This is a genomic window from Pseudomonas sp. A-RE-22 (assembly GCF_019956035.1).
GTDB lineage: Bacteria > Pseudomonadota > Gammaproteobacteria > Pseudomonadales > Pseudomonadaceae > Aquipseudomonas > Aquipseudomonas brassicacearum.
On record NZ_JAHBCZ010000011.1, the window covers coordinates 344,204 to 401,460 of the forward strand.

Annotated in this window: 54 protein-coding genes and 1 pseudogene (2 of these 55 running past the window's edge); 37 read left to right on the forward strand and 18 right to left on the reverse strand. The window is 61.1% G+C overall.

Annotated elements, in window-relative coordinates; genetic code table 11:
• From rfbB to KGA89_RS07855, 7 genes are all read left to right on the forward strand, one after another.
• Positions 1-739: the 3' portion of a dTDP-glucose 4,6-dehydratase gene (rfbB, locus tag KGA89_RS07825; RefSeq protein WP_223471115.1), read on the forward strand. It extends 344 nt beyond the left edge of the window; only the last 739 of its 1,083 coding nucleotides appear in the window; its start codon lies beyond the left edge, outside the window; the stop codon is at positions 737-739.
• The gene (gene rfbA / locus KGA89_RS07830) at positions 736-1,611 is read left to right on the forward strand and encodes a glucose-1-phosphate thymidylyltransferase RfbA (protein ID WP_223471116.1); all 876 of its coding nucleotides are present in this window, start codon (positions 736-738) and stop codon (positions 1,609-1,611) included. Before rfbB ends, rfbA begins: the two co-directional genes overlap by 4 nt.
• A complete protein-coding gene (gene rfbC / locus KGA89_RS07835; RefSeq protein ID WP_223471117.1) occupies positions 1,608-2,153 on the forward strand; it encodes a dTDP-4-dehydrorhamnose 3,5-epimerase in 546 nt (181 codons plus the stop codon). The genes rfbA and rfbC overlap by 4 nt, the downstream gene beginning before the upstream one ends.
• Positions 2,150-3,031, forward strand: coding sequence for a dTDP-4-dehydrorhamnose reductase (gene rfbD / locus KGA89_RS07840; RefSeq protein ID WP_223471119.1), 882 nt, complete (start codon positions 2,150-2,152; stop codon positions 3,029-3,031). The genes rfbC and rfbD overlap by 4 nt, the downstream gene beginning before the upstream one ends.
• Before the next feature lie 71 nt (positions 3,032-3,102).
• Complete coding sequence (locus KGA89_RS07845) at positions 3,103-4,911, forward strand: ATP-binding protein (RefSeq protein ID WP_013692047.1); 1,809 nt, start codon at positions 3,103-3,105, stop codon at positions 4,909-4,911.
• The gene (locus KGA89_RS07850) at positions 4,908-6,299 is read left to right on the forward strand and encodes a sigma-54-dependent transcriptional regulator (RefSeq protein WP_223471121.1); all 1,392 of its coding nucleotides are present in this window, start codon (positions 4,908-4,910) and stop codon (positions 6,297-6,299) included. Before KGA89_RS07845 ends, KGA89_RS07850 begins: the two co-directional genes overlap by 4 nt.
• 37 nt (positions 6,300-6,336) lie before the next feature.
• Positions 6,337-6,792, forward strand: coding sequence for a YiiD C-terminal domain-containing protein (locus KGA89_RS07855; RefSeq protein ID WP_100263830.1), 456 nt, complete (start codon positions 6,337-6,339; stop codon positions 6,790-6,792).
• Positions 6,793-6,941: 149 nt separating this feature from the next.
• Here KGA89_RS07855 and cysQ read toward each other — a convergent pair whose 3' ends face one another.
• Entirely contained in the window at positions 6,942-7,769 is an 828-nt protein-coding gene (gene cysQ / locus KGA89_RS07860) for a 3'(2'),5'-bisphosphate nucleotidase CysQ (RefSeq protein ID WP_223471123.1), read from the reverse strand.
• Positions 7,766-8,332 carry an ADP compounds hydrolase NudE gene (nudE, locus tag KGA89_RS07865; protein ID WP_223471125.1) on the reverse strand — a complete coding sequence of 189 codons (567 nt, stop codon included), beginning with the start codon at positions 8,330-8,332 and terminating at the stop codon, positions 7,766-7,768. The genes cysQ and nudE overlap by 4 nt, the downstream gene beginning before the upstream one ends.
• 88 nt (positions 8,333-8,420) lie before the next feature.
• Between nudE and yrfG the strand changes: the two genes are divergently transcribed.
• Complete coding sequence (yrfG, locus tag KGA89_RS07870) at positions 8,421-9,083, forward strand: GMP/IMP nucleotidase (RefSeq protein ID WP_223471127.1); 663 nt, start codon at positions 8,421-8,423, stop codon at positions 9,081-9,083.
• A 112-nt stretch (positions 9,084-9,195) separates the two neighbouring features.
• Here yrfG and lysM read toward each other — a convergent pair whose 3' ends face one another.
• The gene (gene lysM / locus KGA89_RS07875) at positions 9,196-9,636 is read right to left on the reverse strand and encodes a peptidoglycan-binding protein LysM (protein ID WP_223471129.1); all 441 of its coding nucleotides are present in this window, start codon (positions 9,634-9,636) and stop codon (positions 9,196-9,198) included.
• Positions 9,637-9,769: 133 nt separating this feature from the next.
• Between lysM and KGA89_RS07880 the strand changes: the two genes are divergently transcribed.
• From KGA89_RS07880 to KGA89_RS07895, 4 genes are all read left to right on the forward strand, one after another.
• Positions 9,770-10,657 (forward strand): LysR family transcriptional regulator, encoded by an 888-nt coding sequence (locus tag KGA89_RS07880; protein WP_223471131.1) that lies wholly within the window; start codon positions 9,770-9,772, stop codon positions 10,655-10,657.
• Between the two features lie 93 nt (positions 10,658-10,750).
• Positions 10,751-11,590, forward strand: a complete 840-nt coding sequence (gene fdhD / locus KGA89_RS07885) for a formate dehydrogenase accessory sulfurtransferase FdhD (RefSeq protein ID WP_223471133.1) — start codon at positions 10,751-10,753, stop codon at positions 11,588-11,590.
• The gene (locus tag KGA89_RS07890; protein WP_223471135.1) at positions 11,587-13,935 is read left to right on the forward strand and encodes an FdhF/YdeP family oxidoreductase; all 2,349 of its coding nucleotides are present in this window, start codon (positions 11,587-11,589) and stop codon (positions 13,933-13,935) included. The genes fdhD and KGA89_RS07890 overlap by 4 nt, the downstream gene beginning before the upstream one ends.
• Positions 13,936-14,273: 338 nt before the next feature.
• Positions 14,274-14,750: a glycine zipper domain-containing protein gene (locus tag KGA89_RS07895; RefSeq protein ID WP_223471137.1), complete on the forward strand. Its 477-nt coding sequence runs from the start codon at positions 14,274-14,276 to the stop codon at positions 14,748-14,750.
• A 78-nt stretch (positions 14,751-14,828) separates the two neighbouring features.
• Here KGA89_RS07895 and KGA89_RS07900 read toward each other — a convergent pair whose 3' ends face one another.
• The 5 genes and pseudogenes from KGA89_RS07900 to KGA89_RS07920 form a co-directional block, all read right to left on the reverse strand.
• Positions 14,829-15,248 (reverse strand): acyl-CoA thioesterase, encoded by a 420-nt coding sequence (locus KGA89_RS07900; RefSeq protein ID WP_003196715.1) that lies wholly within the window; start codon positions 15,246-15,248, stop codon positions 14,829-14,831.
• Between the two features lie 45 nt (positions 15,249-15,293).
• Positions 15,294-16,520, reverse strand: coding sequence for a 3-hydroxyacyl-CoA dehydrogenase (locus KGA89_RS07905; RefSeq protein ID WP_039013465.1), 1,227 nt, complete (start codon positions 16,518-16,520; stop codon positions 15,294-15,296).
• A gap of 107 nt (positions 16,521-16,627) precedes the next feature.
• A complete protein-coding gene (locus KGA89_RS07910; protein WP_223471139.1) occupies positions 16,628-18,556 on the reverse strand; it encodes an ATP-dependent DNA helicase RecQ in 1,929 nt (642 codons plus the stop codon).
• A 181-nt stretch (positions 18,557-18,737) separates the two neighbouring features.
• On the reverse strand, positions 18,738-18,965 hold the full coding sequence (locus KGA89_RS07915) for a hypothetical protein (protein WP_003196709.1): 228 nt from the start codon (positions 18,963-18,965) through the stop codon (positions 18,738-18,740).
• A pseudogene (locus tag KGA89_RS07920) lies at positions 18,962-20,172 on the reverse strand (colicin E3/pyocin S6 family cytotoxin). Before KGA89_RS07920 ends, KGA89_RS07915 begins: the two are co-directional and overlap by 4 nt.
• Positions 20,173-20,360: 188 nt before the next feature.
• Here KGA89_RS07920 and KGA89_RS07925 point away from each other — a divergent pair.
• On the forward strand, positions 20,361-20,714 hold the full coding sequence (locus KGA89_RS07925; protein WP_003196705.1) for a DUF1493 family protein: 354 nt from the start codon (positions 20,361-20,363) through the stop codon (positions 20,712-20,714).
• A 77-nt stretch (positions 20,715-20,791) separates the two neighbouring features.
• Here the strand turns inward: KGA89_RS07925 and KGA89_RS07930 are convergent, their stop codons facing one another.
• From KGA89_RS07930 to KGA89_RS07940, 3 genes are all read right to left on the reverse strand, one after another.
• A complete protein-coding gene (locus KGA89_RS07930) occupies positions 20,792-22,336 on the reverse strand; it encodes a phosphoenolpyruvate carboxykinase (RefSeq protein ID WP_027911793.1) in 1,545 nt (514 codons plus the stop codon).
• A gap of 178 nt (positions 22,337-22,514) precedes the next feature.
• Entirely contained in the window at positions 22,515-23,417 is a 903-nt protein-coding gene (gene hslO, locus KGA89_RS07935) for an Hsp33 family molecular chaperone HslO (protein WP_223471141.1), read from the reverse strand.
• 191 nt (positions 23,418-23,608) lie between these two features.
• The gene (locus KGA89_RS07940; protein ID WP_223471143.1) at positions 23,609-24,013 is read right to left on the reverse strand and encodes an RNA-binding S4 domain-containing protein; all 405 of its coding nucleotides are present in this window, start codon (positions 24,011-24,013) and stop codon (positions 23,609-23,611) included.
• A 254-nt stretch (positions 24,014-24,267) separates the two neighbouring features.
• Between KGA89_RS07940 and KGA89_RS07945 the strand changes: the two genes are divergently transcribed.
• The gene (locus KGA89_RS07945; RefSeq protein WP_223471195.1) at positions 24,268-24,732 is read left to right on the forward strand and encodes an ATP-dependent zinc protease; all 465 of its coding nucleotides are present in this window, start codon (positions 24,268-24,270) and stop codon (positions 24,730-24,732) included.
• Positions 24,729-25,634, forward strand: coding sequence for a 30S ribosomal protein S6--L-glutamate ligase (gene rimK, locus KGA89_RS07950; protein ID WP_003196697.1), 906 nt, complete (start codon positions 24,729-24,731; stop codon positions 25,632-25,634). Before KGA89_RS07945 ends, rimK begins: the two co-directional genes overlap by 4 nt.
• Before the next feature lie 137 nt (positions 25,635-25,771).
• Here rimK and KGA89_RS07955 read toward each other — a convergent pair whose 3' ends face one another.
• Positions 25,772-27,085, reverse strand: a complete 1,314-nt coding sequence (locus KGA89_RS07955) for an ATP-binding protein (RefSeq protein ID WP_003196694.1) — start codon at positions 27,083-27,085, stop codon at positions 25,772-25,774.
• A gap of 114 nt (positions 27,086-27,199) precedes the next feature.
• Entirely contained in the window at positions 27,200-27,940 is a 741-nt protein-coding gene (gene ompR, locus KGA89_RS07960) for a two-component system response regulator OmpR (protein ID WP_003196691.1), read from the reverse strand.
• Between the two features lie 357 nt (positions 27,941-28,297).
• Here ompR and KGA89_RS07965 point away from each other — a divergent pair, with 357 nt between their 5' ends.
• The 7 genes from KGA89_RS07965 (at position 28,298) to tauD (ending at position 36,689) form a co-directional block, all read left to right on the forward strand.
• Positions 28,298-30,622 (forward strand): Tex family protein, encoded by a 2,325-nt coding sequence (locus tag KGA89_RS07965; RefSeq protein WP_003196689.1) that lies wholly within the window; start codon positions 28,298-28,300, stop codon positions 30,620-30,622.
• Positions 30,622-31,005 carry a PaaI family thioesterase gene (locus KGA89_RS07970; RefSeq protein WP_003196688.1) on the forward strand — a complete coding sequence of 128 codons (384 nt, stop codon included), beginning with the start codon at positions 30,622-30,624 and terminating at the stop codon, positions 31,003-31,005. Before KGA89_RS07965 ends, KGA89_RS07970 begins: the two co-directional genes overlap by 1 nt.
• Positions 31,006-31,275: 270 nt before the next feature.
• The gene (gene gshA, locus KGA89_RS07975; protein ID WP_223471145.1) at positions 31,276-32,859 is read left to right on the forward strand and encodes a glutamate--cysteine ligase; all 1,584 of its coding nucleotides are present in this window, start codon (positions 31,276-31,278) and stop codon (positions 32,857-32,859) included.
• Between the two features lie 308 nt (positions 32,860-33,167).
• Positions 33,168-34,145: a taurine ABC transporter substrate-binding protein gene (tauA, locus tag KGA89_RS07980; protein WP_003196684.1), complete on the forward strand. Its 978-nt coding sequence runs from the start codon at positions 33,168-33,170 to the stop codon at positions 34,143-34,145.
• Positions 34,146-34,166: 21 nt separating this feature from the next.
• Positions 34,167-34,961, forward strand: coding sequence for a taurine ABC transporter ATP-binding subunit (tauB, locus tag KGA89_RS07985; RefSeq protein ID WP_223471148.1), 795 nt, complete (start codon positions 34,167-34,169; stop codon positions 34,959-34,961).
• Positions 34,958-35,797 carry a taurine ABC transporter permease TauC gene (gene tauC, locus KGA89_RS07990; RefSeq protein ID WP_003196679.1) on the forward strand — a complete coding sequence of 280 codons (840 nt, stop codon included), beginning with the start codon at positions 34,958-34,960 and terminating at the stop codon, positions 35,795-35,797. The genes tauB and tauC overlap by 4 nt, the downstream gene beginning before the upstream one ends.
• A 49-nt stretch (positions 35,798-35,846) precedes the next feature.
• Complete coding sequence (tauD, locus tag KGA89_RS07995) at positions 35,847-36,689, forward strand: taurine dioxygenase (protein ID WP_223471150.1); 843 nt, start codon at positions 35,847-35,849, stop codon at positions 36,687-36,689.
• 93 nt (positions 36,690-36,782) lie between these two features.
• On the opposite strand, the gene mgrA is transcribed toward tauD, so the two are convergent.
• Together mgrA and KGA89_RS08005 are read right to left on the reverse strand one after the other, a co-directional pair.
• Positions 36,783-37,820, reverse strand: a complete 1,038-nt coding sequence (gene mgrA / locus KGA89_RS08000; RefSeq protein WP_223471151.1) for an L-glyceraldehyde 3-phosphate reductase — start codon at positions 37,818-37,820, stop codon at positions 36,783-36,785.
• Positions 37,821-37,944: 124 nt separating this feature from the next.
• Positions 37,945-38,835: a LysR family transcriptional regulator gene (locus tag KGA89_RS08005; protein WP_003196673.1), complete on the reverse strand. Its 891-nt coding sequence runs from the start codon at positions 38,833-38,835 to the stop codon at positions 37,945-37,947.
• Positions 38,836-38,951: 116 nt separating this feature from the next.
• Between KGA89_RS08005 and KGA89_RS08010 the strand changes: the two genes are divergently transcribed.
• Positions 38,952-39,692 (forward strand): SDR family oxidoreductase, encoded by a 741-nt coding sequence (locus KGA89_RS08010; RefSeq protein ID WP_223471152.1) that lies wholly within the window; start codon positions 38,952-38,954, stop codon positions 39,690-39,692.
• Positions 39,693-39,743: 51 nt separating this feature from the next.
• On the opposite strand, the gene betT is transcribed toward KGA89_RS08010, so the two are convergent.
• Positions 39,744-41,705 (reverse strand): choline transporter BetT, encoded by a 1,962-nt coding sequence (betT, locus tag KGA89_RS08015; RefSeq protein WP_223471196.1) that lies wholly within the window; start codon positions 41,703-41,705, stop codon positions 39,744-39,746.
• Positions 41,706-42,132: 427 nt separating this feature from the next.
• Here betT and KGA89_RS08020 point away from each other — a divergent pair, with 427 nt between their 5' ends.
• From KGA89_RS08020 to KGA89_RS08075, 12 genes are all read left to right on the forward strand, one after another.
• Entirely contained in the window at positions 42,133-43,131 is a 999-nt protein-coding gene (locus tag KGA89_RS08020) for a D-cysteine desulfhydrase (protein ID WP_223471198.1), read from the forward strand.
• Positions 43,132-43,367: 236 nt separating this feature from the next.
• Positions 43,368-44,168 carry a cystine ABC transporter substrate-binding protein gene (gene tcyJ, locus KGA89_RS08025; protein ID WP_223471153.1) on the forward strand — a complete coding sequence of 267 codons (801 nt, stop codon included), beginning with the start codon at positions 43,368-43,370 and terminating at the stop codon, positions 44,166-44,168.
• The gene (gene tcyL, locus KGA89_RS08030; protein ID WP_079301476.1) at positions 44,168-44,833 is read left to right on the forward strand and encodes a cystine ABC transporter permease; all 666 of its coding nucleotides are present in this window, start codon (positions 44,168-44,170) and stop codon (positions 44,831-44,833) included. Before tcyJ ends, tcyL begins: the two co-directional genes overlap by 1 nt.
• Before the next feature lie 3 nt (positions 44,834-44,836).
• Entirely contained in the window at positions 44,837-45,598 is a 762-nt protein-coding gene (tcyN, locus tag KGA89_RS08035; RefSeq protein WP_223471154.1) for an L-cystine ABC transporter ATP-binding protein TcyN, read from the forward strand.
• Between the two features lie 446 nt (positions 45,599-46,044).
• On the forward strand, positions 46,045-46,815 hold the full coding sequence (locus KGA89_RS08040) for a hypothetical protein (RefSeq protein ID WP_223471155.1): 771 nt from the start codon (positions 46,045-46,047) through the stop codon (positions 46,813-46,815).
• A gap of 389 nt (positions 46,816-47,204) precedes the next feature.
• On the forward strand, positions 47,205-48,446 hold the full coding sequence (locus KGA89_RS08045; RefSeq protein WP_223471156.1) for an SfnB family sulfur acquisition oxidoreductase: 1,242 nt from the start codon (positions 47,205-47,207) through the stop codon (positions 48,444-48,446).
• A gap of 23 nt (positions 48,447-48,469) precedes the next feature.
• Complete coding sequence (locus KGA89_RS08050) at positions 48,470-49,663, forward strand: SfnB family sulfur acquisition oxidoreductase (protein WP_003196655.1); 1,194 nt, start codon at positions 48,470-48,472, stop codon at positions 49,661-49,663.
• On the forward strand, positions 49,663-51,021 hold the full coding sequence (locus KGA89_RS08055; protein ID WP_223471157.1) for an LLM class flavin-dependent oxidoreductase: 1,359 nt from the start codon (positions 49,663-49,665) through the stop codon (positions 51,019-51,021). Before KGA89_RS08050 ends, KGA89_RS08055 begins: the two co-directional genes overlap by 1 nt.
• Before the next feature lie 37 nt (positions 51,022-51,058).
• Positions 51,059-51,868 carry a MetQ/NlpA family ABC transporter substrate-binding protein gene (locus KGA89_RS08060; RefSeq protein WP_003196652.1) on the forward strand — a complete coding sequence of 270 codons (810 nt, stop codon included), beginning with the start codon at positions 51,059-51,061 and terminating at the stop codon, positions 51,866-51,868.
• Position 51,869: 1 nt separating this feature from the next.
• Entirely contained in the window at positions 51,870-52,994 is a 1,125-nt protein-coding gene (locus KGA89_RS08065; RefSeq protein WP_013692036.1) for a methionine ABC transporter ATP-binding protein, read from the forward strand.
• Complete coding sequence (locus KGA89_RS08070) at positions 52,984-53,628, forward strand: methionine ABC transporter permease (RefSeq protein ID WP_003196648.1); 645 nt, start codon at positions 52,984-52,986, stop codon at positions 53,626-53,628. Before KGA89_RS08065 ends, KGA89_RS08070 begins: the two co-directional genes overlap by 11 nt.
• 101 nt (positions 53,629-53,729) lie before the next feature.
• Positions 53,730-54,359, forward strand: coding sequence for a class I SAM-dependent methyltransferase (locus KGA89_RS08075; protein ID WP_223471158.1), 630 nt, complete (start codon positions 53,730-53,732; stop codon positions 54,357-54,359).
• A gap of 83 nt (positions 54,360-54,442) precedes the next feature.
• On the opposite strand, the gene KGA89_RS08080 is transcribed toward KGA89_RS08075, so the two are convergent.
• Positions 54,443-55,009 carry a transporter substrate-binding domain-containing protein gene (locus tag KGA89_RS08080; protein WP_223471159.1) on the reverse strand — a complete coding sequence of 189 codons (567 nt, stop codon included), beginning with the start codon at positions 55,007-55,009 and terminating at the stop codon, positions 54,443-54,445.
• A 133-nt stretch (positions 55,010-55,142) separates the two neighbouring features.
• Between KGA89_RS08080 and KGA89_RS08085 the strand changes: the two genes are divergently transcribed.
• Positions 55,143-55,568, forward strand: coding sequence for a DUF4399 domain-containing protein (locus tag KGA89_RS08085; protein ID WP_003196642.1), 426 nt, complete (start codon positions 55,143-55,145; stop codon positions 55,566-55,568).
• 116 nt (positions 55,569-55,684) lie between these two features.
• On the opposite strand, the gene serA is transcribed toward KGA89_RS08085, so the two are convergent.
• A complete protein-coding gene (gene serA, locus KGA89_RS08090) occupies positions 55,685-56,914 on the reverse strand; it encodes a phosphoglycerate dehydrogenase (protein ID WP_003186856.1) in 1,230 nt (409 codons plus the stop codon).
• Positions 56,915-57,119: 205 nt separating this feature from the next.
• Between serA and KGA89_RS08095 the strand changes: the two genes are divergently transcribed.
• Positions 57,120-57,257, forward strand: partial view of an FAD-binding oxidoreductase gene (locus KGA89_RS08095; protein ID WP_223471162.1) — the beginning only. Its footprint extends 1,257 nt past the window's final position; 138 of the gene's 1,395 nt are visible here — the first part of the coding sequence; it begins with the start codon at positions 57,120-57,122; its stop codon lies beyond the right edge, outside the window.

Consider the following 57,257-nt stretch of genomic DNA (forward strand, 5'->3'; position numbering starts at 1 on the left):
GCAGGTCCTGCCCGAGCCGCAGAAGCGCGCGTTTCGCTTCCACCACATTTCCACCGACGAAGTGTATGGCGACCTGCACGGCGTGGATGACCTGTTCACCGAAACCACCGCCTACGCCCCAAGCTCACCGTATTCGGCGAGCAAGGCGGCGTCCGACCACCTGGTCCGCGCCTGGCAACGCACCTATGGCTTGCCCGTGCTGTTGACTAACTGCTCGAACAACTACGGGCCGTTTCACTTCCCCGAGAAGCTCATTCCACTGGTGATTCTCAACGCACTGGCCGGAAAGCCGTTGCCGGTCTACGGCAACGGCCAGCAAGTGCGCGACTGGCTGTTCGTCGAAGACCATGCCCGTGCACTGCTCAAGGTCGTTACAGAAGGCGCGGTCGGCGAGACTTACAACATTGGTGGCCACAACGAGCAGAAAAACATCGACGTGGTGCGCAGTATCTGCACGTTGCTCGAAGAACTGGCGCCACGCAAACCCGAAGGGGTCGAGCACTACGCCGACCTGATCAGCTTCGTCCAGGATCGCCCCGGCCACGACCTGCGCTACGCCATCGACGCCAGCAAGATCGAACGGGAACTGGGCTGGACACCACGGGAAACCTTCGAGACCGGGCTGCGCAAGACCGTGCAGTGGTACCTCGAAAACCTGCTGTGGTGTCAACGTGTCCAGGACGGCAGCTATCAAGGCGAGCGCCTGGGCTCGCTCGACAACAAGGATGCAATGGCATGATGAAAGGCATTGTTCTGGCCGGCGGTTCCGGCACACGCTTGCACCCGATCACCCTTGGGGTTTCCAAGCAACTCTTGCCGGTTTATGACAAGCCGATGATTTATTACCCGATCTCGGTGCTGATGCTCGCCGGGATCAAGGACATATTGGTGATTTCCACCCCACAGGATCTGCCGCAATACCGCGCCCTCTTGGGCGACGGTCATCAGTTTGGCGTGCATTTCAGCTATGCCGAGCAGCCGACGCCCGATGGCCTGGCCCAGGCGTTCCTGATTGGCGAACAGTTCATTGGCAGCGACTCGGTGTGCCTGATCCTGGGCGACAACATTTTCCACGGCCAGCATTTTGGCGAGCAATTACAGACCGCCGTCAACCGGCAGGGTGGCGCGACAGTGTTCGGCTACTGGGTCAAGGACCCTGAGCGTTTTGGCGTGATCGACTTCGATACCGAAGGACGGGCGATGTCCATCGAAGAAAAACCCACCGAGCCCAAATCCAGCTACGCGGTGACCGGCCTGTATTTCTACGATAACGACGTGATCGAGATCGCCAAGGCCATCAAGCCGTCCAAGCGCGGCGAGCTGGAAATCACCGACGTCAACAATGCCTACCTGCAACGCGGCGATCTGCACGTCGAGCGCTTCGGCCGTGGTTTCGCCTGGCTGGACACCGGCACCCACGACAGCCTGCTGGAAGCCTCGCAATACGTGCAGACCATCGAACATCGCCAAGGCCTGAAAGTGGCGTGCCTGGAAGAAATTGCCTACCAGCAAGGTTGGGTCAGCCGCGAGCACGTCCTTGAACGCGCCCAGTATTTTGGCAAGACCGGCTACGGCCAGTACTTGTTCAAGATCGCCGGAGAAACACGATGAATGTCATCGCCACCCGCTTGCCAGACGTCCTGGTCATCGAACCAAAAGTCTTTGGCGACGACCGAGGGTTTTTCTACGAAAGCTTCAATGCCCGGGCGTTTACCGAAGCGACTGGCTGCACTCTGCAGTTCGTTCAGGACAACCATTCACGCTCCACCAGGGGCGTGCTGCGGGGCCTGCACTATCAGATCGAACAGGCCCAGGGAAAACTCGTGCGCGTCACGGCGGGGGAAGTGTTGGATGTCGCGGTGGACATCCGCCGCAGCTCGCCGACCTTCGGCCAATGGGCCAGCGTACGCCTGTCGGCGCAGAACCACCGGCAGGTGTGGGTCCCGCCAGGGTTTGCCCACGGTTTCGTCGTACTGAGCGAATCAGCGGACTTCCTCTACAAGACCACTGATTACTACGCACCCTCGGCCGAGCGCTGCATTCGCTGGGACGACCCGCGGTTGGCCATCGATTGGGAGTTCGAAGGCGCGCCGATCCTCTCGGCCAAGGACCTAAATGGCAAAGCCCTGCACGAGGCCGACCTGTTTCCATGAGTGCCCCCTTGCGTATCCTGATCATCGGCCAGAATGGCCAGGTTTCCCGGGCGCTCCAATCGCGCCTGAGCGGCCTGGGCGAGTTGACCGTACGCGGCAGCGACCAGCTCGACCTGGTACAACCGGATTCCCTGCGCGCGCCCATCGAAGCCCTCAAGCCCGGCCTGATCATCAATGCCGCCGCCCACACGGCCGTCGACCAGGCCGAAAGTGAACCGGAGCGGGCGTTCGCCATCAATGCCACGGCACCGGGCATCCTGGCCCAGGCAGCGGTTGCGCTGGGCGTCCCGCTGATTCATTACTCCACCGACTACGTCTTCGATGGCCTCAAGCCGGCCCCCTACACCGAAGACGACACGCCCAACCCGCTGAGTGTCTACGGACGCAGCAAACTGGCCGGCGAGAATGCCATCCGCCAGGCTGGCGGCCAGCACCTGATTCTGCGCACCAGCTGGGTGTACTCCACCGAGGGCCGCAACTTCCTGTTGACCATGCAGCGCCTGTTGCAGGAAAAACCGCAACTGCGGGTGGTCGCCGACCAGGTCGGCGCACCGACCTGGGCCGGCACCATTGCCGACAGCACCGCGCAACTGATCGAGCGCTGGCAGGCCGGCCAACCCGGCCCCTGGGGCACCTATCATCTGACAGCCCGGGGCGAGACGTCCTGGTTCGGTTTCGCCCAGGCCATCGGCGAAAACCTGCTCGATCGGCACAAACCGTGTGCGCTGCTGGAGCCCATTGAATCCAGCGCCTATCCGACTCCAGCCCCGCGGCCACTTAACTCGCGCCTGGATTGCACGCGCCTGTTCAAGGAGTGGGGGGTGAGCCAACCGGACTGGCGAAGCGCGTTGCAGCAGTGCCTTGCCGGACAAGCCTAGTACTGCCTTACAAATAGTATTTGCAAGGCAACTAGGCATAATACGCCTGTCACCACAGGCGTCCGAGGCTCATGAATTCCACCCTTCCCCGCAGACCCCGTTGGCGCAGCCTGGCCTTGCTCGCGCTGTGCCTGGCGCCGTTGCTGTGGCCGTTGGAGCACCTGGCCGAACGTTATTACCGCAGTGAGCTGGCCGGGCAGAACCGCCAGACCCTGGACCTCTACGTCGCCAACCTGCTGGGCACGCTGCACCGTTATGAGGTGCTGCCACAGATTCTCGGCGACCTGCCGGCCTTGCGTTCCGCGTTGTCGGCGCCGGACGATGGCGTGACTCAAGGCAACGCCAACCGGCTGCTGAAAAATATCAGCGCCCAGACCGGCGCCGAAGTCATGTACCTGATGGACCCTTCCGGCAAGACCCTGGCCGCGTCGAACTGGGACAAACACGACAGTTTCGTCGGACGCAATTTCGCCTTCCGGCCGTACTTCATCGAAGCCATGGCCGGACGCCTGGGCCGCTTCTTCGGCCTGGGCACGACATCGGCCAAACGTGGTTATTTCTTTGCCGCCGCCGTGCGCGACCGCGAAAAAGTCATCGGCGTGCTGGTGGTCAAGGTCGACCTCGACCACACCGAAAGCCTGTGGGGCAAGACTCCCGAACAATTGCTGGTGACCGACCACAACGGCGTGGTCATCCTCACGTCGCGACAAGAGTGGCGATTTCGCGCGACCCGGCCCTTGAGTGACGCCGAGCGCGAGGCCATCAGCGCGGTACAACCGTATCCGACCCGCGATCCCAAGCCGCTGAACCTGGACGCCAACGCCTGGCTGCCCCAGACCCAGTCCATCGAGGAAACCGGCTGGAGCGTGAGCATTCTCGCCCCGCGCACGCTGATTGATCGTCCGGTGCGCACCGTGGTCGCCATCGGTGGCGCGGCATTGCTGGTCTTGATGTTGTTGCTCGGGTTGATGATGCAACGCCGGCGTCATTACCTGGATCGAATCGCCTTCGAAGCCAAGGCCCGTCACGAATTGGAAGGCCGGGTGGCCGAGCGCACCAGCGACCTGGAAGGACTGAACCGACGGCTGAAGCAGGAAGTGCTGGAGCGCGAACAGGCTCAGCAGGAGTTGGTCCGCGCCCAGGATGACCTGGTGCAGGCCGGCAAGCTGTCGGCCCTGGGCACCATGTCGGCGAGCATCAGCCACGAACTCAACCAACCGCTGGCAGCGATTCGCAGCTACGCGGAAAACGCCGAGATTTTGCTCGACCACCAACGCACCGAAGACGCCCGGGGCAATCTCAAGCTGATCAGCGAATTGACCGGGCGCATGGCCTCGATCATCGCCCACCTGCGCGCCTTCGCCCGCCGCGACCGACATGCGCCGGAAAGCGTCGCCCTGCAACCGGCGCTGGACGACGCCCTGGCGCTGCTCGCCAAACGCCGACGCAGCATGGAAGTGGAACTGATCCGCGACTTGCCGGCCGCCACGCTGTGGGTCGAGGCCGGCGAAACCCGCTTGCGCCAGGTGCTCGGCAACCTGCTGGCCAACGCCCTCGATGCGCTCACCGAGAAAGGCCCGCCACGCAAACTCTGGCTCAGTGCCCAGGCCACCGAAACCGGCGTCAACCTGTACATCCGCGATAACGGCCCGGGGTTTTGCATGGAAGCCCTGGGCCGTGCCGGCGAACCCTTCTACACCACCAAGACCCGCACCCAGGGCCTTGGCCTGGGGCTGGCGATCTGCGACACCCTGATGCGCGCCTTTGGCGGCGAACTGTCGTTCGCCAACCACAAGGAAGGCGGCGCCCTGATTACCCTGAAACTGCGAGCCGGCGCCCCCGGGGTGAGCCTGCAACCGTCCGAGGACCGAAGTGTATGACCATCGACAACCGGATTGAGGTGGTGCTGATCGACGACGATCCCCATTTGCGTCAGGCCCTGAGCCAGACCCTCGACCTGGCCGGCCTGAAAATCCTGCCCCTGGCCGAAGCCAAGGGTGTGGCCGCGCAACTGCCCCGTGACTGGCCGGGCGTGGTAGTCAGCGATATTCGCATGCCGGGCATGGATGGCCTCGAACTGCTGGGCGAACTCCACGCCCAGGACCCGGAGCTGCCGGTACTGCTGATCACCGGCCACGGCGACGTGCCACTGGCGGTGCAGGCGATGCGCTCCGGAGCCTATGACTTCCTGGAAAAACCTTTCGCCAGCGATCACCTGCTCGACAGCGTACGCCGGGCCCTGGCCCTGCGCCGGCTAGTCCTGGACAACCGCAGCCTGCGCCTGGCCCTGAGCGATCGCCATGAACTCAGCGCCCGCCTGGTCGGCCAATCGACACCCATGTTGCGCCTGCGCGAGCAGATCGGTGCACTGGCCGCCACCCGCGCCGACGTGCTGATCCTCGGTGAAACCGGTGCCGGCAAGGAAGTGGTCGCCCGTGCATTGCACGACCTTTCAGGCCGGCGCAACGGCCCCTTCGTGGCGATCAACGCCGGGGCCTTGGCCGAGTCGGTGGTGGAAAGCGAACTGTTCGGCCATGAACCCGGCGCTTTTACCGGCGCGCAGAAGCGCCGCATCGGCAAATTCGAATTCGCCAACGGCGGTACGCTATTCCTGGATGAAATTGAAAGCATGAGCCTGGATGTCCAGGTCAAGCTGCTGCGCCTGCTGCAGGAGCGCGTGGTGGAGCGGCTGGGGGGCAATCAACAGATCCCGCTGGATATCCGCATCATAGCCGCGACCAAGGAAGACTTGCGCCAGGCCGCCGACCAGGGGCGTTTTCGCGCCGACCTGTATTACCGCCTGAACGTCGCGCCGCTGCGCATACCGCCATTGCGTGAGCGGGGGGAGGATGCGCTGATGCTGTTCCAGCATTTTGCCGACGAAGCCAGCGCTCGCCACGGGCTGCCGCCCCATGAATTGCAACCGGCACAACGGGCGCTGCTGCTGCGCCACAGTTGGCCGGGCAATGTGCGGGAACTGCAGAACGCCGCCGAACGTTTTGCCCTGGGCCTGGAACTGGCCCTGGACAACAGCGCGCCCGACGGCAGCCCCGGCGCACCGGTGGAAGTGGTCAGTGGCGGCTTGAGCGAACAGGTGGAAAACTTCGAGAAAACCCTGATCGCCGCCGAACTGGCCCGCCCCCACAGCTCGGTGCGCAGCCTGGCCGAAGCCTTGGGCATTCCACGCAAGACCTTGCACGACAAGTTACGCAAACATGGGCTGCACTTCGGCGACAGCAGCCATGGTTCGGCCGATGAGTCCGATTGAGTTATCGTCATGTCCCTTTCAAGCAAAAGGCCCCGCAATGAACCGCGACAGTCGTTACCTGGAATCGATCCTGCACCACGACATCCCCTTGACCCGGGACATGGGCCTCAAGGTGCTCGATTGGCAGACCCGGCAACTGCGCCTGTTCTTACCGCTTGCGGCCAACGTCAACCACAAGAGCACCATGTTCGGTGGCAGCCTGTATTGTGGCGCGGTGCTCGGCGGCTGGGGCTGGCTGCACCTGGCCCTGCGCGAGGAAGGCATCGAAGACGGGCATATCGTGATTCAGGAAGGGCAGATCAGTTATCCGCTGCCGGTGACCCGCGATGCGACCGTCGTCTGCGAAGCGCCCGAGGAAAAGGTCTGGAAGCGCTTCCTGGTTACCTACCGGCGTTACGGACGGGCGCGGCTGGCGTTGCAGACGCGGGTGATGAATACCGGCAGCGAGGACGTGGCGGTGCAGTTTGAGGGGCAGTACGTGTTGCACCGCTAAAACACCGCCGCCCCCTGTGGCGAGGTATCTCTGTGTGGGAGCAAGGCTTGCCCGCGATGGATGCGCTGCGGTCTTGCAGAGATCGAGGCGCCTGTATCGCGAGCAAGCTTTGCTCCCACAACCCCCTCGCCACAAAGGATCGCGCCAGCTTAAGAACGGGCAAGTTCCAACAACTTTGCACGCCACGCCGCTTTCGCCGGCAACGCCAGGAACGACGTATTCAACAGCGACTCACGCGGTGGATAACAGAACGGTTCGCCGCTCAAGTCCAACACCTCGCCACCCGCACCTTCCAATACACCCTGGGCGGCGGCGGTGTCCCATTGGGAGGTCGGCGCCAGCCGTGGATAGCAATCTGCCGCGCCTTCGGCCACCAGGCAAAACTTCAACGAACTGCCAATACTGGTCAGTTGCAGCTCACCCAGGCTTCCGCTCAAGCCGTCCAGCAGGCGTTCCTGCTCCGGGCTGGTGTGCCGGCGACTGGCAACCACCGTGAAGGCTTCACCTGGCGCCAGTGTGCCACGAACCGCGATCGGCAAGGGCTGCCCTCCCTTGTCGCCACGCCAGGCACCCAGCCCTGCGCCGCCGACGTAAAAGCGCCCATTGGTGGGCATCGACACCACGCCGAACACCACACGGCCCTGCTCCACCAACGCGATGTTGACGGTGAACTCCTCGCTGCCGGAAATGAATTCCTTGGTGCCATCCAGCGGGTCTACCAGCCACCAGCGATGCCAGCCGGCACGCACGTTTTGGGCAATATCGGCAGCTTCTTCGGAGAGGATCGGAATATCCGGGGCCAGCGCCAGCAACCCGGCCACGATCACATCATGAGCGGCCATGTCTGCGGCAGTCACCGGCGACTCGTCGGCCTTGTGGTTGACCTGCACATTGGCGCGCCAGAACGGCAGGATCGCTTCACCGGCCTGGAGCGCCAGCTCGACCACAGGGGCCATCAACGGGTGAGGGAAAGTCATGCTAGGAACGCTCCACGCTGGGTCAGCAGGTCACGGGCCAGGTAGAGCGCCGCCAAGGCCCGGCCCTCCGTGAACTGCGGGTTCTGTGCCAGGGCCGACAGCTCACGCAGGTTGACCTTGTCCACACGCATCGGCTCGGGCTCATCACCCTCCAGCCATTCTTCATACAGATCGGTCGCCAGCACCACCTGGATCTTCTGGCTCATGTATCCGGGAGACAGCGACAGTTCGGTCAGGTGTTCCAACTGACGCGCTCCAAAACCGGCCTCTTCCTTGAGCTCCCGTTCAGCCGCCGCCAGCACATCTTCACCGGGCTCGATCAAGCCCTTGGGCAGGGACAGTTCATAGGCGTCGGTGCCGCCGCAATACTCTTCCACCAACACCGCGTGGTCGGTATCGAGCATCGCTACGATCATCACCGCGCCATAACCTGCGCCCTTGCTCGCCAGACGTTCATAGGTGCGCTCCACACCGTTGGAAAACCGCAATTTCAGTTCTTCCACGCAAAACAGGCGGCTGGTAGCGACGATCTGGCGATCGAGTATGGTGGGTTTCTGGCGCATAAACGGCTCCCTGGGCGATAGCGGGCTACTATACCCGGCCTATTCTGATTGTTTGTGTCGGATATCCGATTATCGCTGGAGAAGTTTTATGGCTTTGCTGCCCTGGCATGAGATCGATACGGTTCTGCTGGACATGGACGGCACCCTTCTGGACCTGCATTACGACAACCATTTCTGGCTCGAACATCTGCCCCAGCGCTACGCCGAACTGCATGGCGTGAGCCGGGCGATGGCCGAGATGGAGCTGCAGCCGCTGTTCGAGCGCAACGCCGGCCAGTTGCAATGGTATTGCCTGGATTTCTGGAGCGCCGAGCTGAAACTGCCGGTGCGCGAACTGAAGTTGGAAACCGCGCACCTGATCGCCTTGCGCCCGGACGCCGATACCTTCCTGGCGGCGATCCAGCGGGCTGGCAAGCGCGTGGTGATGATCACCAACGCCCATCGCGATTCATTGTCCCTGAAGCTGGAACGCATCGAACTGGCCCCTTACTTCGACCGCTTGATCAGCTCCCACGACTACGGCTTTCCCAAGGAAAACCCGCAATTCTGGGACGCGCTGCAAGCCGACTTGAATTTCAACCCGGCCCGTAGCCTGTTCATCGACGACACCCTGCCGGTGCTACGCAGCGCCCGGGATTTCGGCGTGGCGCACTTGCTGGCCGTGAGCGAGCCGGATAGCCGCAAAGGGCCGAAGGACACGGGGGAGTTTGATGCGTTGAGGGATTATCGGGACTTGATTGCCGGGCTTTGAACCGCGCCGTATTCATCGCGAGCAGGCTCGCTCCCACAGTTGGATCCCTGTTCGCCACAGATCCAGTGTGGGAGCGAGCTTGCTCGCGATGAAGGCACCACAGTCCTGAAGGTTACTCGGGGATACGCAACACCTGCCCCGGATAAATCTTGTCCGGGTGCGCCAACATTGGCTTGTTGGCCTCGAAGATCTTGTTGTACTTGTTCGCGTCGCCGTATTCGGCCTTGGAGATGGCGCTGAGTGTGTCGCCCTTCTTCACGGTCACGAAACGCGCCGCCTGTGCCACCGGGCCAGTCACCGTAATCTGGTCGTCGACACTGCCGACACCGGCGATATTGCCCACCGCCAACAGGATCTTTTCCTTCTCTTCCTGACTCGCTACCTCACCGGTAACGATGACTTTGTCGCCGTCGATGGTCGCCTGGACATTCGGATTACCCAGGCCGACCTTTTCAATATGCGCTTTCAGTTGTTCGCTGGCATTGGCATTGCCGGGGGTCAGCAGGTCGATCAGTTTTTCACCTGCTTCCTTCACAAAGCTAAAAATACTCATGGCACACGCTCCTTGATTTAAGTGTCCAGACGCAAAGACTAGACCAGGCGAGACGAACCCGGTTCCCAACCGACCAATGACCCCGCCACGCGCAAGCGCTAGAATCCGAACCTTCCTGCGCCCTGGAGCGAAGATGGACATCAAGCAGCTGAAATTTCTCATCGCGCTCGACGAAACCCGCCACTTCGGCCAAGCCGCCGCACGCTGCCACATCACCCAGCCGACCCTGTCGATGCGCCTGCGCAGCCTTGAAGAAGAACTCGACCTGCCGCTGGTCAACCGCGGCCAGCGTTTTGAAGGTTTCACCGCGCCGGGGGAACGAGTGCTGGCCTGGGCGCGCACGGTGCTGGCGGCCTATGACGGGCTGCAGGCCGAAGCGGCGGCCTGTCGTGGTAACCTGGTGGGTACGCTGCGCCTGGGCGTGGTGCCGTTGTCGGACTTCGACCCGCTGGCGATGATGCAGCGCTTGCACGCTGAGCACCCCAACCTGCGTTTCGAATTGTCGTCCCTGAGCTCCGAGCGCATCCTCGAACAGTTGGCGAACAACCGTATCGACTTGGGTATTTCCTATCTGGAACGCCTGGACAACGAACGCTTCGAAGCCCTGCCCTTCAGCCACACCCGCATGGGTCTGCTCTACGACCAGCGCTTTTTCTTCTTTGGCGAACAACCGCTGAGCTGGGAAGCGCTGATAGAGCTGCCCCTGGGCATGCTCACCAGCGGCATGCACTTTCGCCAATCCATCGACCACAATTTCCACAGCCGGGGCCTCACGCCTCAACCGCTGTTGCAAACCGACGCGGTGCATCAATTGTTACAAGCTGTGCACGGTGGACTGTGTTGCGCGGTGATGCCCTTGGACAGCGGCCTGAATGTGCTGACCGAAGATTTGCGCATCCAGCCCATCGAAAGCGCGCAAACGTTGGTCCCGCTGGGCCTGATCATGCGGCGCGGCGCCCCACGCTCGGCCTTGGCAGAGGCCTGTTTTGCCCTCTACCAGAAATCATCGACAACATCTTGATCGACGTCATCTATTGAGAGATCAGTAATAGCGATTAGACGTGGCAGATTGCCGCATTTAGTCTTAACACTATTCCTACTTTCAGTGATGCCTATGAACGACAAGCCTCCGGTCAGTCCAGCGCCAGCGATGGAAACATCCGCGCCGGCCGCCAGCCAGAGCTATCGCTACTGCAATCTGGACCACTCCCAATCGGACAGCACCGCGCTGGCCGAGGAAGTGGCGCTGGCGATTGCCTATAACGGCATCAGCCAGGCGGTCATGCTGGTCACCCCCACCGACCTTGAAGACTTCATCGTCGGCTTCAGCCTCGGCAGCGGCATCATTGAAGACGCATCGGACATCTATGACCTGCAACTGAGCGGCACGGGTGCTGCGCACCATGCCGAGGTGAGCATCGCCAACCGCGCCTTCTGGAACCTCAAGCAGCAACGCCGGCAATTGACGGGCACCAGTGGCTGCGGCTTGTGCGGTGTGGAAGCAGTGGAACAGGCATTGCCAAACCTCAAGGTGCTGCCCGGCGCACCGCTACCACCGGCGCAATGGCTCGATGGCCTGCGTGACCGTATCAGCCAGTTTCAGCCCCTGGGCCAATACTGCGGCGCAGTCCACGCCGCGTTGTTCATGAACGCCCAAGGCGAATTGCTGCTGGGTCGCGAAGACATTGGCCGACACAACGCCCTCGACAAGCTGATCGGCGCGTTGGTCCGGCAGCAGATCCCGGTGGCCGGCGGCGTGGCGATCGTCACCAGCCGTTGCAGCCTCGAACTGATCCAGAAAGTCCTGCGGGCCGGCATCCAGACCCTGGTCAGCCTGTCATCGCCCACCGGCCTTGCGGTGCAGTGGGCTCGCCAACACAACCTCAACCTCATCCACCTGCCGCAAAAAAGTGCGCCGCGGGTCTACAGCCCTGCGATGGAGAAACAAGCGTGAGCAATCATCAACAAGCCGACCAGAAACCCGTACCGCGCTACAAGCCCTACAAGGGCCCGGCCGGTGGCTGGGGTGCGCTGATCAGCGTCGCTCAGGCCTGGTTGACCAGCGACAATGCACTGAAAAACATCCGTATGATGCTCAAGACCAACCAGAATGGCGGTTTTGACTGCCCAGGCTGTGCCTGGGGTGACTCGCCGGAAAGCGGCGTGGTCAAGTTCTGCGAGAACGGCGCCAAAGCCGTGAACTGGGAAGCCACCAAGCGCCGCGTCGATGGCGCATTTTTCGCCAAGCACAGCGTGAACTCGCTGCTGGAGCAGAGCGACTACTGGCTCGAGTACCAGGGTCGCCTGACCGAGCCAATGTGCTACGACACCGAAACCGACCGCTACAAACCCATCAGTTGGGAAGCAGCGTTCGACCTGATCGGCAAGCACCTGCAAGGGCTGTCCAGCCCGAACCAGGCCGAGTTCTACACCTCGGGCCGAGCCAGCAACGAAGCGGCCTACTTGTATCAGCTGTTCGTGCGTGCCTATGGCACCAACAACTTCCCCGACTGCTCGAACATGTGCCACGAGGCCAGCGGCGTAGCGCTGTCCCAGAGCGTTGGCGTGGGCAAGGGCACAGTGACCTTCGACGATTTCGAACACGCCGATGCGATTTTCGTCTGGGGCCAGAACCCCGGCACCAACCATCCGCGGATGCTCGAACCACTGCGCGAGGCGGTGAAACGCGGCGCCCAAGTGGTCTGCATCAACCCGCTCAAGGAACGTGGCCTGGAGCGTTTCCAGCATCCACAGAACCCGATCGAAATGCTCACCAACGGCAATAAGCCGACCAACACCGCCTATTTCCGCCCGGCCCTGGGTGGCGACATGGCGATCTTGCGCGGCATGGCTAAGTTCCTGCTGCAGTGGGAGCGCGAAGCGCAGAACACTGGCGCTGCGGCAGTGTTCGACCATGCGTTCCTCAATGAGCACAGCACCCAGGTGCTGGATTACCTGGCGGCGGTCGACGACACGCCGTGGGAACAGATCGTCGAGCAATCGGGCATGACCCTGGTCGACATCGAGCAAGCGGCGCGCATGTACGCCAAGAGCGAGAACGTGATCATGTGCTGGGCGATGGGTATCACCCAGCACCGTCATTCGGTGGCGACCATCCAGGAAATCGCCAACGTGATGATGCTGCGCGGCAACATCGGCCGGCCAGGCGCAGGCCTGTGTCCGGTACGCGGCCACAGCAACGTCCAGGGCGACCGCACCATGGGCATCAACGAGCGTCCGCCAGTGGCGTTCCTCGATTCGCTGGAGCGGCGTTTCCAATTCAAGGTACCGCGTGAAAACGGCCACAACGTGGTCGAGGCGATCCACGCCATGGCCGACGGCCAGGCGAAGGTGTTCATCGCCCTGGGCGGCAACTTCGCCCAAGCCACGCCGGACAGCCATCGAACGTTCCAGGCCTTGGCCAATTGCGACCTGACGGTGCAGATCAGCACCAAGCTCAACCGCAGCCATCTGGCTCACGGCAAGGAAGCGCTGATCCTGCCATGCCTGGGCCGCACCGACATCGACCTGCAAACCGAAGGTGCGCAAGCGGTGACCGTGGAAGACTCCTTCAGCATGGTGCATGCCTCCATGGGCCAGCTGCAGCCGCTGTCGAACCAGATGCGCTCCGAACCGTGGATCATCGCCGGCATCGCGGCCGCCACGCTGGGTAGCCGTCCGGTGGACTGGAACTGGCTGGTGGCCGACTACAGTCGCATCCGCGACCTGATCGCCGACACCGTACCCGGCTTCAAGGACTTCAACGAAAAGCTGAAGAACCCTGGTGGGTTCTACCTGGGCAATAGCGCCGGTTCGCGGCGCTGGAACACCCCGTCGGGCCGCGCCAACTTCAAGCCCAACCGGTTACCGACCGACCTTGTGCATGAACGCACCCGGGCCACCGGCCAGTTGCCCGACCTGATCATGCAGTCCATGCGTTCCCACGATCAGTACAACACCACCATCTATGGCCTCGATGACCGCTATCGCGGTGTGAAGGGCCAGCGTGACGTGTTGTTCGTCAACGAAGCGGACATCATTCGCCTGGGCTTCAAGCCGGGGCAGAAAGCCGACATCGTCTCGCTCTGGGATGACGGCCGCGAACGGCGGGTCAAGGGCTTTACCCTGCTGGCATTCGACATTCCTGCCGGGCAGGCTGCGGCCTACTACCCTGAAGTGAACCCACTGGTGCCACTGGAAAGCACGGGCGACGGCAGCCACACCCCAACGTCGAAATTCGTCGCGATCCGTCTGGAAGCGGCGAGCGAGAATGGACTGATCCTGGCCAAGTCGGCCTGATATAACGTGCGAGTAGATTAGGTTGTGTGGGAGCAAGGCTTGCCCGCGATGGAAGCGGTGCGGTCTTGCAGAAGTAGAGTCGCCTGTTTCGCGAGCAAGCTTTGCTCCCTCACAGTTTTGCTCCCATGATCGTACTTTTCGAACGCCCACAAAAAAGGCCGTTTTCCATAAAAAACGGCCTGTCCGAAGTAGCTAAAGACCGGCCGATTTGCCTTAAGTTCCCACCAAAAAACAATAACTTAGAGAATTGTGCACAAGTCGTGTTACTCGTCGGATTTCTATTGTAACCAAACGAAGCCAGCCTCAGGATCGCGCCGTCATCCCTTTGAGGCTCCTCTATGAAGTTCTCCTCCATTCTCTTGTTGTCCCTTAGCCTGGCCAGTGGCATCGCTTCTGCCGGCGGTACTGCCGAAGCAGGTGTGGGCGGCGCATTGGGCGGGGTTTTGGGTTCGGTCGTCGGCCAGTCCCTGGGCGGCAACACCGGCTCCACTATCGGCGCGGCGCTGGGCGGCGCGGGCGGCAGTGCAGTCGGCGCAGACAAACACAGCCGCGGCGAAGCGGCGATCGGCGGCGCGTTGGGCGCAGCCGGCGGCAACGTGGTCGGTCGTAGCGTCGGCGGCACCACAGGCAGCCTGATCGGTGCGGCAGCAGGCGGCGGCGCTGGTGGCGCCCTGGGCAACTACATGGGCAAGGACGATGACGATGATCGTCACTACGACGGTCGCCGCGGTGATCGCCGCTACTACCGTGATGGCCACCCAGGTCGTGGCCATGCCTACGGGCATCGCAAACATCATCGCTACTACCGCGACTAACGGCTGACTGATAACCGCCGTTGAAGATCGCAGCCTCCGGCAGCTCCCAGAGCTGACAGGAGGCTGCGATTTTTTGTTTCAGACCACCAACAATTCCAAAGCCCCACGTAGCCGGTCCGGAATCGCCACCGGCCGATTCGATGCCCGGTCCACGAATACGTGAACAAAACGTCCCGCCGCGCAGGCCTCCTCCTCGCCGACCTTGAACACCGCCAGCTCGTACTGCACCGAACTGCTGCCCAACTTCCCGACCCGCAGGCCGATTTCAATCCGGTCAGGAAAAGCGATCGAGGCAAAGTAGTCACAGGCTGAACTCACCACGAACCCCACCACCTCTCCATCATGGATATCCAGGCCACCGACTTCGATCAGGTAGGTATTCACTGCGCTATCGAAAAAACTGTAATAGGTGACGTTATTGACGTGACCGTACACATCGTTGTCGTGCCAGCGCGTGGTAATGGTTTGCAAGTGTCGGTATTCGTTGCGTTGGGGCATCAGGTGTCCTTTACGGTTGTTCAATGACCTTGGCGTGACCCGGCCTCAGGCCTTCGCGAAGCCCTTGCCCTGCGCTGCCAGATCGCCGATCAGGCGCGCTGGCTTCCACTGGTCGCCCTGCTTCGTTTCGAGCTCCAGCAGGCGTGCGTGGATATCCTCCAGCCCCTGCCCGTCGGCCCAGGCCATCGGCCCGCCCTTGTCGGCAGGGAAACCATAGCCGTTGAGGTAGACCAGGTCGATGTCATGGGCCGACTCGGCAATGCCTTCCTGCAGGATCTTTGCCCCCTCGTTGACCAGCGCCAGCAAGCACCGCTCGAGGATTTCCTCCGGGCCAATCTCGCGCCGCTGGAAACCCAGCGCTTCACTGACCCGTAGCACCAGCGCATCGACCTCGACATCATCCTCGGCCTGTCGACTGCCCGGCTCGTAGTGATAGTACCCATTGCCGCTTTTCTGGCCGAACCGTCCCAGTTCGCACAAACGGTTGTCCACCTGCACCTCGGGCGCATCCTGGCCCTTGCCCGCCAGCTCACGGGCGCGCCACTCCAGATCGATGCCAACGACGTCGTACATACGAAACGGTCCCATGGCGAAGCCAAAGCCTTGCAACGCGGCATCCACCTGATGGGGGAATGCCCCCTCCAGCAGCATCTTGCGCGCTTCCAGCACATAAGGATGAAGCATTCGGTTGCCAATGAATCCATGGCAATTGCCTGATACAACGCTGACCTTGCCCATGCGCTTGCCCAGAACCAACGCCGCGTCCAGCACCGCTGTGGAGGTGTGCGCGCCGCGAACGATTTCCAGCAGCTTCATGATGTGCGCCGGGCTGAAGAAATGCAGGCCCAGGACCTGGGCGGGCCGGCGGGTGACAGCGGCGATGGCATCGATGTCCAGCGCCGAGGTGTTGCTCGCCAGGATAGCCTCGGGCTTGAGCAGGCCGTCCAGTTCACGAAAGATTTTCTGTTTGAGTTCGAGGTTTTCGTAAACCGCTTCGATCACCAGGTCCACATTGCGGATTGCCGCGTAATCATCTGCCCGTGTCACCCGGGCGATCCGCGCGTCGGCCTCACCCTGATCGATACGGCCCTGACGCACGCCATGGGCATAGGTCTCGGCCACGGCCACCAGTGCCTGCTCGAGCATCTGCGGATTGTTGTCGACCCACTGTACCGCCACGCCCGCGTTGGCCAGGCACATCACGATGCCCCGGCCCATGGTGCCTGCACCGACCACCGCGGCACGCTGAATATCGAAAGGTGTCTGGCTCATGTTTGCTCTCTTGTTGGCGATCCGAAGACAGCCTTCACCTTAGTCAGCCACCGAATATTTTTGAAATTTATTCGTGTGATGCAGGGCATTCAGCGGATGGATGCAGCTCACAGGTGCGCCTGGGCCCACTGACGAACTTCAGCGTATGGATACGCCTCCAGTGCGGCATATCCGCGGATTTTCCGCGCCTTCAATCGGGTGAACAGCGGCATGCCGATCCCGCACAGGAAGCGGGTGAGGCGCTCGGCAGACGGCACGCTGCCGCTGTGCTGCTCATGCTTGTGGATAAAGTCGCTACACAGCGCCTCGAAGTTTTTATCCACAAGCGGCGGCAACGCCGGCGGCTCCGGCAGGCGAGCGATATGCCCATGGCACACCGAGCAATGACCGCACTCGCGTGGCGCATTGTCATCGCCGAAATACTGCGCCAGGCGATAACCCAGGCAACGGTCGGTGGCGAACAACTCGAGCATGGCGTGGATCCGCGCGATTTCACCTTGCTCGTGCCGGGTGAAATAGGCGTGTAGCTCGGAGCTCAAGACCTGCGTATCCAGGCCCCCTTCCAGCACGCTGTACACCTCGGTCATCTGTTTGCTTTCCAGCTCGATCCAGCCTTTTTCCTGGAAATAATCCAGCGCCTTGACCACGCGATTACGCTCAGCGTGATATTGCTGGTACATCCCGTCGAAATTCACCGTGGCCCAGGCCCGGGCGCGACTGGAGGTCTGGATGATGGCCGAGACGAAGTCCCTTCGCTCGCCTTCGAAGCGCTCCAGCAATTGTTGTGGCTCAGTCAGGAACTTGAAGCGGTACTCCGCGAAATAGGCATAGCGCGGCGCGATCAGCCGACGTAGCTCCAACTGGACCAGCAACGTCTTGAGTGGCAACTGCCGGATGTTGCTCTGGTCCGCCAGAGGTCCCAGCAAGAACTCCCATTGCCCATCGGGAGCGGCGGCCTGCAGCTCATCGAGCACGCAACGAATGCCTGCAAGCTCCGGTGTATCGCCATACACAAAGTTTTCCAGCACGTTGAGACTGTCGCGGTTGGCCAGCACCAGGCAATCGGAAGGCTGCCCGTCCCGACCGGCGCGGCCGATCTCCTGGCTGTAGTTTTCGATGGACTTGGGCAGGTCGAAATGCACGACGTTGCGAATGTCACTCTTGTCGATGCCCATGCCAAAAGCGATGGTCGCGACGATGCAATTGGATTGCCCGCCCATGAACCGTCGCTGGATATCTTCGCGTTGTTCATGGGGCAAACCGGCGTGATAGGCCTCGGCCTCGATCCCGTGCCGGCCCAGGTGTTCGGCGATCTGCTCGGCGGTTCGCTGCAAGGTCACGTAGACGATGCTCGGCTGCCCGGAACGTTCGCCCAGCCACTGCACCAGCCGTGCGCGCTTGTCGGCTCCCAGCACGGGCTCGACCAGCAGATTGAGGTTCGAGCGGTAGAAACCGGTTGTCACCACATCCACGGCGGCGATGGCGAATTTCGCCTGCATGTCGGCGATGACCTTGGGTGTCGCGGTGGCCGTCAGCAGCAAGACCTGAGGAATATTGAACTCACGCTGGTAATCGGGAAGCTTGAGGTAGTCAGGTCGAAAGTTATGCCCCCATTCCGAAATACAGTGGGCCTCGTCCACCACCAGCAACGAGATCGGCACCTGCTTCAAGAAGTTGCGAAAGCGCTCGTTCTTCAGGCGCTCCACAGAAATCATCAGGATCTTCAACTCACCCGAACGGGCTCGTGCCATGGCGTCGTTGGCTTCATCACGACCCTGGGCCGAATCGATACTCGCCGCCGCAATGCCGTGGCGCTTGAGGAACGCCAACTGGTCCTGCATCAGCGCCAGCAGTGGCGAGACCACCAGGGTCAGATGAGGCAATAGCAGGGCCGGCAATTGATAACACAAGGACTTGCCCGAGCCGGTGGGAAAAATGGCCGCTGCCGACCGACCGGCCAGCACGGCGCCGATGGCCGTCTCCTGACCGGGACGAAACTGTGGATAACCGAAAACCTGTTCCAGGGTGCTGTGCATGCGCGGTCGCTCCTTTGACTGCTGCGATGCCCAAAGCCTAGCGGGACAACGCGGTGAGTCGAGAAAAGGTCGGGGTCGAATCGATACGGGATGATACAGCCTGAATGGCCGTGACGCTGATCGACTCGGGAGTCAACGCACGCGCGGAGACGTTTGATAGCTGACAGTTTGAGCTTGGTGTTCAGTCATAAGACGTTAAATAAAGATCCAGTCCTTGAGGAAGAACCAATGATGCCAACCGCTCGATTTCAAGCACTTGCTTTGCTGAAAGCCTGAAGTCCGCACCAATATGATCATTACTACCTGCCCATTGCATCACGGGCTTCAAGTCCTCCACCGACAAGCTGATGCTCTGCTCAAATACCAGCTCATCCTTACCAGGATAAAAACCCAACACCCCAAAACTCATGGCTCTACCTTCCTTGTCTTATCCGCTTTTTTGGTCTGTTCGCCCGTGATGTGATTGAACTCACCCAAATGGTTTCCACGCGAGTTGTACTTTTCAAGGGCGCCATGCTGCCGGTCCCATTCATAAATATTGCCTTTCCGGTCGTGCCAACGTGGACGTAATCCTCCACCTCCTTGTACGGGAGTTTTTGACCGACCGCGAACAAGATCAGGAAAAGCAGGAATTACACCTTTCGGGGTCGGGTGATATTTGTGATCAGAAATGCTGAGCACGATATACAACGGCGAAACCCCAGAATCCGCCGGAAACACAAGAATGAAATCCTTGTACTGCGGCGGATAAATCGGGTTGACGATGATGCTGTCCGCCGCAGGCGTTGGCGGAAAAATCCAGATGTGCGGAGCCTGTGGCGCAGCCTCCAGCGCCGGGATGCCCAGCGTCGTAGAAGGATCGACCGCAGGCGTCCAGATCAATTCGACCCCATCGCCAAAGTCCGCCACTTGCTGCGCGCCGCGGGCCTGGAACGTCACCACAGGAATCATTTCCCACTCACGTCGCGTCTGGGTGTTGTAGCCGTATCCCTTGAGCGTGCCATCGACCTGGGTTTCGACATGCAAACGAACCCGCGTACGGGCCTGCTCCTGGGAGCGCAATTGCTCTTCGGTGTACAACGAACCGTCACCCAGGTTCGAGGGCATCAGCAACCCCACCAGACCGATCAGTGCACCCGCCGCCACAGGAGCACTGACCGCGCCAGCAGCCTCGGCAGCAGCACCAAGGGAGACCGGCATCGTCCACCCCAAGGCAAACGTACCGAAGCTTGCCGGTAACGACCCACTGATACTCTTAAGCTGAATTCGCCCTGACTCGTCAGCTTGACGGCCACCCAACAAGGTAAATTGGCCGTACTCCCTCAGGGCTTCAGTCGGGATGTAGCCGCTCGGGTTGTGGTAGTCAATCACCGAATCAGGCAGCTTGCAGGACTTGGCAAATACACAGCCCGTCACGTCGGAAGTGATGCTTCTCGGACCTGGGCCAGACGCTCGTTCATGTACGCCGTCTGCCTGGCGAGCATGGCCTCATAGGCGTGTTGATCGGCATCTCTTCTTGCCAGTTCGCTGGGGGCCATATCCCGCAGGATCCTGTAGCCCCGATCACCACCGTAATGCTCCCAGACCTGCGGGACACTGGCCTTTCCTTTCGTCATGCTTCGTCCTTGCTCGATCGCCATTGCCCCCATTTAAAGGGCGTAGCGAACCTTACCGGGCGACTAAAGGTTTACTCAGCAGACGGTTCCGAGACTGCTGTGAGATCTTTCTTCTTTTCCAACGGGCAACGATTTCCCCCTAAACTTTCCCTTCAGACGGACGCACGCCAACCTCCCGGAACCTCGACATGTACCTCGCCCCAGACTTCCCCGACGATCACGCCATGCGCCAGCTCATGGAACTGCTCCACGAAGAGATCGGCCTGCCTGAACGCAAGACGATCCGCCTGGACACCGCGATCAATCTCGACCTGGGTTGTGATGGCGCGGATGCCCGGCATCTGATGGAGGCCTTGGAAGAACGGTTCGCCATCGAGCTCATCGACTACGACGCCTACCGCTATTTTCAGCCTGAAGGATTTGATGTGTTTCAAAAGCGCAGGGCCAAGGGCCGTGGGAACAAGACGCCACTGACCATCGGCATGCTCTATAAGGCGATCAAGGCGCAACGATGGGATACGCGGGAAGTGGAAGAGGCCTAGTTGATCGGGGCGCCTCAAATAGTCGCCCATAAAAAAACCGCCCATGAAGGGCGGCTTTTTTATTCGCTAACCAAGCCTTACAGCTGCGGACCCGCCGCCTTGATCGCGTCGCTCACGTCGAACTTCTTGAAGTTCTCGGTGAACAGACCGGCCAATGCCTTGGCCGCTTCGTCGTAGGCAGCTTTGTCGGCCCAAGTGTTGCGTGGGTTCAACAGGCCAGTCTCGACGCCTGGAACAGCCAGCGGCACGTCCAGGTTGATGATGTCCAGGTGTTCGGTTTCAGCACCGATCAGCGCGCCGCTCTGGATCGCTGCGATCACCGCACGGGTGGTCGGGATATTGAAACGCTTGCCGACGCCGTAGCCGCCGCCGGTCCAGCCGGTATTGACCAGGTAGACCTTGGAGCCGAAACCGCGGATGCGCTTGATCAGCAGCTCAGCGTATTCACCAGCCGGACGCGGGAAGAACGGGGCACCGAAGCAGGTGGAGAAGGTCGACTTGATGCCGCTGCCGGAACCCATTTCAGTCGAGCCCACCAGTGCGGTGTAGCCGGACAGGAAGTGGTAGGCGGCTTGTTCTTCGCTGAGGATCGACACAGGCGGCAGTACACCGGTCAGGTCGCAGGTCAGGAAGATCACGGCGTTTGGCTCGCCACCGAGGTTTTTCGGTGCGCGTTTTTCGATCAGCTCACGCGGGTAAGCGGCGCGGCTGTTCTGGGTCAGGCTGTCGTCGGCGTAGTCGGCTTTCTTGGTGACCGGGTCCAGGACGACGTTTTCCAGTACGGCGCCGTGCTGGATGGCTTTCCAGATAACTGGCTCGTTCTTCTCGGACAGGTCGATGCACTTGGCGTAGCAGCCGCCTTCGATGTTGAAGACCACACCCACGCCCCAGCCGTGCTCGTCGTCACCGATCAGATAACGGCTCTCGTCAGCGGACAGGGTGGTCTTGCCAGTGCCCGACAGACCGAAGAACAGGGTCACATCGCCCTCTTCGCCCATGTTCGCGGCACAGTGCATCGGCAGCACGTCAACGGCCGGCAGCAGGAAGTTCTGCACGGAGAACAGGGCTTTCTTCATTTCACCGGCGTAGCGCATACCGGCGATCAGCACTTTCTTGGCCGCGAAGTTGATGATCACGGTGCCGTCGGAGTTGGTGCCGTCGCGCTCAGGCTCGCAGACGAAGTTCGGCGCGTTGATGATCTGCCATTCATCCTTGCCGCCGGCGTTGTATTGCTCGGGGTTGATGAACAGGCAACGGCCAAACAGGTTGTGCCACGCGGTCTCGGTGGTCATCTTGACTGGCAGGTAGTGCGCAGGATCGGAGCCTACATGCACGTGGGATACGAAACGCTCGCGCTCGCCCAGGTAGGCTTCGACGCGGTTCCACAGGGCATCGAACTTGTCGGCCGGGAACTTGCGGTTGATCGGGCCCCAGGCGATGGCGTCCTGGGTGGTTGGCTCTTCCACGATGAAACGGTCGACTGGCGAGCGACCGGTACGATGACCGGTACGAACAACCAGCGCGCCAGTATCGGCAAGCTCGCCTTCACCGCGATTCAGGGCTTCTTTGACCAGATCATCGACACTCAGATCGGTGTACACGGCGTTATTGGCTTGCGTCATGAGATTCCCCGTCGGCCCGTGGCCGAGTGCTCCAAACGTTTTGTAGTAGGAAGTCGCGCACTACTACCCGAAAAAAGTGGGCCGGATTATGCCAGAAAACCCCAAAAAGAGTAGGGCCCTCCCGTCAGTACGGCGTAAATCCGGCGTTTACCAGGAGATTTACCTGCGCTGAATCGTTTTAGTGACGAGTATCTGACGGTGTGTCGACACCCGCACCGGCGAACAATTGCGCGATGTCCGCCGCGTCGAACAGGTAGCGCTCGTTGCAAAACTGGCAATCGATCTCGATGGCACCGCCATGCTCGATCACCAGTTGCTGCGCATCTTCCAGACCCAGACTGACCAGCGCATTGGCGGAACGTTCACGAGAGCAACTGCATTGGAAGCGCAACGGCTGTCCATCGAACAAGCGTACCTGCTCCTCGTGATAGAGGCGATGCAGCACGGTTTCGTTGTCCAGGCTCAACAGCTCATCGGCGCTCAAGGTGCTGGCCAGAGCGTTGATGTGCTGCCAACTGGCATCACGTTCTTCCGCGTCGCGAAGGCGATCGGCAGGCAGTTGTTGCAGCAGCAAACCGCGGGCACGCCGCCCGTCGGCGTAGAGCCAGAAGCGGGTATTGGTCTGCTGGGACATGACGAAGTAGTTGGTGAAGCAATCGGCCAGGGTTGCCCCGTCCAGATCGACAATTCCCTGGTAACGCTGGCCTTGGGTCGGATCGACCGTGAGGGCCAGCACGCCATTGGGCATCATATCGGCCAGCGTTGCGTCAGGCCCGATCTGCTCGGCGTCATAACGGGCCAGGCCACGGATTTCGCGCTCACTGGAGCACTCGATCATCAGCAACGGTACCGGACCATCGGAACGCGCCTGGAGAATCAGCAAGCCATCGAACTTCAAGGTGCCCACCAACAACGCCGCAGCCGCCATCAGCTCTCCGAGCAGTTGTGCGACCGGCTCCGGATAGGCGTGCTTGGCGAGGACTTCGGCGTAGCTACGCTCCAACGCCACCAGTTCGCCACGGGCGTCGCTGTCATCGAAGATGAAACGTTGGGTGTAGTCGGTATCCGGTAAATCAGTCATAGGGTCTGGTATCTGAGGTGATGACAAATGATGGCGGGCATTTTATGGGCATTCAGGGTGGGTTCCAAGCAAGGCTTGGGTTTGCCTGGCCGGAAGGTGCTGACACCTCATCTGAATGTGTAGGCTGACACATTGTGGCGAGGGAGCTTGCTCCCTCGTCACGGGTACTCTGACTTCAAATGGCCAGTACTTTATTCGCTATTGCTGCCATGAAACTTGAACAGGTCCCGGCGTTGCTTCTTGCTCGGCTTGCCGTCGGTGCTGACCCCCAGGGCGCCGGCCTTGCGTTGCGCGGCGGCGGTTTCACGCTTGGCGACGCTGGCTTCGGTTTCGCGATACAGCGCCTGGGCTTCAGGGGCGCCGCGACGTACGATCGACAAGGCTTCGACCACCACAGTCTTTTCATCGAAGCCGGTGCGGATGACAAATTCATCGCCAACGCGTGGCTCTTTTCCCGGCTTGCAACGTTCTCCGCGGTGATGAACCTTGCCGCTTTCGATGGCGGTCTTGGCCAGCGCCCGCGTCTTGTAGAATCGCGCCGCCCACAACCATTTATCGAGACGGACCTTGTCGTCCTCTTCCTTTTTTTGTGCCACTGCCATTCCTCTTTTCTGCCAATAGCCGGAACTGTACTACCGTTTTTGTCGGGCGCACGAATCCGGCCCGACGGATAGAATGCCCGCCAGATCGCCTCCACATGCATGGCTTGGCTCGAAATCGGTTACAAGCACAAACAAGCGCGTAGATAACTGTCGCCATTTTGTGATTATTCTGCGTGAATACCGCGATTCGCGGAGTCCACGATCCGATGTACTGATCGCAGGTTTTTTTATTGAAGACTTTTGACCATTTGACCGTTGTCGGTCTGCGCGAGTGGGTGGCGCTCCCGGATCTGGGAGTCGTGGGCCTGCGGGCAAAAATCGACACCGGCGCCAGCACCTCCAGCCTGCATGCCACCGACATCGAGCCATTCGAGCGCGATGGCGAAAAGTGGGTGCGCTTCACTGCGCACCTCGGTACGGTCGTGCAATTGCGCCACCGCCGCTGCGAAGCCCCGCTGGTGACCCGCAAGACAATAAAAAGCTCCAACGGCCACGCTCAGGTCCGCTACGTGATCAGCACCACGTTGGCACTGGGTGATCGGATCTGGCGGGTGGAGTTCACACTTGCTTGCCGCAAGTCCATGCGATACCGCCTGTTACTGGGTTCCAAAGCCTTGATCGACGGCCAACTGGTGGTCAATCCGGGTATCAAATACGTTCAAGACAAGCCGGCATTCCCGGTGTCCACTACCTCTGCCACAGGTGTTGCATGAAGATCGCTGTGCTGTCGCGTAATCCGCGTCTGTATTCCACTCGTCGTCTGGTTGAAGCCGGGACCGAACGAGGCCATGAAATGGTGGTGATCGATACCCTGCGCGCCTACATGAACATCGCCAGCCACAAGCCGCAGATCCATTACCGTGGCAAGCCGCTGGAAGGGTTCGATGCGGTGATCCCGCGCATCGGCGCATCGGTGACGTTCTATGGCTGCGCCGTGTTGCGTCAGTTCGAAATGATGGGGGTGTTTCCCCTCAACGAGTCGGTGGCCATCGCCCGCTCCCGGGACAAGCTGCGCTCGCTGCAGTTGTTGTCACGGCGCGGGATCGGCCTGCCGGTAACCGGTTTTGCCCACTCCCCCGACGACATTCCCGACCTGATTGCGATGGTCAACGGCGCACCGCTGGTGATCAAGGTGCTGGAAGGCACCCAGGGCATCGGCGTGGTCTTGTGTGAAACCGCGACGGCGGCGGAATCGGTGATCGAGGCGTTCATGGGCCTTAAGCAGAACATCATGGTCCAGGAGTACATCAAGGAAGCCGGTGGCGCGGACATTCGCTGCTTCGTGGTCGGCGACAAGGTGATTGCCTCGATGAAACGCCAGGCCAAGCCCGGAGAGTTCCGCTCCAACCTGCATCGCGGCGGCAGTGCCAGCCTGATAAAGATCACCCCGGAAGAACGCATGACCGCCCTGCGGGCCGCGAAAGTCATGGGCCTGGCCGTGGCGGGCGTGGACATCCTGCGCTCCAACCACGGACCGCTGGTGATGGAAGTCAACTCCTCGCCAGGCCTGGAAGGGATCGAAACCACCACGAGCAAGAACGTGGCCGGGATCATCATCGAGCATTTGGAAAAGAATGGCGGGCCGAACATGACCCGGACCAAGGGCAAGGGCTGACGCAGAACAACAAATGTGGGGGCGAGCTTGCTCGCGATAGCGGTGTGTCTGTCAGCATCGATGTGACTGGTATATCGCCATCGCGAGCAAGCTCGCTCCCACAGGTCCTTCCACAGGTATCAGCCAAACGAAGACCGCTACACCGCATCCCGAGGCAGCATCAAGCCCAATGGCAAGCGCACCCGAGCTTCCAGCCCGCCACCGACACGATTTCGCAGTTCGACGTTGCCGCCGTGCATCGAAGCGATGCGCTTGACGATAGCCAGGCCCAGCCCCGTGCCCTTCCCGCCCCGGGCGCGATCACCGCGAGTGAAGGGGTTGAAAATGGCTTCCAGCTCAGAAGGATCGATGCCGGCGCCACGGTCCATGACGCTCAGCACCACGTAAGGCGCGCTGGTGTCACCGGAGACATAAGCCGCGACTTCAACGCCGGTGCCAGCATGGTTCAGCGCATTGCCGATCAGGTTGTTCAGCAAACGCTTCATCGACACCCGGCGCAACGGGAACGGCTGGATCGGCTCCAGGCGCAGGTGCACTTTCTCATCGTTCTGGTTATAGGGCGCGGCCACCTCCCGCACCAATTCACTTAGGTCCACCTCTTCCACAGACTCGTCACGACCGTCGCGAATGAACGCCAGGAACTGGTCGAGAATCGCGTCCATGTCCTCGATGTCGCGGACCATCTCGTCGGTCAGGTCGGTGTGCTCGCCCATCAACTCCAGCGACAACCGCAGCCGGGTCAGCGGCGTGCGCAGGTCATGGGAGACACCAGCGAGCATCAACTCACGCTCGCGCCCGGCCTGTTCGACATCCTCGGCCATCTGATTGAAGGCACGGTAGACCTCGGTCATCTCGCTGGGTGTATCGCTGATGGGCAGCCGCACGCTGCGCCCCTGGCCCAATTGACGGGCAGCGTAGACCAGACGCTTCAAAGGTTGGTTGAGCTGGCTGACGAAGATCCACGCCGACGCCGTCGACAGCAGGCCGATGGCCAGGAACCAGCCGAGCACGTTCCAGATTTTCTGGCCGCGCAGCGGATGCGGGTACAACGGCACTTTCAGCCAGCCATCCCCCAGGCTCGGGGCTCGCACCCACAGCGCCGGCGGCGAGTGCATGCGCAATCGCACCTCGGTATCGGCACCCAGTTCGGCCTGCATCTGGCGTTGATAGATCTCACTGTAGGGCCAGTGCTGCTCGCCCTCCGGCACGCCGGCACCGACAACGCGGATCAGCGTCGCCGCCTCGGCAATTTTCGCCCGGTTGGTTTCGTCCGCCGCCCAGTAAGCCCGCAGGGTCAAGGCAACACCGTGACTGTACTGCCGGTCCACGAGAACGTCTTCGTTCATCAGCAGGTACACAAGCGTCAGTGCCTTGGAGAAGAGCACGACGATCAGCACCAGCCAGAGGGTGCGGGAGAAGAAACTCTGGGGGAACCAAACGGGGGTTTTCATGAATAACCGCTACACACTTGCAGGAGCGAGCGATGCTCGCACAATGACAGACCGCGAGTCGCCTGGAAGAAGACCTTTCAACCGGCCAGGCCACCCGCTCCTACAAATCGCCGATCACTTGCTGGCGGCGCCATCCGGTACGAACACGTACCCCACGCCCCAGACGGTCTGGATATACCGCGGCTTGGAAGGATCGGGTTCGATCATCCGGCGCAGACGGGAAATCTGCACGTCGATGGAGCGCTCCAGCGCATCCCATTCACGACCACGGGCCAGGTTCATCAGTTTGTCTCGGGTCAGCGGCTGGCGGGCGTTCATCACCAAGGCCTTGAGCACGGCGAACTCGCCGGTGGTGAGCATGTGGACCTCATCGCCGCGCTTGAGCTCGCGAGTGGCCAGGGACAGCTCATAGTCGCCGAAGGTCACGCTTTCATCTTCGCTGCCCGGCGCGCCAGGTACCGGTGCCGACTGACGACGCAGCACCGCCTTGACGCGGGCCATCAGTTCGTCGGGGTTGAACGGCTTGGCCAGGTAATCGTCGGCGCCCAGTTCCAGGCCCTTGATACGGCTCAGCTCGTCGCCCTTGGCGGTGAGCATGATGATCGGGATCTGGTTGTTGGCGCCACGCAGGCGGCGGCAGGCTGTCAGGCCGTCTTCACCAGGCAGCATCAGGTCGAGCACCACCAGGTTGAAAACTTCACGGGCCAGCAGTCGATCCATTTGCTCGGTGTTCGGTACGGTGCGGGCGCGGTAGCCCTTGCTGACGAAAAAGCGTTCCAGCAAGCTGCTCAGCCCCGGATCGTCGTCAACAATAAGAATTTTTTCGCCTTCAGCAGTTTGTGCAGTGCTGCTCATAGGAAGCTCCTTTGATCTCGGCGCGCATTATGGCCTAGCTGCCGTTATACGCACCGTGTGCATTGTTAGCAGATTTTTCCTCCATCACCACAAATCCGGGTATCAAGCCTACAGACCATGTCCCCCCCTCAGGACGGAACGCTGGTTATAATGCGCGGCCTTTTGTGCCAGGGAATGCCGGATCGTGACCCGGCGTGCCATTTTTTTCCCCTTGGCCAGGCAGCACTTTTTGAATTTCGCGGGTCAACAGGCAGCCTTTTGACCCAGGCAGCGGCGCATGCCAGGCCGCTCAACCAGTCTCGCCGAGCCCTGCTTCTGCGGCGGCGAGCCTGATTTCACAATTTGTCAGGTGGTTTTATGGACAGCATCAACAGCCGCATCGCCGAGGAACTCGGTGTACGCCCACAACAGGTCGAAGCGGCCGTCGCGCTACTCGATGAAGGCTCCACGGTGCCTTTCATCGCCCGTTACCGGAAAGAAGTGACCGGCAGCCTCGATGACACCCAATTGCGGCATCTGGAAGAACGCCTGCGCTACCTGCGAGAACTCGACGAACGGCGCATCAGCATCCTGGCCAGCATCCAGGAGCAGGGCAAGCTGACCCCGCAACTTGAGCGCGACATCAAGCTGGCCGACACCAAGACCCGCCTCGAAGACTTGTACCTGCCCTACAAGCAAAAGCGCCGCACCAAGGGCCAGATCGCCCTGGAAGCCGGCCTCGGCGAGCTGGCCGACGGCCTGTTCAACGATCCGACCCTGGCCCCGGAAGCCGAAGCCGCGCGCTTCGTCGATGCCGAAAAAGGCGTGGCGGATGTAAAAGCGGCGCTGGAAGGCGCCAAGTACATCCTCATGGAGCGTTTCGCCGAAGACGCCAACCTGCTGGAAAAACTGCGTAGCTATCTCAAGCAGGAAGCTACCCTCAGCGCCCGGGTGATCGCCGGCAAGGAAGAGGAAGGCGCGAAGTTCCGCGACTACTTCGAACACGACGAACCGCTCAAGAGCATGCCGTCCCACCGCGCCCTGGCGATTTTCCGTGGTCGCAACGAAGGCATCCTCAGCTCCGCACTGAAAGTCGGTGAAGAATTGCCCGGCACCATGCACCCATGCGAAGGCATGATCGGCCAGCAGTTCGGCATCCAGAACCAGAATCGCGCCGCCGACAAATGGCTGGCCGAGGTGGTGCGCTGGACCTGGAAGGTCAAGCTCTACACCCACCTGGAAACCGACCTGCTGGGCGAGTTGCGCGATAACGCCGAGACCGAGGCAATCAACGTATTCGCCCACAACCTGCATGACCTGCTGCTGGCCGCACCGGCCGGCCCACGCGCCACCCTGGGCCTGGACCCGGGCCTGCGCACCGGTTGCAAGGTGGCCGTGGTGGATTCCACCGGCAAGCTGCTGGACCACGCCACGGTCTACCCGCACGTGCCGCACAACAAGTGGGACCAGACCCTCGCCGTGCTCGCCGCCCTGTGCGCCAAGCATTCGGTGGACCTGATCGCCATCGGCAACGGCACCGCCAGCCGCGAGACCGACAAGCTGGCTGCCGAGCTGATCAAGAAATACCCAGCCATGAAGATGACCAAGGTCATGGTTTCCGAGGCAGGCGCTTCGGTTTACTCGGCGTCGGAACTGGCCTCCAAGGAATTCCCGGACCTGGACGTGTCGATCCGAGGCGCGGTGTCCATCGCCCGTCGCCTGCAGGATCCACTGGCGGAACTGGTGAAGATCGACCCGAAATCCATCGGTGTCGGCCAGTACCAGCACGATGTTTCCCAGTTGAAACTGGCGCGCGGCCTGGACGCGGTGGTGGAGGATTGCGTGAACGCCGTGGGCGTTGACGTGAACACCGCTTCGGTGGCGCTGTTGGCACGTATCTCCGGCCTGAACGCCACCCTGGCGCAGAACATCGTCACCCACCGTGACGAACACGGCGCGTTCAAGACCCGCGCCGCGTTGAAGAAAGTCCCGCGCCTGGGTGAAAAGACCTTCGAACAGGCCGCCGGCTTCCTGCGGGTGATGAACGGCGATAACCCGCTGGACTCCTCCGCCGTCCACCCTGAAGCCTACCCGCTGGTGCAACGCATCGCCGCCCAGACCGACCGCGACATCCGTTCGCTGATCGGTGACGCCGGGTTCCTCAAGCGCCTGGATCCGAAGAAATTCACCGACGAAACCTTCGGCCTGCCCACCGTCACCGACATCCTCCAGGAACTGGAGAAACCGGGCCGCGACCCGCGCCCCGAGTTCAAGACCGCCGAGTTCCAGGACGGCGTCGAAGACCTAAAGGACCTGCAGCCGGGCATGATCCTCGAAGGCGTGGTGACCAACGTCACCAACTTCGGTGCCTTCGTCGACATCGGCGTGCACCAGGACGGTCTGGTGCATATCTCGGCCTTGTCCGAGAAGTTCATCAAGGACCCGCGCGAAGCGGTGAAAGCCGGTGATGTGGTGAAAGTGAAGGTCATGGAAGTCGACATCCCGCGCAAACGCGTCGGCCTGTCGATGCGCATGAGCGACACACCGGGCGAGAAAGTCGACGGTGCCCGTGGTGCGCGTCCCGGCTCGACGCCACGCCAGTCGCAAAACACCGCGCCACGCAAGGAAACCGCCACCGCGGCCCCGGCGAACAACGCCATGGCCTCGTTGTTCGCCAACGCCAAGCAGTTGAAGAAACGCTGATGGACGTGCCAGCCGAGTTGGTGGAGAGCGCGTTTTTCAAGCTGCTCGGCTGCCGTCTGCACAGCCTTGGGGACGGGGTGGCGCAAGTCGCCCTGAGCCTTGAGCCGCCGCTGCGCAATCGCGGCGGCAAGCTGCACGGCGGCGCGCTGTTCAGCCTGGTGGACATCGCCATGGGACTGGCCTGCTCCAGTGTCCATGGCTTTGACCAGCAGAGCGCGACCATCGAATGCAAGATCAACTACATTCGCGCAGTGTCCGACGGCGACGTGTTGTGCACCGCTCGGGTCATCCACCCCGGTCGGCGCACGCTGGTGGTCGAGGCCGAGGTGATGCAAGGCGACAAACTGGTCGCAAAAGCGCAAGGCACGTTCGCTGTCCTATAGCTCCCTGTCATCGATTTGAGTTAATTTCGACGCCATGAATGCCGCGCCGAAACCCCTTGTGGGAGCGAGCCTGCTCGCGATAGCGGTGGACCAGTCAATATAAAAGTTGACTGACAGACCGCTATCGCGAGCAGGCTCGCTCCCACAGGGGGTGTGATGATTGTCTTTGGCAGCATGAAAACCAGGCGAAAACGCCAGTTTTAACTTCACCCTTGTAGACCGTCTTGCCCACCCCCATATTGGGGCGACTGACGCGTGAAGGAATTCAACTTGAGCGACCTTTTAAACCGCCGCCTGGCCCTGCTCGGCGAGCGCGCCAACCTCTCCCTGCTCGAACAGTGCCTGCACGGCATCGAGCGTGAATGCCTGCGCGTCACCGGCGATGGGCACTTGGCGCAGACCCCGCATCCCAAGGCCCTGGGTTCGGCGTTGACCAACGAACAGATCACTACCGACTATTCCGAGTCGCTGCTGGAGTTCATCACGCCAGCCCTGGCCAACCCGGCCGATACCCTGCGCAGCCTCGACAAGATCCACCGGTTCGCCTACAGCAAACTGGGTGACGAGTACCTGTGGAGCCCTTCGATGCCGTGCCCACTGCCGGCGGAAGAGGACATCCCGATCGCGTATTACGGCACCTCGAACATCGGTCGGCTCAAGTACGTCTATCGCAAGGGGCTGGCCCTGCGCTACGGCAAGACCATGCAATGCATTGCCGGGATCCACTACAACTTTTCCCTGCCGGAAAAGCTCTGGCCCCTGCTCCGGCAGGCCGAAGGCGTCGAGGCCAGCGACCGTGATTTCCAGTCGTCGGCCTACATCGCGCTGATCCGCAATTTCCGCCGCTACAGCTGGTTGCTGATGTACCTGTTCGGTGCCTCGCCGGCCCTGGACGCCGGTTTCCTGCGCGGTCGCCCGCACCAGTTGGAACAACTGGACCCGGACACCCTGTACCTGCCCTACGCCACCAGCCTGCGCATGAGCGACCTGGGTTACCAGAGCAACGCCCAGGCCGGCCTCACGCCTTGCTACAACGACCTGGCCAGCTACACCGACAGCCTGCGCAAAGCGGTGGCGACGCCTTATGCGCCGTACGTCGAGGTCGGCACTCACCAGAACGGCGAGTGGGTGCAGCTCAACACCAACATCCTGCAGATCGAAAACGAGTACTACTCCAACATCCGCCCCAAACGCGTGACCTACACCGGCGAGCGGCCGATCCAGGCCTTGATGGCCCGGGGTATCCAGTACGTCGAAGTGCGTTGCCTGGACATCAACCCGTTCCTGCCGATGGGCATCGATCTCACCGAGTCGCGGTTCCTCGATGCGTTCCTGCTGTATTGCGGCCTCAATGACAGCCCGCAGCTGGAAAACAACGAATGCGGCAACGCCACGAGCAACTTCCTTACCGTGGTCAAGGAAGGCCGCAAGCCTGGCCTGCAATTGCAGCGCCAGGGTCAATCGGTGGACATGCAGGCCTGGGCCGTCGAATTGCTGGAAAAAATCGCACCGTTGGCCTCGCTGCTCGACCAGAGTCAAGGTGGCGATGCCCACCGCCAGGCGCTGGACGCGCAATTGGCGAAAGTCCGCGACCCGTCCCTGACGCCCTCCGCCCAGGTGCTGGCCGCCATGGCCGAACATCAGGAAGGCTTTGCCCAGTTCTCCTTGCGCCAAAGCAAGGCCCACGCCGAGTTCTTCCGCGCCGAGCCTTTGCCCGCCCAGGAACAGACTGCATTCGAGGAAACCGCCCGAGAATCCCTGGTTCAGCAAACTGAGCTGGAGCAGAACGAGGTGGGGGATTTCGACGTGTTCGTGGGTTCGTATCAGGCGAGCATCCTGGCGATCAGTAACTGATCCCTCTTTGACGAGGACGCTTCGCTGGACTGCACTGTAGGAGCTGCCGAAGGCTCGGGCCGCGTTCGGACGATCTTTTGATCTTTCGCTTGGGACTCAAGCGTCTGGGAAAGATCGCAGCCTCGCTTCGCTCGACAGCACCTACAGGCCCAGCGGGAGCAAGCTCCCTCGCCACAAAAGTTTCAAGCCGTTCTCAATAGATTTTTTCGAAAATAAGCTCATTCGAAAAAGTTATTTATTTTCCAATTCTTAGATCATTTAGTCTCCTCCAACGCCGAACATCCGGCGGCCTGTTGAGGAGCTTTCCCATGTCTTTGAGTTTCCCCCTTCGCCTTCTCGCGGCCGCTTCCCTGGCTGCAACGAGTCTTTTTGCCCAGGCGGCCGACCTGACCGTCGCTTACCAGACCACCGTCGACCCGGCCAAAGTCGCCCAGGCCGATGGTGCCTACGAAAAAGCCACCCAGGCCAAGATCGACTGGCGCAAGTTCGACAACGGCGCCGATGTCATCACCGCCATCGCCTCGGGCGACGTGCAGATCGGCTACCTCGGCTCCAGTCCGTTGACCGCAGCCATCACCCGCAAGGTCCCGGTGGAAACCTTCCTCATCGCCACCCAGATCGGCGCCGCCGAAGCCTTGGTGGTTCGTGACGGTTCGGGCATCAACTCCCCGCAAGACCTGATCGGCAAGAAAATCGCCGTGCCATTCGTGTCCACCGGGCACTACAGCCTGCTCGCCGCGTTGAAGCACTGGAATATCGACCCGTCGAAAGTCACCGTACTCAACCTGGCGCCACCGGCCATCATTGCCGCCTGGAAGCGCGGCGACATCGACGCCACCTACGTCTGGGACCCGGCCCTGGGCGTGGCCAAGGAAAACGGCAAGGTCCTGATCACCTCCGCGGAACTGGCCAAGTTCGGCGCCCCGACCTTCGACGCCTGGATAGTGCGCAAGGACTTCGCCCAGAAGCATCCTGAAATTGTCACCGCCTTCGCCAAAGTGACCCTGGATGCCTACGCCCAGTACCGCAAGGACCCACAAGCCTGGCTGGCCGATACGTCCAACGTCGACAAACTGGTGAAGCTCTCCGGCGCCAAGGCCAGCGATATCCCGCTGTTGCTGCAAGGCAACGTCTTTCCGCTGGCGGCCGATCAGGTCGTGAGCCTCGGCGCACCGACCACCCAAGCCATCACCGACACCGCAGCGTTCCTCAAGGAGCAAGGCAAGGTCGAAGCCGTGCTGCCGGACTACGCGCCTTACGTCAGCGCCAAATACATCACTCGTTGAGCAGGAAAAGGGAGACACGCGATGGCCTTGCTACAGCTGGAGCGCATCAGCGCACAGTACCCCGGCGCCGCGGAACCGGTGCTGGCGGATATTTCCCTGACCCTGGGGCCCCAGCAATTGCTGGTTGCCCTCGGCCCGTCCGGCAGTGGCAAGACATCGTTGTTGAACCTGATTGCCGGGTTCGTCGAGCCCTGCGCCGGGCAGATCACCCTCGACGGCACGCCGGTCAAGGGTCCGAGCGCCGAGCGCGGCGTGGTGTTCCAGGACGATGCACTGCTGCCTTGGCAGGACGTGCTGGCAAACGTTGGGTTCGGCCTGGAACTGGCTGGGGTCGGCAAGCAAAAGCGCGAAGCCCGGGCCCGGGAAATGCTTGCCCTGGTTGACCTGGCCGGTTTCGAGCAACGTCGTGTCTGGCAGCTTTCCGGCGGCCAGAAGCAACGCGTCGGCCTGGCCCGGGCGCTGGCGGCCGACCCACGCGTGCTGTTGATGGACGAACCTTTCGGTGCGCTGGACGCCTTCACCCGCGAACAGATGCAGGAACTGTTGCTGCAGGTCTGGCAGCGCACCGCCAAGCCGGTGTTCCTGATCACCCATGACATTGAAGAAGCCGTGTTCCTCGCCACCGACTTGATTCTGTTGGCACCTAACCCGGGGCAGATCGTCGAGCGCCTGAGCCTGGATTTCGGCCAACGCTACGGGGCCGGGGAATCGGCGCGGTCGATCAAATCCGACCCGCGCTTTATCGAAACCCGCGAGCATGTGCTCGCCAAGGTGTTCGCCCAACGCAGCGCCACTCGACCACAGGAGCGCGCATGAGCAGCTACGAAATTCCAGCCGTCGTCAGTGAAACTACGAGCAGGCGCGCGACCAACGACTCAAGGCCCAGCCTGAGTACACGCTGGATCAGCGGCTTGACCCTGATCGCCCTGCTGGCGGTCTGGTGGGCCGTCACCGCGAGCGGCCTGATCGAACCGCTGTTCCTGCCCTCGCCGTCTGCAGTGCTGCAAAAAGGTTGGCTGCTGGCGACCAGCGGCTACATGGACTCGACCCTCTGGCAGCACCTGGCCGCCAGCCTTGAACGAATCGGCCTGGGCCTGCTGTTCGCGGTGCTGACGGCGGTGCCGGTGGGCATCGCCATTGGCGCCAACCGCATCGCGCGCGGCGTGCTCGATCCGTTGATCGAGTTCTACCGGCCGATTCCGCCGCTGGCGTACCTGCCATTGATCGTGATCTGGTGCGGCATCGGCGAGTTGTCGAAAGTGCTGCTGATCTACCTGGCGATTTTCGCCCCGATTGCCATCGCCACCGCCACCGGTGTGCGCACTGTCGACCGGGCCAAGCTACGCGCTGCGCAATCGTTGGGCGCCACGCGGGCCCAGTTGATTCGCCACGTGATCGTGCCCAGTGCCTTGCCGGACATCCTCACCGGCATTCGCATTGGCCTGGGCGTGGGTTGGTCGACGCTGGTGGCCGCCGAGCTGATCGCCGCCACCAGCGGCCTGGGGTTCATGGTGCAGTCAGCCGCGCAGTTCCTGGTCACCGACGTGGTGGTACTGGGGATCCTGGTGATCGCATTGATCGCCTTCGCCATGGAAATGGGCCTGCGCGCCCTGCAACGCAAACTGGTGCCGTGGCACGGCCAGGCCCATTGATACCCAATGACCACGCCGACCATTCGGCGCCCAGACCGAGAACATTGCGATGAACCGCCCAACCATTACGCCATTGAGCACTGCCCTCGGCGCGCAGATCAGTGGGATCGATATCAGCCAGCCGCTGAGCCCGGAACATCGCGAGGCCATCGAGCAGGCTTTGCTTGAACATCAGGTGTTGTTCTTTCGCGACCAGCCAATCGAACCGGAGCAACAAGCGCGTTTCGCCGCGCATTTTGGCGACCTGCACATTCACCCGATCTACCCCAACATACCGGAACAGCCGGAAGTACTGGTGCTCGACACCGCCGTCACCGATGTTCGCGACAACGCAGTGTGGCACACCGACGTGACCTTTCTCCCGACGCCGGCCATGGGCGCGGTGCTCAGCGCCAAGCTACTGCCGGCGTTTGGCGGCGACACGTTGTGGGCCAGCGGCATCGCGGCCTACGAAGCTCTGTCAGCCCCATTGAAACGCTTGCTGGAAGGCCTGACAGCGACCCACGATTTCATCCGGTCCTTTCCATTGGAACGCTTTGGCAACACCGCCGAAGACCTGGCGCGCTGGGAAGAGGCACGGCGAAAAAACCCACCGCTGTCCCATCCGGTGATCCGCACTCATCCGGTGAGCGGGCGACGGTCGCTGTTCGTCAATGAAGGCTTCACGACACGGATCAACGAGCTGTCGGAAACCGAAAGCGAGGTGATCCTGAAACTGCTCTTTGCCCACGCCACCCGCCCGGAGTTCACCCTGCGCTGGCGCTGGCAGGTCAACGACGTGGCGTTCTGGGACAACCGCGTCACCCAGCACTTCGCCGTGGATGACTACCGCCCCGCCCGCCGGATGATGCACCGGGCGACGGTGTTGGGGGATGTACCGTTTTTCAGGTGAGGCATCGAGTCTGAATTGCTCCTGTGGCGAGGGGATTTATGCCCGCGCCACAGGATGGTGTATTCAACTGATCATTGCAGATCAGCCGATTCGTTACTCAGCCGACGAAGGCTTCTCCCAAAGATTGATCCCGCCCTCCAGGGCAAACTGATCGATCTGCGCCAGTTCTTCAGCACTGAAGCTCAGGTTCTTCAACGCCCCGACGTTCTCGATGATCTGCTCCGGCCGGCTGGCGCCGATCAACGCGCTGGTCACGCGGGGATCGCGCAGGGTCCAGGCCAGGGCCATTTGCGCCAGGCTCTGGCCGCGCCGCTGGGCGATCTCATTGAGGGCGCGTACATGGGCGATGTTTTCCTCCGACAGATGCGAAGCCTGCAACGAGCCGCCGCCCGGACGGTTCACCCGCGCATCGGCCGGAATACCCTTGAGGTACTTGTCGGTCAACAAGCCCTGGGCCAGTGGCGTGAAAGCGATCACACCGGTACCCAGTTCGTCGGTGGCGTCCAGCAGGTCTTTCTCCACCCAGCGGTTGAGCAGGTTGTAGGCCGGCTGGTGAATCAGCAGCGGGACTTTCCACTCTTTGAGCAGCGCCGCCATTTCCCGGGTCTTCACCCCGGAATACGAGGAAATGCCGATGTACAACGCCTTGCCCTGCTGAACGGCAGTGGCCAGTGCGCTGGCGGTTTCTTCCAGTGGGGTGTCGGGGTCGAAGCGGTGGGAATAGAAGATATCCACATAGTCCAGCCCCAGGCGTTGCAGGCTTTGGTCGAGGCTGGCGAGCACGTATTTACGCGAGCCACCACCCTGGCCGTATGGGCCCGGCCACATGTCCCAACCAGCCTTGCTGGAGATGATCAATTCATCGCGGTACTGCTTGAAATCTTCGCGCAGCAACCGGCCGAAATTGATCTCGGCGCTGCCGTAGGGCGGACCATAGTTGTTTGCCAGGTCGAAGTGGTTGATGCCCAGGTCAAACGCCGTACGCAGCAAGGCGCGCTGGGTATCGATGGGCGTACTGTCGCCAAAGTTGTGCCACAACCCCAGCGACAGCGCCGGCAGCACCAGCCCGCTGCGACCGACGCGGCGGTAAGGAATGGACTCGTAGCGGTTTTGCGCAGCGGTGTAGGTCATCGAAAGGCTCTCTGTTCGGACGCTGGTGGCAGAAGCTAACACTTCACAGACGCATCGGTCAGGCTGAAAGTTCGCATATCAGGTGTGGGAGCGGGCTTGCAGTGCCAGGAAGTCGGAGACCACACTAACGCGCCTGCGCAAACACCTCCGCCACCCAATCCACGAATACACGAACCCGCGGCGACATGAGTCGGTTGTGCGGATAGAGCACCGACACCGGCATGGACGGTGGTGGGGTGGCGGTGAGGACTTCCTGCATCAGGCCCTGCCGGATCGGCTCTTCCATCCGGTAATGCGGGCATTGGATCAGGCCCAGGCCGGCGATGGCCGAGGCGGCATATATTTCGGCGCCGGACACCGACAGCGAGCCCCCGATCGGGACCTCCTTGAGCTCGCCATCGACCATGAACTCAAACGGATACAGTTTGGCGGTGGTCCGCGAGACGTAATTCACCGCCTTGTGATGTTTCAAATCATCGAGGCACTTCGGCTCGCCGTACTGGCGCAAGTAACCGGGACTGGCGCAGGTGATCTGTCGAAGATTGGCGACACGCCGGCCGATCAATGATGAATCCGCCAACTCACCGGAGCGCAGCACGCAATCGACGCCTTCGGCAATCAGATCGACGAAACGATCGGCCTCGCTGATGAACAGTTCTATTTCGGGATAGCGGGCCATGAATTGTGGCAACGCCGGAATCACGAAATACCGTGCCTGGGTTCCGTGCAAGTCCACCCTCAACTTGCCTTTGGGCGCCACGCCGCGAAACGCCAGTTCGGCTTCTTCAAGTTCCGCCAGCAATTGCACGCAGCGTGGGTAATAGGCTTCGCCATCGAGGGTCGGGCGCACCTTGCGAGTGCTGCGCTCCAACAAGCGAACGCCCAGCCAGGCTTCGAATTGATTGAGGGTATGGGTCAGCGTGGCCCGTGGCATGTTCAAGTCTTCAGCCGCCAGGGTGAAACTGCTTCGCTCGTAGATGCGCACGAACACCTTCATCGCTTTGACTTGATCCATCTGAATCCGGCGCCTTTATTGTTAGTGATTGTTGAACAGTCAAGGCAACTTTCGGGCATTTATCGCCGAGAGTAAACATGTGAACCTGGCTTCACCCACTTCAAGAGGACTCAAGCATGCCGACTCAAACGTCCAAAATTGCGATCATCACCGGTGCTTCCCGCGGCATCGGCGCCGAAATCGCCAAGCAACTTGCCAGCGAAGGTTTCGCCGTCGTCATCAACTACGCCAACAGCGCCAGCGAGGCGTCCAAGTTGGTGGTGCAACTGCGCCAGGCCGGCCACCAAGCCATAGCGGTGAAGGCAGACGTGTCCTCTGCCGCCGATGTCCGCAGGATGTTCGATGAAACCGAAGCGCAATTGGGCAAGGTCGATGTATTGATCAACAACGCCGGCATCCTCCAGGTGATGCCCCTGGCGCAGCACAGCGACGAGTTATTCGACCAGACGTTCGCCATCAACACCCGTGGCACCTTCAATACCCTGCGCGAAGCCGCGACCCGTCTGAACGACGGTGGCCGGATCGTGAACTTTTCCAGCAGCACCGTGGGCCTGAACCTGCCCGGCTACTCGGTGTACATCGCCAGCAAGGCCGCAGTGGAATCCCTGACCCAGGTGTTCGCCAAGGAACTGCGCGGTCGGCAGATCACGGTCAATGCCGTGGCCCCCGGCCCAGTCGCCACCGAACTGTTCATGCACGGCAAAAGTGAGGAACAGGTGCAGCACTACGCCAAGATGCCGCCCCTGGAACGCCTCGGCCAGCCGCAAGACATTGCCAGCATCATCGCGTTCCTGGTGAGCCCGGCCGCTGGATGGGTGAATGGACAGATCCTGCGGGCCAATGGCGGACTAGTCTGAGGCTTTTTCCTGCATCGCCAGCTTGCTCGCGATGAGGTCGGTGCAGATGAGTCAGCGCACCAAATGCAGGAACTGCAGGTGCCGCTCGTACTGGTCGAGGATGTCGTTGATGACTTGCTCCTTGGTGTAGCCCACCAGGTCGTAATCCTGGCTGCCTTCGCTCAGGTGCACCTCGGCACGGTAGTAACGACGGTTGTTGAGTTCCTTGGAGCCCATGCCGCCGCGGGCGAAGGACGGCGTGAAGTAGCCGCGCATCTGCACCTGGTAGATGAACGGATGCTGCTCACCGTGACCGATCTCCAGGCTGACGTTGTCATTGGCCGGGTCGGGCTGGGCCACCACTGTCAGGCCCTTCTCGACGAACACCGCGGTCACTTCTTCAATGGCCGGGCGCACCGTCGTGTCGAGGAAACGGTACACCTCATCACGGGACGGAAAATGCACCGCCTGGCTCAAGCGCTGGCGCCAGCCGCCCGTGCCCCGACGTGAACCCGACACCGGCGCCAGGGAGTGCAATTGCGCGATCTGCTTCTGGGACTCCAGGTAGAACGCCTTGTGCAGGCCCCACATCATCAGCAGCAGAATCAACGAGAACGGCAAGGACGTCAGCACCACCGCCGACTTCAAGGCATCGATGCTGCCGGAGAACAGCAACGCGCTGGTCACCAGGGCCGTCATCGCGCCCCAGAACACCCGCAGCCATTTCGGCCCGTCCTCGTCGGGGTTGCCGCCCTTGGCCGACAACGTCGACAGCACCACGGTGCCTGAGTCGGCGGACGTGACGAAGAACACGAAACTGATGAACACGGTGACCGCGATGACCGTCTTGCTCCAGGGGTAGGTTTCCAGCAGCAGGTAAAGGCTCATCGATGGGTTTTCCAAGGCCGACATGCCAAGGGCACTCATGCCGTGGTTCAGCACTTGGTCGATGGCGCTGTTGCCGAAGATCGACATCCACGCCAGGGTGAAACCCAGGGGAATCAGCAGCACGCCAAACACGAATTCGCGGATGGTGCGGCCACGGGAAATCCGTGCGATGAACAGCCCCACGAACGGCGACCACGCGATCCACCAGGCCCAGTAGAACACCGTCCAGCCGCCCAGCCAGTCGCTAGGTTCGTTGTAGGCGTACAGGTCGAAACTCTTCATCGGCAGGGCGCCGAGGTAATCGCCGATGTTCTGGATCAAGGTGTTGAGCAAATGCTGGGTGGGTCCGGCGAACAGCACGAACAGCAACAACGCGCAGGCCAGGAGCATGTTGATGTCGGACATGACCCGCACGCCCTTGTCGACACCGGCCACCGCCACAATGATCGCCGCGCCCATCATCAGTACGATCAGGCCAACCTGAATCCACTGGGTATGGGCGATGCCGAACAGGTAGTCGAGCCCGGAATTGAGGTGCAGCACACCAAAGCCCATGTCGGCGCCGAGGCCGAACACCGTGGCGATAATACCGAAGCCGTCCACGGCGTAGCCGATGGGGCCGTTGATGCGCTTACCGATCAGCGGGTACAACGCCGAACGCAGGGCCAGGGGCAAATTGTGCCGGTAGGCGAAGTACGCCAGGGCCATGCCGACGAATGCGAAAACGCCCCAGCCGTGCAGCCCCCAGTGCAAGAACAGGACCTGCATGGCCTGGCGCGCCGCTTCGGCGGTGCCTGCCTCGCCCTGGGGCGGCTGGACCATGTGAGTCAGCGGCTCGGACACGCAGAAGAAAAACAGCGTGATGCTGATGCCGGCGGCGAACAACATGCCGGCCCAGGACAGATAACTGAATTCGGGCTCGTCGTGGTCGGCACCGAGCTTGATCTTGCCGTAGCCGGACAAGGCGGTGACCACCACGAAGACCAGATACAGCGTCATCGCCAGCATGTAGTACCAGCCGACTGTATTGGCCGCCCAGTTCTGCGCGGCCAGCAGCCATGCGCCGGCCTGCGCGGGCATGGCTATCACCACCAGGCCGAACAGCAGGATAAAGGTCGCGGCGAAGTAAAAGACCGGCGGGTTCATGCGGACCAGGCCGCTGGGTGGAAGGGACGAGGCACTCATGAAACAAGCACCTCGGGAAAAAGAATCGGGGTGGTCGAAAACGGACTCGGCAAAGGCAAGCCTCCTGTTGTGAGCGGGCAGCAAACCGACGGTTTAACTTGAATGAACGTTCAAGTTAAACATAAATAGCTAGCTAAGGACTAATCGCAGGGCTCGACGGCACGCTTCCTACACTAGCCTACGGGAGGGTATGACGTTGCCAGGAGAGCATTCGTTCACTGGCGCCAAGCCCCTGTGGGAGCGAGCTTGCTTGCGATAGCGGTGTAGCAGTCAATGAAGATGTTGAATGTCAGGCCGCCATCGCGAGCAAGCTCGTTCCCACATGCCGGTTGCCCATGAATATCCGCGTGCCTATAGTCCAGACATCGCCTACAACCAGTACGGACCCATGATCAAAGAACAGCTGTCTCGCTTTAACCGTCTCGACCTGCTCGGCCATCCGACACCACTGGAAAAACTCGACCGTCTCTCCACCTGGCTCGGCCGGGACATCTATATCAAGCGTGATGACCTGACGCCCCTGGCCATGGGTGGCAACAAACTGCGCAAGCTCGAATACCTGGCCGCCGATGCCATCGCCCAAGGCGCCGATACCCTCATCACCGCCGGGGCGATCCAGTCCAACCATGTGCGCCAGACCGCCGCCCTCGCCGCGAAGCTGGGCCTGGGTTGCGTGGCCTTGCTGGAAAACCCCATCGGCACCGAAGACAGCAATTACCTGGGCAACGGCAATCGGCTGCTGCTGGAGCTGTTCGACGCCAAGGTCGAGCTGGTGGACAACCTGGACAACGCCGATGAGCAGCTACAGGCCCTGGCCGGTCGCCTGCGCAGCAACGGGAAAAAACCCTACCTGGTACCGATTGGTGGTTCGAACGCCTTGGGCGCGCTGGGTTATGTGCGCGCCGGCCTGGAACTGGCCGAGCAGATCAAGGACACCGGGATTGAATTCGCCGCCGTGGTACTGGCCTCGGGCAGTGCCGGCACCCACAGCGGCCTGGCGCTGGCGCTGAGTGAAGCCCTGCCGGCGCTGCCTGTCATCGGCGTGACGGTTTCGCGCAGCGAGGAGGACCAGTTTCCGAAGGTCCAGGGCCTGGCCGAGCGCACGGCAGCGTTGCTCGAAGTCGCCCTTCCGGAGGCGTTCAAAGTGAACCTCTGGGACGAATATTTCGCCCCCCGCTACGGCGAACCCAACGCCGGGACACTGGCGGCGGTCAAGCTGCTGGCCAGCCAGGAAGGGCTGCTGCTCGATCCGGTCTACACCGGCAAGGCCATGGCCGGCCTGCTCGACGGCATGGGTCGCGACCGTTTCGACGAAGGCCCGATCATCTTCCTGCACACCGGCGGCGCACCGGCGTTGTTTGCCTACAGCGCGGCGTTCCAGGCTTAGTGGAGACTTCTGTGGGAGCGAGCTTGCTCCCACAAGCAGTCATTCCAAATAGACATATGCGCTTTGTTTAATATTATTTTCCAATCTATAAAAGCCATCCTATAGTCTCGCCGCAGGCGCATTTGCCGCGAGACGCCCAAGCTGCTTTAAGGCAGGATGTGGCAATCTTTTCGGATCGCGGCTACGCCTTATCTCAGCCAAAATAACCTCTTCATAAGAAAACACAGGGGCTTGTCATGAATTTTTCCGCATTACGTCGCAACCTGTTGGTAGGTTCGCTGGGCCTGGCATTGAGCGCCGGGTTGTTGGGGCAAGCAGTTGCCGGTGAGCAGCTGCAGAAAATCAAGGATGCAGGCGTGATCAACGTCGGCCTGGAAGGCACTTACCCACCGTTCAGTTTCGTCGACGCCGACGGCAAGCTGGCCGGTTTCGAAGTGGAGTTTTCCGAAGCCCTGGCCAAGGAGCTGGGCGTGAAGGTCAAACTGCAAACGACCAAGTGGGATGGCATCCTCGCTGCGCTGGAGTCCAAGCGTCTGGACGCCGTCATCAACCAGGTCACCATTACCGAAGAGCGCAAGAAAAAGTACGATTTTTCTGCGCCTTACACCGTCTCTGGTATTCAGGCGCTGGTCCTGAAGAAGAACGAAGAAAAACTCAATATCAAGGCGGCAGCCGACCTGGCTGGCAAGAAGGTCGGTGTAGGCCTGGGTACCAACTACGAACAATGGCTCAAGGATAACGTGCCAAAAGCCGACATCCGGACCTATGAAGACGATCCGACCAAATATCAGGACCTGCGTATCGGACGGATCGATGCGATTCTGGTGGACCGCCTCGCCGCGTTTGAACTCGCGAAAAAAGCCCCGGACACCGCGGTTGCCGGCGACGCATTTTCTCGTCAGGAAGCGGGTGTGACCCTGCGCAAAGACGAACCGGAGTTGCTGGCAGCGGTGAACAAGGCAATTGAAAAACTGCGCGCGGATGGCACCCTCAAAAAGCTGTCCGAGAAATATTTCAACGCTGACGTCACTCAATAATGGAAGCAAAGTTACAACTTATCCTGGACTCCACGCCCTTCCTGCTTCAGGGCGTGTACTTCACGGTGGGCTTGAGCCTGGGCGGGATGTTTTTTGGCTTCCTGCTCGGCTTTGGCCTGGCATTGATGCGCTTGTCGCGGTTCAAGACGCTGAGCTGGATCGCCCGAGTATACGTATCGTTCTTTCGCGGCACGCCGTTGCTGGTGCAACTGTTCATGATGTATTACGGCTTGCCGCAAGTGGGCATCGAGCTGGACGCGATACCCGCAGCGCTGATTGGCCTCTCGTTGAACATGGCCGCCTACATTTGCGAAACCCTGCGAGCCGCTATCAGTTCCATCGAACGCGGTCAGTGGGAAGCGGCTGCCAGCATCGGTATGACCCGCGTGCAGACGTTACGTCGAGCTATCCTGCCGCAGGCCATGCGTACCGCCTTGCCTCCACTGGGCAATAGCTTCACGTCATTGGTGAAGGACACCTCGTTGGCGGCCACCATCCAGGTCCCTGAGTTGCTCCGGCAGGCACAGTTGGTTTCCGCCCGCACCTTTGAAATATTCGCCATGTATCTGTCTGCCGCATTGATCTATTGGTTTCTGATCAGCGTTCTTGCACATGTGCAGAACCGTCTGGAAGCCCGGGTCAATCGGCATGACCAGGAGTCCTGACCCATGATTGTCGTGGAAAAACTGACAAAGCAGTTCAAGGGCCAGGTGGTGCTCAACGGCATCGACTTGAAGATCGAAGAAGGCGAAGTGGTTGCGATCATCGGCCCCAGCGGCTCGGGCAAGACCACCTTCCTGCGCTGCTTGAACTTCCTCGAAGAGCCCAACAGCGGCCGGATCAAGGTCGGCGACATCGAGATCGATGGCAGTCGTCCGCTGAACCAACAGCAGAACCTGGTGCGCCGTTTGCGCCAGCAGGTGGGCTTTGTGTTCCAGAACTTCAATCTGTTTCCCCATCGCACCGCGCTGGAGAACGTGATCGAAGGCCCGCTGGTGGTGAAAAAGATTCCGCGCGCGGAAGCCGAAGCCCTGGGACGCAAGCTCTTGACCAAGGTCGGCTTGGCCGGCAAGGAGGACGCCTATCCACGGCGTCTTTCCGGCGGCCAGCAACAGCGCGTGGCGATTGCCCGGGCGTTGGCGATGGAACCGGCGGTGATCCTGTTTGACGAACCGACTTCGGCCCTCGATCCGGAACTGGTGGGCGAGGTGCTGGCAACCATTCGCGGCTTGGCCGAAGAAAAACGCACCATGGTCATCGTGACCCACGAAATGGGCTTCGCCCGGGACGTGGCCAACCGCGTGGTGTTTTTCGACAAAGGCGTGATCGTCGAACAAGGCGAAGCCAAGGCCTTGTTTGCAGCCCCCAAGGAAGAACGCACGCGACAGTTCCTCAGCAAGATCCTTTCCGCCGGGCACGGCGCCCAGTAAGTTATTCTTAGCATTATCACTTCCAGGGAAGGAAGTGGGACCGCTGCAAAAGAAACAACTCGCACTGTGTTCATGTGCGGCATATACAACTTCTCGTAACACTCCCCGTCGCCCAAGCATCTTTCCACTTCAGTCTCCAGTGCCCTTGCGCACCCATTTTTTGAAAACTGGCAAGCCTAGGAAAAAGGCGTGCGGCGCCGCGCATTATTAACTTTGACGCGTAGGATGTTTCTGAAGCCTTTCACAATTAATTATTAAGCAAGTTCCTCTATTGACACTGAAACTACTGAGACATTATCTAGTGAGCAATAGGCGATGCACATTATTTTAGTTCTGCGCAGTGACTAAGCTTAGCCAGCCTCTATGACTGCACAAATAAAATATGTCGCGATTATCAAGCGCCTTTGATCAAACGGACTTCGTTTTCAAGCATCAAGGAGAACACCATGACATGTAAGTCGAAGAGTCCTGAACTGGCCGCCCCCACCCTGGCCAATGCCCACCCTACCGGCATCAATATCGCCAACGCCGCTCACCTGGAGGTTGCCATTGCGCCCTACCCTGGTATGGACTCAGGTGACCTGATCGAACTGTTCTGGGACAACTGCTACGTCGGCTCGCGCTTGTTGTCGCGGGCCGATGTGCAAGACAGCGTCACCCTGCGGGTCCCGGAGAGTTTCATCGTCGACGGAACCTCGCGCATCCACTATCGGGTGATGCAGGTCGGACGTGGGCCGGCGCTATCCGCCAAGCAACGGGTACATGCGAAGCTCGATTGCCCCGGCGGGCAGCCGTCGGCCCTGAGCGGCGATGAAAACCAGGGCCTGGCGCCAGTGCGCATTCCCGGCACTATCCGACGCCAAGGGGTGAACCCCAACCAGATCAAGCGCGGTGTACCGCTGACCATCGAGCCCTACCTGAACATGGCCGCCGGCGATGCCGTGACCCTGCGCTGGGGCGATGTGCGCATGGACCTGCCTGCCGTCACCGCCAGCGAGGTCGGCCAGCCAATCAATATCTGGGTCCCGCCGCAGATCATCCTGGAGGCAGGAGAAGACCTGCGCCTGGAAGTGACCTACTGCATCCTCGACCGTGTGGGCAACAACTCCCACTGGGCACCGCCACGGACATTGAAGATCGGTTGCGCCAATCCGTACCTGAAAAAACCGCCGAAAGAAGCCCTCATGGCGGCCGAGCCGCACCGCAAAAGGCCTTGATACGGGAGACACTTTTGCGAGGGACGCTTTTGTGGCGAGGGAGCTTGCTCGCGAAACAGGCGCCTCGATTCTGCAAGACCGCATCGCGTCCATCGCGGGCAAGCCTTGCTCCCGCATAGCGGGAGCAAGCTCCCTCACCACAAAAGCCGCTTCGCCCCAAGTGAGCGTACAGCCGCCCATTTAAATCCAACCTATACATATTCCTAAAAGTTAGTTCAAAAATAATTTATACACGCTTAGGGTATATGCACCGGACCACCGGACATTCTTGATTTTCGCTCGCCGCATTCATCGCGGCGTTTCTTGAGATGTGAGGTGGGTATGGAACGAAACACAATCACCACAGTGCAGTACGCCAAGACACTGCCTGCAGCCACGGAGTGGCTGTAATGTCGGATCTGGCGCAAGCAAAAGTCCAGAGCGACCTGGACATCGCACCGCTGTTGTTGCCCGCACAGGTGTTGCGCAACGATACCGAGGCCATCAAAGCTGCCCATGAACTGGCGCAGGTCGCCCGTCAGCAGGCCGCCCGTCGTGACCAGCAACGCAAGCTGCCCTGGGCAGAAATCGAGCAATTCACCCGCAGCGGATTGGGCAGCATCGCCATCCCCCGGGCATACGGCGGCCCACAGGTTTCGTTCGTCACCCTGGCCGACGTCTTCGCAATCATTTCCGCCGCTGACCCGGCCCTCGGGCAGATCCCGCAAAACCAGTTCGGCGTACTCCAGCTGATTCTCGGCACCGGCACCGAACGGCAGAAAAAAATCCTCTTGCAGAGCGTGCTTGAAGGCTGGCGCATCGGCAACGCCGGTCCGGAACGCGGTACTCGCAATACCCTTGAGCTCAAGGCTCGGATCACCGCCGACGGTGACGGGTTTGTCATCAACGGCCAGAAGTTCTATTCCACCGGCGCGCTGTTTGCCCATTGGGTCGCGGTCAAGGCGCTGAATGACGAGGGCCGGCAGGTGCTGGCATTCGTGCGGCGCGGCACCCCGGGCCTGCGGATCGTCGACGACTGGTCGGGGTTCGGCCAGCGCACCACCGCCAGCGGTACCGTGCTGCTGAACAATGTGCGGGTGGATGCCGACTTGGTGCTGGATAACTGGCGCATCAACGAAACACCCGGCGTGCAAGGCGCGATTTCCCAACTGATCCAGGCCGCCATCGATGCGGGTATCGCCCGTGGCGCCATCGACGACGCCATCGCCTTCGTCCGTGAACGGGCCCGGCCCTGGATCGATGCCAAGGTCGACCGAGCCAGTGACGACCTCTACGTGATCGCCGACATTGGCAAACTGAAAATCGAACTGCACGCCGCCGAAGCCTTGCTGCGCAAGGCCGGACAGGTGTTGGACCAGGTCAGTGCCGCCCCCATCACGGCGCAATCGGCCGCCCGCGCCTCGATTGCCGTGGCCGAGGCCAAAGTGCTCACCACCGAGATCGCCCTGCAAGCCAGTGAAAAACTCTTCGAGCTGGCCGGCAGCCGCGCCACCCTCGCCGAATTCAACCTCGATCGCCACTGGCGCAACGCACGGGTCCACACCCTGCACGACCCGGTGCGCTGGAAGTATCACGCGGTAGGCGCCTACCACCTGAACGGCACCTTGCCGGCCCGCCATTCCTGGATCTGACGACCCGACCTCTGGAGCAGTACATGACGTTTTCTCAACACGTCGCGGTGATCACCAGCGATGAACAAGCCCTGATCGTAGCCAGCGACCTGGCCGATGACTTCAAGCGCGACAGCGCCCTGCGCGACCGCGAGCGCCGCCTGCCGTACCCGGAACTGGAGGCCTTCTCCCGCTCGGGCCTGTGGGGCATCAGCGTGCCCAAGGCCTATGGCGGCGCCGGTGTTTCCAACGTCACCCTGGCCAAAGTCATCGCGCTGATTTCTCAGGCCGACGGCTCGCTGGGGCAAATTCCGCAAAATCATTTCTATGCCCTGGAAGTGCTGCGGGTAAACGGCACTGAAGCGCAAAGACAACGCTTGTACGCCGAAGTACTCGCCGGCCAGCGCTTTGGTAATGCCCTGGCCGAACTTGGCACCAAGACTGCCCATGACCGCATCACCCAACTGCGCCGCGACGGCGAGGGCTATCGCATCAACGGTCGCAAGTTCTACGCCACGGGCGCGATCTACGCCCAGCGCATCCCCACATCGGTGGTGGACGAAAACGGCGTGCAACAACTGGCGTTCGTCCCTCGCAGCAGCCAAGGCCTGACGGTGATCGACGACTGGAGCGGTTTTGGCCAGCGCACCACGGGCAGTGGTTCGGTGGTGTTCGAAGACGTGTATGTCGCCGCCGCCGACATCGTGCCCTTCCAGAGCGCCTTCGAACGCCCCACACCGGTAGGGCCGCTGGCGCAGATTCTTCACGCCGCCATCGACACCGGCATCGCCCGCGCCGCCTACGAAGACGCCCTGCATTTTGTCCGCAATAAAACCCGCCCCTGGATCGACGCCACCAGCGACGTCGCCACAGAAGACCCGCACACCCTCAAGAGTTTCGGCCAACTGAGCATCCGCCTGCACGCCGCCGAAGCCCTCTTGGAGCGCGCTGGTGAGTTTCTCGACCGAGCACAGGCCGACACCCGGGCCGACACAGTCGCCGCTGCCTCGATTGCCGTGGCCGAAGCCCGCGCCATCAGCACCGAGATTTCCCTGGCCGCCGGCAGCACGCTGTTCGAGTTGGCCGGCAGCCAGGCGACCCTGGCCGAACATGGCCTCGACCGCCACTGGCGCAACGCCCGGGTGCACACCCTGCATGACCCGGTGCGCTGGAAATACCACGCGGTGGGCAACTTCTACCTCAACGATGAAAAACCGCCGCTGCGGGGGACCATCTGATGGCGGCCGGCAAGAAAAAGATCCTGCTCAACGCGTTCAACATGAACTGCATCGGGCACATCAATCACGGCCTGTGGACCCATCCCCAGGACACGTCGACCCAGTTCAATACGATCGAATACTGGACCGCCCTGGCGCAATTGCTCGAGCGCGGATTGTTCGACGGGTTGTTCATCGCCGACATCGTCGGGGTCTATGACGTGTACCAACAGTCGGTGGACGTCACGCTCAAGGAGTCGATCCAGCTGCCGGTCAACGACCCGTTGCTGCTGGTGTCCGCGATGGCCGCCCTGACGAAAAACCTCGGTTTCGGTCTCACCGCCAACCTGACCTACGAACCGCCCTACCTGTTCGCCCGACGCATGAGCACCCTCGACCACCTGAGTCGCGGCCGGGTCGGCTGGAACATCGTCACCGGCTACCTGGACAGCGCCGCCAAGGCCATGGGCCTGACCGCGCAAGTCGAGCATGACCGCCGCTACGACCAGGCCGACGAATACCTGCAAGTGCTCTACAAACTGTGGGAGGGCAGTTGGGAAAACGACGCAGTGCTCAATGACCGCGTGCAGCGGATCTATGCCCGGCCGGAAAAAGTGCACAAGGTCCGGCACCAGGGCGAGTTCTACCAGGTCGAGGGCTATCACCTGTGCGAACCCTCGCCCCAGCGCACACCGGTGCTGTTCCAGGCCGGCAGCTCCGAGCGCGGCCTGCTGTTCGCCGGACGGCATGCCGAGTGCGTGTTCATCAGCGGCCAGAACAAACCGGCGACCAAGGCCCAGGTGGACAAGGTCCGCGCCAGCGCCGTAGAGGCCGGGCGCAACCCCGGGGACATCAAGGTGTTCATGGGCCTGAACGTGATCGTCGGCGAGACCGAAGCGGCCGCCTGGGCCAAGCATGCCGAGTACCTGAGCTACGCCAGCGCCGAGGCCGGCGTGGCGCATTTTTCCGCGTCGACGGGCATCGATTTTTCCCAGTACGAACTGGACGAACCGATCCAGTACGTCAAGAGCAACGCTATCCAGTCCGCCACCAAGACCTTGCAGAACAACGACTGGACCCGGCGCAAATTGCTCGAGCAACACGCCCTGGGCGGTCGCTACATCACGGTGGTCGGTTCGCCCGAACAAGTGGCCGACGAGCTGGAGTCCTGGATCGCCGAAACCGGCCTCGATGGCTTCAACCTGACCCGCATCGTCACGCCGCAAAGCTACGTGGACTTCATCGACCTGGTGATCCCCGAGTTGCAGCGACGGGGCTCGTACAAGACCGAATACGACAACGGCACCCTGCGCGAAAAACTGTTTCACGCAGAAGCTCATCTACCCGAACAACACACTGGCTCGACCTACCGGCACTGACCCTGTGACTTATCCACTAATGACTGGAATACCCGACATGACCAAGCACTTCCTGACCCTGCCAGTCAAAACCCTGGCCCTGGCCCTCGGCCTGTTCAGCTCGGCGCTGTTTGCCGCCGATGCGCCGTTGAAAATCGGCACCACCGCCGCGTTCGCCATTCCCCTGGAAGCGGCCGTCGAAGAAGCCGGCAAGCAAGGCTTGAAGGTCGAGCTGGTGGAGTTCAGCGATTGGATCGCGCCCAACGTCAGCCTGGCCTCTGGCGATATCGACGTGAATTACTTCCAGCACATCCCGTTCCTGGAAAATGCCAAGGCCGCAGCCGGGTTCGACCTGGTGCCCTTTGCGCCGGGGATCATCAACAACGTCGGCCTCTATTCGAAAAAATACAAAAGCTTCGACGAACTGCCAGAAGGTGCCAGCGTCGCCATTGCCAACGACCCGATCAACAGCGGTCGCGGCCTGCAACTGTTGGCCAAGGCCGGACTGATCAGCCTCAAGCCGGGCGTCGGCTACAAGGCCACCGAAGACGACATCGTCGCCAACCCGAAGAAGCTCAAGATCCTGCAGGTCGAAGCCGTGCAGTTGGTGCGCGCTTATGAAGACGCCGACCTGGTGCAGGGTTATCCCGCCTACATCCGCCTGGCCAAGACCTTCGACGCCAGCTCCGCCTTGCTGTTCGACGGCCTCGATCACAAGGAATACGTGATTCAGTTCGTGATCCAGCCCAAGAGCAAAAACGATCCACGGCTGATCAAGTTCGTCGACATCTACCAACACTCGCCAGCCGTGCGCGCCGCCCTGGACAAGGCCCACGGCAAGCTCTACCAAGCCGGTTGGGAAGGCTGACATGAACGCCGTCAACGCTCGACTCCGACACGAAGCCCCCACGCCCCAGAGCGCCGAACACACCGAACTGCATCCGGAGCTCAACCGTGCCCATGTGCGCTTCATCGGCCTGGGCAAGACCTATAACGGTGCCCAGGGTCCGGTGGCCGCGCTGCAAGGCATCGACCTGGCGATCCAGCGCGGCGAGGTGTTCGGCATCATCGGCCGCAGCGGCGCCGGCAAGTCGTCGCTGATCCGCACCATCAACCGCCTCGAACAACCCACCAGTGGCCGGGTGTTGATCGATCAGATAGACATCGGCGAGTTCGATGAAGACCGCCTGGTGGAACTGCGTCGGCGCATCGGCATGATCTTCCAGCACTTCAACCTGATGTCGGCCAAGACCGTGTGGCAGAACGTTGAGCTGCCGCTGAAAGTCGCCGGCGTGCCCAAGGAGCAACGCCAGCGCAAAGTTCGCGAGCTGCTGGAACTGGTCGGCCTGCAAGGCAAGCACAAGGCCTATCCGGCGCAACTTTCGGGCGGGCAGAAACAGCGGGTGGGGATTGCCCGGGCACTGGTGCATGACCCGCAGATTTTGTTGTGCGATGAAGCCACCTCGGCCCTGGACCCGGAGACCACACAATCGATCCTCGGCCTGCTGCGCGAAATCAACCAGCGGTTGGGCCTGACCATCGTGTTGATCACCCATGAAATGGCGGTGATTCGCGAAGTCTGCGACCGGGTCGTGGTGCTTGAGCAAGGGCGGATCGTCGAGCAGGGGCCGGTCTGGGAAGTGTTTGGCAACCCGCAACACGAGGTCAGTCGAACACTGCTGGCACCGTTGCAACACGCGATACCGGAAGAACTGCAAAACCGCTTGCAGACGCAGCCGGCATCGGCGGATGCCGCCATTGTGCTGCGCCTGCAATTCACCGGCATAGATCGTGAAGAGCCGGATCTCGCCGCTTTGTTCAGCGCCCTCGGTGGACGGGTGCGACTGCTGCACGGCGGCATCGAGCGAATTCAGGGCCACGGGCTGGGGCAATTGCTACTGGCCGTGAGCGGTTCGTCGTGGGGCGCCGAGGAACTGCGGCAACGGGCGGGCAATTGGGCGCAACGGGTAGAGGTGCTGGGTTATGTGGTTTGATCGGCTGTTGCAGGGTTTCATCGACACGTTCCTGATGGTCGGCGTGTCGTCGCTGATCGCGTTGTTGGCGGGCATCCCGCTGGCGGTGATCCTGGTGACCAGCGGCAAGGGCGGGATCTATGAAGCGCCGGTCTTGAACCGAGCCCTGGGCGCGTTCGTGAACCTGTTCCGCTCGATACCGTTCCTGATTCTGATGGTGGCGTTGATCCCGTTCACCCGGCTGATCGTCGGTACCACCTATGGCGTGTGGGCAGCGGTAGTACCGCTGACCATCGCCGCCACACCGTTCTTTGCCCGCATCGCCGAAGTCAGCCTGCGGGAGGTTGACCATGGTCTGATCGAAGCGGCCCAGGCCATGGGTTGCCGACGCTGGCACATTGTCTGGCATGTATTGCTGCCCGAAGCGCTGCCGGGCATCGTCGGCGGTTTTACCATCACCTTGGTGACCATGATCAACTCTTCGGCCATGGCCGGAGCGATCGGTGCCGGCGGCCTGGGCGACATCGCCTACCGGTACGGCTACCAGCGATTCGACAGCCAGATCATGCTCACGGTGATCGTGTTGCTGGTGGCGCTGGTGGCAGTGATCCAGTTGGGTGGCGACCGCCTGGCACGCGGCTTGAACAAGCGCTGACCGGGGGGAGCAGTTGACCTGTGGGAGCAAAGCTTGCTCCCACAGGCAGACCAGCGGGCTTGCGGTATAGTCACCTGACGCTCCTCACTCAAGCCCCAATCATGAAACACACCACCGAAGACCTGCACGCCATCACCGCCACGACCCTGGGCCATTACAACGCCGTGGCAGAAAGCTTTCGCGAAGGCACCCGCGATCACGATGTCAGCCAGAACATCGACGCCTTGCTGCGCCATCTCCAGGGCGAGGCACCGCTGCACATCCTGGATTTGGGCTGCGGCCCGGGGCGCGACCTGCGCACATTCACGGCCATGGGTCATGTCGCGGTCGGCCTCGACGGTTCAGAAAAGTTTGCCCGGATGGCGCGCCAGGACAGCGGCTGTGAAGTGTGGCAACAGGACTTCCTGGAACTCGACCTGCCGGCCGAGCGCTTTGACGGGATTTTCGCCAACGCGGTGCTGTTTCATGTGCCCGTCCAGGAACTGCCTCGAGTGCTCAAGCAACTGCACGCCACGCTCAAGCCCGGCGGCGCGCTGTTCAGCTCAAACCCGCGAGGCGAAAACCAGGAGGGCTGGAACGGCCAGCGCTTCGGCGCCTACCACGACCTCGCGGCCTGGCGCACGTTGCTTGGCGACGCAGGCTTCGTGGAACTGGAGCATTACTACCGACCGGCTGGGCTGCCGCGGGAGCAACAGCCTTGGTTGGCGAGTGTCTGGCGTAAACCTGCTTAACATTTGAAGACGCCATCGCGAGCTTGCTCGCGATGGCGGTGTATTGGCCAATGAAGCGCCATGGCCTCATCGCCTGAAAGGCTTCACTCCTGCTTACCCAACCACTTCTGCGACAACTTCTCCAACCGCCCGTCATCCTTGATACGCGCCAGGGCGTTGTCCAGGCTGGCCTTGAACGCCGGGTTGCCCTTCTGGAACGGAATCACCAGGCTCGGCGCCGGCTCGCTCTTTTTTTCTGGCTGGAATGACTGCGCCATGACCAACGGGCGTGGCGTCTCATCCTTGCTCGCCAGCAGTTGTGCATCCGGATGGCTGTAAACGGCGCTGGTGTCGAAACGTTCCGCCAGTTCCGGGGTCATTGCTATGTGGTTGATGGCGACGTCGTACTTGCCGCTCTCCACCCCGCTCATCAGGTCGCCGGCATCGGTGACCACGAAGTCGGGGCGTACATCGAGCTCACTGGCAAGCATTTCGCCCAGTTCCACTTCGAAACCAGTGAGTTTGCCGTCTTCCTTGAAGTTGAAGGGCGCGGTGTTGGCCTCGAGGGCAATGCGCAGTTCGCCACGGTCATTGATGTCATCGATCAGTTCGGCATGAGCCAGGGAACTCAAAAGGGGTAGCAGGCAAATCAGGCCAGGCAGAAAGCGCATGGTCACTCCTTTGTATTTATACAAGCGACGCTCGTTTCAGGCTCGCTTTGCTATGGTTGTTGCAGGCTTCGACAACGATTGGTCATGAAGTTGTCATGGCCAGGCGGATTTCATGGAAAAACTGGAGAAAAAAATGAAAAGCTTTATGTCTCGTGCCGCGTTGACCGGCCTGTTACTGGGCGCTTCGATGCTGGCAACCGCCGCGACCCCGGCGCCCAAAGGTGCAGAAGTGTTCATCGTTTCCCCGGCAGACGGCGCCACCGTCGCCCAGGAATTCACGGTCAAGTTCGGCGTCAAGGATATCTCCCTGGCTCCGGCCGGCGATATGACCAAAAACACCGGGCACCACCATTTGCTGATCGATGTCGACAAACTGCCTGCCGCCGGCGCGCCGATTCCAAACGACGCCAACCACATGCACTTCGGCAAGGCACAAACCCAGGCCACCATCAAACTGACCCCGGGCAAGCACACCTTGCAATTGATCCTGGGCGACACCGGCCATATGCCGTTCGATCCGTCGATCGTGTCCGAGAAAATCACTGTCAACGTGAAATAACACGCACCGGCTGACGCAACACAAACACCTGTGGGTTTCATGTTGCCCCCGGTGTCAGGCAATAAAAAACGGGAGCCCTTTCGGGGCTCCCGTTTTTAATTGCAAGCCAGGCCTGCTTAGAACAACACGCGGCAACGAATGGTGCCGTTGATGTGCTGCAGCTTCTCTTGCGCCAGATCCGAGTATTCGGCGTCGACGTCGATCACGACGTAGCCGACTTTCTCGTTGGTCTGCAGGAACTGACCGGAAATGTTGATGCCGTTTTCGGCGAAGACCTTGTTGATCTCGCTCATCACACCCGGGATGTTTTCGTGGATGTGCAGCAAACGGTGCTTGCCAGGGTGTGCCGGCAGAGCCACTTCCGGGAAGTTCACGGACGATACCGAGGTACCGTTGTCGCTGTACTTGACCAGTTTTTCCGCCACTTCCAGGCCGATGTTGGCCTGGGCTTCAGCGGTGGAACCGCCGATGTGCGGAGTAAGGATCACGTTGTCCAGGCCACGCAGCGGGCTTTCGAAGATGTCGTCGTTGGAGCGTGGCTCCACCGGGAACACGTCGATGGCGGCGCCGATCAGGTGCTTGTCCTTGATCGCGTCGGCCAGGGCGTCGAGCTTGACCACGGTGCCACGCGCGGCGTTGATCAGGATCCCGCCCTTCTTGATGGCACGGATTTCCTTCTCGCCGATCATCCACTGGGTGGCAGCGGTTTCCGGGACGTGCAGGGTCACGATGTCGGACATGCCCAGCAACTCGTGCAGGTTGTTGACCTGGGTAGCGTTGCCCAGCGGCAGCTTGGTCACGGTGTCGTAGAAGAACACCTGCATGCCAAGGCCTTCAGCCAATACCGACAACTGGGTGCCGATCGAGCCGTAGCCAACGATACCCAGCTTCTTGCCGCGGATTTCGAAGGAGTTGGCCGCGCTCTTGATCCAGCCACCACGGTGGCAGGAAGCGTTCTTCTCAGGGATGCCGCGCAGCAGCAGGATCGCTTCGGCCAGCACCAGTTCGGCAACGGAACGGGTGTTGGAGTACGGCGCGTTGAACACCGCGATACCGCGCTCGCGCGCCGCATTGAGGTCAACCTGGTTGGTGCCGATGCAGAAGCAGCCGACCGCCACCAGTTTCTTGGCGTGGTCGAAGATCTCTTCGGTCAATTGGGTACGGGAGCGAATGCCGATGAAGTGAGCATCGGCGATCTTTTCCTTGAGCTGGGCTTCCGGCAGAGAACTGGTGATGTACTCGATGCTGGTGTAGCCCGCCGACTTGAGGACGTCGACAGCCGATTGGTGGACGCCTTCGAGAAGAAGGAACTTGATCTTGCTCTTATCGAGAGAAGTCTTGCTCATCTGCGTAAACCTGTGTCCCGGAGAAAAATGGCAGGGAATCGGACAGCGCATGCTGGCCCGACCGGCGTGACAGCCGTCGCCGCAGAACAGCCGTTGGGCACTACGCTGCGGGGTCGGTATGCTAGCATATGCACCCCGCTAAACACTCATTCCTGCGACGTGAAGCGTTCTCAGGATGACCATGAATTGTTCGAGAGTTCTGTCGATGACCAATCCTGCCGTGATAGATGAGCTGAAGACCCTGGTTGAGCCTGGCAAGGTCTTGACCGATGCCGACTCCCTGAACGCTTACGGCAAGGATTGGACCAAGCATTTTGCCCCTGCACCTTCGGCCATCGTCTTC

Coding starts and splice junctions, on each gene's coding strand:
- rfbA (WP_223471116.1), top strand. CDS start 736: ATGATGAAAGGCATTGTTCTGGCCGGCGGTTCCGGCACACGCTTGCAC.
- rfbC (WP_223471117.1), top strand. CDS start 1,608: ATGAATGTCATCGCCACCCGCTTGCCAGACGTCCTGGTCATCGAACCA.
- rfbD (WP_223471119.1), top strand. CDS start 2,150: ATGAGTGCCCCCTTGCGTATCCTGATCATCGGCCAGAATGGCCAGGTT.
- KGA89_RS07845 (WP_013692047.1), top strand. CDS start 3,103: ATGAATTCCACCCTTCCCCGCAGACCCCGTTGGCGCAGCCTGGCCTTG.
- KGA89_RS07850 (WP_223471121.1), top strand. CDS start 4,908: ATGACCATCGACAACCGGATTGAGGTGGTGCTGATCGACGACGATCCC.
- KGA89_RS07855 (WP_100263830.1), top strand. CDS start 6,337: ATGAACCGCGACAGTCGTTACCTGGAATCGATCCTGCACCACGACATC.
- cysQ (WP_223471123.1), bottom strand. CDS start 7,769: ATGACTTTCCCTCACCCGTTGATGGCCCCTGTGGTCGAGCTGGCGCTC.
- nudE (WP_223471125.1), bottom strand. CDS start 8,332: ATGCGCCAGAAACCCACCATACTCGATCGCCAGATCGTCGCTACCAGC.
- yrfG (WP_223471127.1), top strand. CDS start 8,421: ATGGCTTTGCTGCCCTGGCATGAGATCGATACGGTTCTGCTGGACATG.
- lysM (WP_223471129.1), bottom strand. CDS start 9,636: ATGAGTATTTTTAGCTTTGTGAAGGAAGCAGGTGAAAAACTGATCGAC.
- KGA89_RS07880 (WP_223471131.1), top strand. CDS start 9,770: ATGGACATCAAGCAGCTGAAATTTCTCATCGCGCTCGACGAAACCCGC.
- fdhD (WP_223471133.1), top strand. CDS start 10,751: ATGAACGACAAGCCTCCGGTCAGTCCAGCGCCAGCGATGGAAACATCC.
- KGA89_RS07895 (WP_223471137.1), top strand. CDS start 14,274: ATGAAGTTCTCCTCCATTCTCTTGTTGTCCCTTAGCCTGGCCAGTGGC.
- KGA89_RS07900 (WP_003196715.1), bottom strand. CDS start 15,248: ATGCCCCAACGCAACGAATACCGACACTTGCAAACCATTACCACGCGC.
- KGA89_RS07905 (WP_039013465.1), bottom strand. CDS start 16,520: ATGAGCCAGACACCTTTCGATATTCAGCGTGCCGCGGTGGTCGGTGCA.
- KGA89_RS07910 (WP_223471139.1), bottom strand. CDS start 18,556: ATGCACAGCACCCTGGAACAGGTTTTCGGTTATCCACAGTTTCGTCCC.
- KGA89_RS07915 (WP_003196709.1), bottom strand. CDS start 18,965: ATGAGTTTTGGGGTGTTGGGTTTTTATCCTGGTAAGGATGAGCTGGTA.
- KGA89_RS07925 (WP_003196705.1), top strand. CDS start 20,361: ATGTACCTCGCCCCAGACTTCCCCGACGATCACGCCATGCGCCAGCTC.
- KGA89_RS07930 (WP_027911793.1), bottom strand. CDS start 22,336: ATGACGCAAGCCAATAACGCCGTGTACACCGATCTGAGTGTCGATGAT.
- hslO (WP_223471141.1), bottom strand. CDS start 23,417: ATGACTGATTTACCGGATACCGACTACACCCAACGTTTCATCTTCGAT.
- rimK (WP_003196697.1), top strand. CDS start 24,729: ATGAAGATCGCTGTGCTGTCGCGTAATCCGCGTCTGTATTCCACTCGT.
- KGA89_RS07955 (WP_003196694.1), bottom strand. CDS start 27,085: ATGAAAACCCCCGTTTGGTTCCCCCAGAGTTTCTTCTCCCGCACCCTC.
- ompR (WP_003196691.1), bottom strand. CDS start 27,940: ATGAGCAGCACTGCACAAACTGCTGAAGGCGAAAAAATTCTTATTGTT.
- KGA89_RS07965 (WP_003196689.1), top strand. CDS start 28,298: ATGGACAGCATCAACAGCCGCATCGCCGAGGAACTCGGTGTACGCCCA.
- KGA89_RS07970 (WP_003196688.1), top strand. CDS start 30,622: ATGGACGTGCCAGCCGAGTTGGTGGAGAGCGCGTTTTTCAAGCTGCTC.
- tauA (WP_003196684.1), top strand. CDS start 33,168: ATGTCTTTGAGTTTCCCCCTTCGCCTTCTCGCGGCCGCTTCCCTGGCT.
- tauB (WP_223471148.1), top strand. CDS start 34,167: ATGGCCTTGCTACAGCTGGAGCGCATCAGCGCACAGTACCCCGGCGCC.
- tauC (WP_003196679.1), top strand. CDS start 34,958: ATGAGCAGCTACGAAATTCCAGCCGTCGTCAGTGAAACTACGAGCAGG.
- tauD (WP_223471150.1), top strand. CDS start 35,847: ATGAACCGCCCAACCATTACGCCATTGAGCACTGCCCTCGGCGCGCAG.
- mgrA (WP_223471151.1), bottom strand. CDS start 37,820: ATGACCTACACCGCTGCGCAAAACCGCTACGAGTCCATTCCTTACCGC.
- KGA89_RS08005 (WP_003196673.1), bottom strand. CDS start 38,835: ATGGATCAAGTCAAAGCGATGAAGGTGTTCGTGCGCATCTACGAGCGA.
- KGA89_RS08010 (WP_223471152.1), top strand. CDS start 38,952: ATGCCGACTCAAACGTCCAAAATTGCGATCATCACCGGTGCTTCCCGC.
- betT (WP_223471196.1), bottom strand. CDS start 41,705: ATGAACCCGCCGGTCTTTTACTTCGCCGCGACCTTTATCCTGCTGTTC.
- KGA89_RS08020 (WP_223471198.1), top strand. CDS start 42,133: ATGATCAAAGAACAGCTGTCTCGCTTTAACCGTCTCGACCTGCTCGGC.
- tcyJ (WP_223471153.1), top strand. CDS start 43,368: ATGAATTTTTCCGCATTACGTCGCAACCTGTTGGTAGGTTCGCTGGGC.
- tcyL (WP_079301476.1), top strand. CDS start 44,168: ATGGAAGCAAAGTTACAACTTATCCTGGACTCCACGCCCTTCCTGCTT.
- tcyN (WP_223471154.1), top strand. CDS start 44,837: ATGATTGTCGTGGAAAAACTGACAAAGCAGTTCAAGGGCCAGGTGGTG.
- KGA89_RS08040 (WP_223471155.1), top strand. CDS start 46,045: ATGACATGTAAGTCGAAGAGTCCTGAACTGGCCGCCCCCACCCTGGCC.
- KGA89_RS08045 (WP_223471156.1), top strand. CDS start 47,205: ATGTCGGATCTGGCGCAAGCAAAAGTCCAGAGCGACCTGGACATCGCA.
- KGA89_RS08050 (WP_003196655.1), top strand. CDS start 48,470: ATGACGTTTTCTCAACACGTCGCGGTGATCACCAGCGATGAACAAGCC.
- KGA89_RS08055 (WP_223471157.1), top strand. CDS start 49,663: ATGGCGGCCGGCAAGAAAAAGATCCTGCTCAACGCGTTCAACATGAAC.
- KGA89_RS08060 (WP_003196652.1), top strand. CDS start 51,059: ATGACCAAGCACTTCCTGACCCTGCCAGTCAAAACCCTGGCCCTGGCC.
- KGA89_RS08065 (WP_013692036.1), top strand. CDS start 51,870: ATGAACGCCGTCAACGCTCGACTCCGACACGAAGCCCCCACGCCCCAG.
- KGA89_RS08070 (WP_003196648.1), top strand. CDS start 52,984: ATGTGGTTTGATCGGCTGTTGCAGGGTTTCATCGACACGTTCCTGATG.
- KGA89_RS08075 (WP_223471158.1), top strand. CDS start 53,730: ATGAAACACACCACCGAAGACCTGCACGCCATCACCGCCACGACCCTG.
- KGA89_RS08080 (WP_223471159.1), bottom strand. CDS start 55,009: ATGCGCTTTCTGCCTGGCCTGATTTGCCTGCTACCCCTTTTGAGTTCC.
- KGA89_RS08085 (WP_003196642.1), top strand. CDS start 55,143: ATGAAAAGCTTTATGTCTCGTGCCGCGTTGACCGGCCTGTTACTGGGC.
- serA (WP_003186856.1), bottom strand. CDS start 56,914: ATGAGCAAGACTTCTCTCGATAAGAGCAAGATCAAGTTCCTTCTTCTC.